Source organism: Chengkuizengella sp. SCS-71B, from assembly GCF_040100845.1.
Lineage (GTDB): Bacteria > Bacillota > Bacilli > Paenibacillales > KCTC-33759 > Chengkuizengella.
In genome coordinates, this window is sequence record NZ_JAZHSH010000001.1 from 3707304 (window position 1) to 3764974 (window position 57671).

At 35.0% G+C, this 57671-nt stretch carries 46 protein-coding genes (2 of these 46 cut by a window edge); 13 read left to right on the forward strand and 33 right to left on the reverse strand.

All coding sequences use genetic code 11. The features are described 5' to 3' along the window. From VQL36_RS18190 to VQL36_RS18215, 6 genes are all read right to left on the reverse strand, one after another. A protein-coding gene (locus tag VQL36_RS18190; RefSeq protein WP_349250661.1) for a suppressor of fused domain protein crosses the window boundary here: on the reverse strand, positions 1 to 326 show its start. The gene continues 823 nt to the left of window position 1, outside the view; 326 of the gene's 1149 nt are visible here — the first part of the coding sequence; the start codon lies at positions 324 to 326; its stop codon lies off the left edge, out of view. 7 nt (positions 327 to 333) lie between these two features. Then, positions 334 to 9846 (reverse strand): RHS repeat-associated core domain-containing protein, encoded by a 9513-nt coding sequence (locus VQL36_RS18195; protein WP_349250662.1) that lies wholly within the window; start codon positions 9844 to 9846, stop codon positions 334 to 336. 368 nt (positions 9847 to 10214) lie between these two features. Continuing rightward, on the reverse strand, positions 10215 to 11060 hold the full coding sequence (locus tag VQL36_RS18200; protein ID WP_349250663.1) for a hypothetical protein: 846 nt from the start codon (positions 11058 to 11060) through the stop codon (positions 10215 to 10217). 306 nt (positions 11061 to 11366) lie between these two features. Beyond that, on the reverse strand, positions 11367 to 12821 hold the full coding sequence (locus tag VQL36_RS18205; protein ID WP_349250664.1) for an aspartate aminotransferase family protein: 1455 nt from the start codon (positions 12819 to 12821) through the stop codon (positions 11367 to 11369). A 20-nt stretch (positions 12822 to 12841) separates the two neighbouring features. Then, entirely contained in the window at positions 12842 to 13216 is a 375-nt protein-coding gene (locus VQL36_RS18210) for a hypothetical protein (RefSeq protein WP_349250665.1), read from the reverse strand. A gap of 20 nt (positions 13217 to 13236) precedes the next feature. Continuing rightward, entirely contained in the window at positions 13237 to 13836 is a 600-nt protein-coding gene (locus VQL36_RS18215; RefSeq protein WP_349250666.1) for a TetR/AcrR family transcriptional regulator, read from the reverse strand. Between the two features lie 495 nt (positions 13837 to 14331). Here VQL36_RS18215 and VQL36_RS18220 point away from each other — a divergent pair, with 495 nt between their 5' ends. Genes VQL36_RS18220 through VQL36_RS18235 form a run of 4 tightly spaced genes read left to right on the forward strand, consistent with a single transcriptional unit; the run spans position 14332 to position 17803 of the window. Then, complete coding sequence (locus VQL36_RS18220; protein ID WP_349250667.1) at positions 14332 to 15858, forward strand: FGGY-family carbohydrate kinase; 1527 nt, start codon at positions 14332 to 14334, stop codon at positions 15856 to 15858. Between the two features lie 16 nt (positions 15859 to 15874). Continuing rightward, complete coding sequence (locus VQL36_RS18225; RefSeq protein ID WP_349250668.1) at positions 15875 to 16114, forward strand: hypothetical protein; 240 nt, start codon at positions 15875 to 15877, stop codon at positions 16112 to 16114. Between the two features lie 11 nt (positions 16115 to 16125). Then, on the forward strand, positions 16126 to 17121 hold the full coding sequence (locus VQL36_RS18230) for an MFS transporter (protein WP_349251213.1): 996 nt from the start codon (positions 16126 to 16128) through the stop codon (positions 17119 to 17121). 28 nt (positions 17122 to 17149) lie between these two features. Then, positions 17150 to 17803, forward strand: coding sequence for a class II aldolase/adducin family protein (locus VQL36_RS18235; protein WP_349250669.1), 654 nt, complete (start codon positions 17150 to 17152; stop codon positions 17801 to 17803). A 100-nt stretch (positions 17804 to 17903) separates the two neighbouring features. Here VQL36_RS18235 and VQL36_RS18240 read toward each other — a convergent pair whose 3' ends face one another. The 11 genes from VQL36_RS18240 to VQL36_RS18290 all read right to left on the reverse strand — a co-directional run bounded on the left by VQL36_RS18240 (position 17904) and on the right by VQL36_RS18290 (position 29846). Next, positions 17904 to 18206 (reverse strand): hypothetical protein, encoded by a 303-nt coding sequence (locus tag VQL36_RS18240; RefSeq protein ID WP_349251214.1) that lies wholly within the window; start codon positions 18204 to 18206, stop codon positions 17904 to 17906. A 37-nt stretch (positions 18207 to 18243) separates the two neighbouring features. Then, on the reverse strand, positions 18244 to 19080 hold the full coding sequence (locus tag VQL36_RS18245; protein ID WP_349250670.1) for an inositol monophosphatase family protein: 837 nt from the start codon (positions 19078 to 19080) through the stop codon (positions 18244 to 18246). Between the two features lie 136 nt (positions 19081 to 19216). Further along, on the reverse strand, positions 19217 to 20032 hold the full coding sequence (locus tag VQL36_RS18250) for a sulfite exporter TauE/SafE family protein (RefSeq protein WP_349250671.1): 816 nt from the start codon (positions 20030 to 20032) through the stop codon (positions 19217 to 19219). Between the two features lie 97 nt (positions 20033 to 20129). Further along, a complete protein-coding gene (locus VQL36_RS18255) occupies positions 20130 to 20486 on the reverse strand; it encodes a DUF350 domain-containing protein (RefSeq protein WP_413789581.1) in 357 nt (118 codons plus the stop codon). 139 nt (positions 20487 to 20625) lie between these two features. After that, the gene (locus VQL36_RS18260) at positions 20626 to 21300 is read right to left on the reverse strand and encodes a PspA/IM30 family protein (protein WP_349250673.1); all 675 of its coding nucleotides are present in this window, start codon (positions 21298 to 21300) and stop codon (positions 20626 to 20628) included. A gap of 106 nt (positions 21301 to 21406) precedes the next feature. Beyond that, positions 21407 to 22861, reverse strand: coding sequence for a flotillin family protein (locus VQL36_RS18265; protein ID WP_349250674.1), 1455 nt, complete (start codon positions 22859 to 22861; stop codon positions 21407 to 21409). A 44-nt stretch (positions 22862 to 22905) separates the two neighbouring features. Then, positions 22906 to 23433, reverse strand: a complete 528-nt coding sequence (locus tag VQL36_RS18270) for an NfeD family protein (protein ID WP_349250675.1) — start codon at positions 23431 to 23433, stop codon at positions 22906 to 22908. Between the two features lie 317 nt (positions 23434 to 23750). Continuing rightward, positions 23751 to 27032: a DEAD/DEAH box helicase gene (locus VQL36_RS18275; RefSeq protein ID WP_349250676.1), complete on the reverse strand. Its 3282-nt coding sequence runs from the start codon at positions 27030 to 27032 to the stop codon at positions 23751 to 23753. Positions 27033 to 27303: 271 nt separating this feature from the next. Continuing rightward, positions 27304 to 27621, reverse strand: a complete 318-nt coding sequence (locus VQL36_RS18280; RefSeq protein ID WP_349250677.1) for a hypothetical protein — start codon at positions 27619 to 27621, stop codon at positions 27304 to 27306. A gap of 20 nt (positions 27622 to 27641) precedes the next feature. Next, positions 27642 to 28799, reverse strand: a complete 1158-nt coding sequence (locus VQL36_RS18285; RefSeq protein WP_349250678.1) for a D-alanine--D-alanine ligase — start codon at positions 28797 to 28799, stop codon at positions 27642 to 27644. A gap of 48 nt (positions 28800 to 28847) precedes the next feature. Continuing rightward, positions 28848 to 29846 carry an amidase domain-containing protein gene (locus VQL36_RS18290; RefSeq protein WP_349250679.1) on the reverse strand — a complete coding sequence of 333 codons (999 nt, stop codon included), beginning with the start codon at positions 29844 to 29846 and terminating at the stop codon, positions 28848 to 28850. 205 nt (positions 29847 to 30051) lie between these two features. Between VQL36_RS18290 and acnA the strand changes: the two genes are divergently transcribed. Beyond that, positions 30052 to 32763, forward strand: coding sequence for an aconitate hydratase AcnA (gene acnA, locus VQL36_RS18295; RefSeq protein WP_349250680.1), 2712 nt, complete (start codon positions 30052 to 30054; stop codon positions 32761 to 32763). A gap of 118 nt (positions 32764 to 32881) precedes the next feature. On the opposite strand, the gene VQL36_RS18300 is transcribed toward acnA, so the two are convergent. From VQL36_RS18300 to VQL36_RS18310, 3 genes are all read right to left on the reverse strand, one after another. Further along, positions 32882 to 34174 (reverse strand): homocysteine synthase, encoded by a 1293-nt coding sequence (locus VQL36_RS18300; RefSeq protein WP_349250681.1) that lies wholly within the window; start codon positions 34172 to 34174, stop codon positions 32882 to 32884. A 355-nt stretch (positions 34175 to 34529) separates the two neighbouring features. Beyond that, positions 34530 to 35270: an IclR family transcriptional regulator gene (locus tag VQL36_RS18305; protein WP_349250682.1), complete on the reverse strand. Its 741-nt coding sequence runs from the start codon at positions 35268 to 35270 to the stop codon at positions 34530 to 34532. Positions 35271 to 35414: 144 nt separating this feature from the next. Next, entirely contained in the window at positions 35415 to 36815 is a 1401-nt protein-coding gene (locus tag VQL36_RS18310) for a LysM peptidoglycan-binding domain-containing protein (protein ID WP_349250683.1), read from the reverse strand. Positions 36816 to 37056: 241 nt separating this feature from the next. Between VQL36_RS18310 and VQL36_RS18315 the strand changes: the two genes are divergently transcribed. After that, positions 37057 to 38181, forward strand: a complete 1125-nt coding sequence (locus tag VQL36_RS18315; RefSeq protein WP_349250684.1) for a Fe-Mn family superoxide dismutase — start codon at positions 37057 to 37059, stop codon at positions 38179 to 38181. A 28-nt stretch (positions 38182 to 38209) separates the two neighbouring features. Here the strand turns inward: VQL36_RS18315 and VQL36_RS18320 are convergent, their stop codons facing one another. The 8 genes from VQL36_RS18320 to VQL36_RS18355 all read right to left on the reverse strand — a co-directional run bounded on the left by VQL36_RS18320 (position 38210) and on the right by VQL36_RS18355 (position 46087). Further along, positions 38210 to 40183 (reverse strand): translation factor GTPase family protein, encoded by a 1974-nt coding sequence (locus tag VQL36_RS18320; RefSeq protein ID WP_349250685.1) that lies wholly within the window; start codon positions 40181 to 40183, stop codon positions 38210 to 38212. Between the two features lie 163 nt (positions 40184 to 40346). Further along, entirely contained in the window at positions 40347 to 41834 is a 1488-nt protein-coding gene (locus tag VQL36_RS18325; protein ID WP_349250686.1) for an amidase, read from the reverse strand. Between the two features lie 62 nt (positions 41835 to 41896). After that, positions 41897 to 42748, reverse strand: a complete 852-nt coding sequence (locus VQL36_RS18330; protein WP_349250687.1) for an AraC family transcriptional regulator — start codon at positions 42746 to 42748, stop codon at positions 41897 to 41899. A gap of 337 nt (positions 42749 to 43085) precedes the next feature. Next, positions 43086 to 43679 (reverse strand): GTP cyclohydrolase I FolE, encoded by a 594-nt coding sequence (gene folE, locus VQL36_RS18335; protein WP_349250688.1) that lies wholly within the window; start codon positions 43677 to 43679, stop codon positions 43086 to 43088. 32 nt (positions 43680 to 43711) lie between these two features. Then, positions 43712 to 43921, reverse strand: a complete 210-nt coding sequence (locus VQL36_RS18340; protein ID WP_349251215.1) for a YneF family protein — start codon at positions 43919 to 43921, stop codon at positions 43712 to 43714. 89 nt (positions 43922 to 44010) lie between these two features. Then, positions 44011 to 45183, reverse strand: a complete 1173-nt coding sequence (gene queG / locus VQL36_RS18345) for a tRNA epoxyqueuosine(34) reductase QueG (RefSeq protein WP_349250689.1) — start codon at positions 45181 to 45183, stop codon at positions 44011 to 44013. Positions 45184 to 45189: 6 nt separating this feature from the next. After that, positions 45190 to 45633: a ribonuclease HI gene (gene rnhA / locus VQL36_RS18350; RefSeq protein WP_349250690.1), complete on the reverse strand. Its 444-nt coding sequence runs from the start codon at positions 45631 to 45633 to the stop codon at positions 45190 to 45192. 85 nt (positions 45634 to 45718) lie between these two features. After that, complete coding sequence (locus VQL36_RS18355) at positions 45719 to 46087, reverse strand: GNAT family N-acetyltransferase (RefSeq protein ID WP_349250691.1); 369 nt, start codon at positions 46085 to 46087, stop codon at positions 45719 to 45721. Positions 46088 to 46377: 290 nt separating this feature from the next. On the opposite strand from VQL36_RS18355, the gene VQL36_RS18360 reads away from it, so the two are divergent. From VQL36_RS18360 to VQL36_RS18370, 3 genes are all read left to right on the forward strand, one after another. Beyond that, positions 46378 to 46581, forward strand: coding sequence for a hypothetical protein (locus VQL36_RS18360; protein WP_349250692.1), 204 nt, complete (start codon positions 46378 to 46380; stop codon positions 46579 to 46581). Positions 46582 to 46719: 138 nt separating this feature from the next. Beyond that, on the forward strand, positions 46720 to 47331 hold the full coding sequence (locus tag VQL36_RS18365) for a superoxide dismutase (protein WP_349250693.1): 612 nt from the start codon (positions 46720 to 46722) through the stop codon (positions 47329 to 47331). A gap of 471 nt (positions 47332 to 47802) precedes the next feature. Continuing rightward, on the forward strand, positions 47803 to 48960 hold the full coding sequence (locus VQL36_RS18370) for an IS4 family transposase (RefSeq protein ID WP_349248656.1): 1158 nt from the start codon (positions 47803 to 47805) through the stop codon (positions 48958 to 48960). Positions 48961 to 49484: 524 nt separating this feature from the next. On the opposite strand, the gene VQL36_RS18375 is transcribed toward VQL36_RS18370, so the two are convergent. From VQL36_RS18375 to VQL36_RS18390, 4 genes are read right to left on the reverse strand one after another with little or no spacing between them, the layout of a single operon-like run. Further along, on the reverse strand, positions 49485 to 50417 hold the full coding sequence (locus tag VQL36_RS18375; RefSeq protein WP_349250694.1) for an ABC transporter ATP-binding protein: 933 nt from the start codon (positions 50415 to 50417) through the stop codon (positions 49485 to 49487). A 4-nt stretch (positions 50418 to 50421) separates the two neighbouring features. Further along, complete coding sequence (locus tag VQL36_RS18380; protein ID WP_349250695.1) at positions 50422 to 53316, reverse strand: ABC transporter permease; 2895 nt, start codon at positions 53314 to 53316, stop codon at positions 50422 to 50424. 12 nt (positions 53317 to 53328) lie between these two features. Beyond that, positions 53329 to 54585, reverse strand: coding sequence for an efflux RND transporter periplasmic adaptor subunit (locus VQL36_RS18385; protein ID WP_349250696.1), 1257 nt, complete (start codon positions 54583 to 54585; stop codon positions 53329 to 53331). After that, complete coding sequence (locus VQL36_RS18390) at positions 54554 to 55237, reverse strand: ABC transporter ATP-binding protein (RefSeq protein ID WP_349251216.1); 684 nt, start codon at positions 55235 to 55237, stop codon at positions 54554 to 54556. The genes VQL36_RS18385 and VQL36_RS18390 overlap by 32 nt, the downstream gene beginning before the upstream one ends. 466 nt (positions 55238 to 55703) lie before the next feature. Here VQL36_RS18390 and VQL36_RS18395 point away from each other — a divergent pair, with 466 nt between their 5' ends. The 4 genes from VQL36_RS18395 to VQL36_RS18410 are packed head-to-tail and all read left to right on the forward strand — an operon-like array spanning position 55704 to position 56725. After that, the gene (locus VQL36_RS18395) at positions 55704 to 55898 is read left to right on the forward strand and encodes a hypothetical protein (RefSeq protein WP_349250697.1); all 195 of its coding nucleotides are present in this window, start codon (positions 55704 to 55706) and stop codon (positions 55896 to 55898) included. A 33-nt stretch (positions 55899 to 55931) separates the two neighbouring features. Continuing rightward, complete coding sequence (locus VQL36_RS18400) at positions 55932 to 56129, forward strand: hypothetical protein (RefSeq protein WP_349250698.1); 198 nt, start codon at positions 55932 to 55934, stop codon at positions 56127 to 56129. A 34-nt stretch (positions 56130 to 56163) separates the two neighbouring features. Beyond that, on the forward strand, positions 56164 to 56340 hold the full coding sequence (locus tag VQL36_RS18405; RefSeq protein ID WP_349250699.1) for a hypothetical protein: 177 nt from the start codon (positions 56164 to 56166) through the stop codon (positions 56338 to 56340). Between the two features lie 58 nt (positions 56341 to 56398). After that, positions 56399 to 56725 (forward strand): hypothetical protein, encoded by a 327-nt coding sequence (locus VQL36_RS18410; RefSeq protein ID WP_349250700.1) that lies wholly within the window; start codon positions 56399 to 56401, stop codon positions 56723 to 56725. Positions 56726 to 57070: 345 nt separating this feature from the next. On the opposite strand, the gene mutY is transcribed toward VQL36_RS18410, so the two are convergent. Then, positions 57071 to 57671 carry the 3' portion of an A/G-specific adenine glycosylase gene (gene mutY / locus VQL36_RS18415; RefSeq protein ID WP_349250701.1) on the reverse strand. The gene runs 524 nt beyond the window's last position, so the window shows 601 of its 1125 coding nt (coding positions 525-1125); the start codon falls outside the window, past its right edge — the gene reads right to left on this strand; its stop codon occupies positions 57071 to 57073.

The window sequence follows — 57671 nt, forward strand, 5'->3', positions numbered from 1 at the left end:
AATGGATTTCTTTCTGGTTCGCCTACCTCCATCTCAGCTCCACAAGATAATAAATATCTTACTACATCAATATGTCCTGCAGAAGCAGCTTCGTTCAATGCTCCACCACCGTATACTCCACCTAGCATATTAATATTTAAACCCAGTTCTATAAGTTTCTTAACTATATCTAACTCCCCTCTAGAAGCTGCGACATGAAGCCACGTTCCAAAAGGGGTCATCATATTTAAAAGTTCAACGTTAGAGTCGATTAATTCAACAACTTTTTCAAGATTTCCTTTTTTTATAGCCGAACGAATTTCTTTTGCTATTTGATTGCTATCCATCTCTTAACTATCTCCTCCTTTTTGCAATATCACCAAGTTTATCAAGCATTTCCACCATATCATCTCTATCTCCACCAGCATCTCTTACTTTTTTAATATTATCAACAACATTCCTAAGTGCTTCAATTCCATGTTGACCTTTAACTCTATTTGGAGCCCAAACTAAGTTTTCAAGTCCTAAAATCGGGTCAATGTCATATTCTCTTAATATTTCTTGACCTACTTTCACTAGTTCTTTTTGAGATTTCCCATTTCCTTTCTTGAATACAATATGATGTGCATGGGGATCATACATATCATTCGGCGGATCTCCTATATTCTTCTTCAAATAAGCTCCGTAATCAATTTTATCTACACTTAAAGTAGATTTAACCGTATCCTTGCGTAATTGAATACCAATATTATCTCCTGACATAGGATAAGATAGACTAGGAGGATCATTATGTTTAACAACTTTAGAAAGATCATTAGTCTCATTCGTTGCCTTTCCGACTAACTTTCCTAATTTTAATACTTTACCTGCAGGAAAGAGACTTGCTCCTGCAACTACCTTGGCAGTGAAAGAAGCATCCGAATCCATTAAAGTTCTAGCATCATCCATTACAAGGAAATTAGCTGTAGCTACCCCGGCTGTTTTCGTAACATCCCAAGCTTTTCCCAAAAATCCAACATCATCACTCTCTCGACTTAAACCAAACGGATCAATATAGCTTATGGGATTCCCATTCACATAAGCATATTTATTCAAGGATAAGCTGCTGCTGATACTACCTTGAACGACATCCCGATTGATGAATCGTTTGATCTCTGGATTATAGTAGCGAGCTCGCATGTAATACAGATCGTTTTCGTCTGTCATCACACCATATCTTCCATTATACAAGAATGGATGGTTGGTTGTCCCCTCTGAATAGATGAGTTCACCGTAAGGTGAATAGGCATATTGATCTGTAATGATCCCTTCTATATTCGTTAAAGCAACGGTACTTCCTCTACGGTCATAATGATATACACTATAATTTCCATTAGCATCTTCTTGGGATACTACCCCTAATCCATATACATAATACGTTAATGGATTCCCCTCTTCGTCTACTTCCATTAACAATTGACTATAAACAGCATGAGGATTTACCACTTGATAGATGGTCTCATTTGTTGATGTATGGGTCATTGAAGTCCGGATATCTTCTGCATTATACGTATAGGTGAAATCTCCTGCACGGATCAAACGGTTTTGGGAGTCATATTCCATTTGCTGCATCGTACCTTGTAATGGGCCTTGAATCATATTGCCGTCTGCATCGTAGAGTACACTCTCGCCGTTATAGGTTTCTATTCGATTATCTGACGTATAGGTCATGTTGGTTTCTTCTGTAGATCCATCCGTACTTTCTTGAATCGTTTGGATGTTTCCACCGATGTCATACCCATATTGGTAGTTCACACTTGATGGGTGGAACGGATTTATGAAATTGTCCGCTTGGGTTAATCGGTTTAATTCATCATAAAGATAGTTTTTATCCCCTTCCGTCTTCACATTACTGGATGCATCATACGTAAAGGTTTCTTGATGAATGATGTCTCCATCTTTCGTTTCATCTATTAACTCAATGAGTTGCCCTGCTACATCATACGTTCTCGTTTCCTTTGAACCATCTGGACGAACGGTAGAAATGGGTCTGTTATTTTCATCATAAGTATAACTTGTCACTCTTCCTGCCCAGTCTGTCACACTTTTAAAATTCTGAGCTTCATCATACGTATAGATAACCGTTTTTCCATCCGGATAAATCAGTTGAGATAGATTCCCCACTTCATCATAGCGATATTCGATTCTATTTCCATTCTCATCGACATACGAGACAATACGATCGAGTGCATCATACGTTCTCGTGATGGTTTTGCCCTCTTGATCTGTCACTGTAAGCAGATTATGATTCTCATCATACGTTCGACTGACTTCGGATTCCGGTGTGTTCGTTTGGATTAAACGTTCGACTTCATCGTATGCATAAGTGATCACTTGTTCTCTGGCATTTTTCTTCTCGGTGACTAAATCACGGCCATCATATTGATACGAGATCCCCCCACCACTGTCGAATGTTTCTTTAATTAATCTACCTGCTTCATCATATTCAAAAGAAGTTTGCACACCATTGGCATCGGTGAATGCTAGTAACTGGCCTTTAGAATCAAAGGATTGCTGGCTTATACCACCCATAGCGTCTACCACTTGAGTCAGTTGATTCACCACATCATATTGATACGTTTGATTATTTCCTAACGGATCGGTCAGTGTGGTTAACCTTCCGTTTTTGCCATAGGCTTGTGTCGTTGTATTGCCTAGTGCATCGGTCATTTGAATCGGTTGATCACCATCGTTATATACAATCAAGGTGATCTGATTTTCTTTTGCATCCTTTTGAGAAATCAAGTTTCCGACGGCATCATATTGCGTTGTTAACGTATGACCTAAGGCATCGGTGATACCTGTCTGTCTTCCAATTTCATCATAAGTCGTTGTCGTTGTATTTCCTAAAGCATCCGTAACCTGCGTGAGTCGACCTTCCTTGTCATAAGCATACTGAGTCAACTGACCTAACGCATCCGCTTCTTGAATTAGGTCATTCATTTTATTGTACGTATTGGTCATGACATTTCCTAAAGCATCGGTTTTAGTGATCACATTATTGTTTAGATCATACGTAAACTGAGTCACTCCATGTAACGCATTCGTTTCACTTAACAGATTTCCTAATGCATCATAACTAAAGGTATTTGTATTTCCTTCTGGATCGGTCGTACTGATTAAACGATCCATGTTATCATACGTATTCGTTTCACTGTTTCCAACCTCATCGGTTGTTGAAACAAGACGATCTAACGCATCATAACTAAAGGCCACGGTATGACCGAGTGGATCAGTTGTACTTAGGATTCTCCCCTTGACATCGTAAGTGTTTTCTATGATATTTCCTTTCGCATCGGTTGTTTTAGTTAATTGATTCAAGTGATTAAACGAATACTGTGTAGTTTGATTTTCTGCATCGGTTTCAGATATCAAGTTACCATTTCCATCATACGTAAAACTCGTGACATATCCTAAGGCATCGGTTTTCGTTAATACATTCCCCATGCCATCATAGGTAAATAAAGTTTCCTTCCCTAACGCATCCACTTCTTTGGTGATGTTGCCTCTGGAGTCTACGGTAAATGTGCTTGTCCCTTCCAGTGCATCGGTGACTTGAATCAGTTGTCCGATCGCATTATGCGTCATGGAGGTGGTATTTCCATTTTTATCTGTTTTAGTGCTTAAATAGCCTAGTGTGTCATAAGTGAATGACTCACGGTTGCCTTCAGCATCTGTCTCACTGATCAACTGATCAATCGCATTGTATTCTTTGGTTGTGACATACCTCATTGGATCAGTGATTTGAATGACTCTGCCTTTGGCATCATACGTTTGAACTGTTTCATGACCAAGAGGATCGGTGATTTTTTGTAAACGATCTTCTGGATCGTATGCATATAGTATCGTATGTCCTAATCGATCTTCCACTGAAATGAGCTTTCCGTTTGCATTATACGTATAGGTTGTACTCTCTCCTAAAGCATTGGTTTCACTTAAGAGATTGCCTTGCATGTCATAGGTAAATTGAGTCGTGTTTCCTAACTGATCCGTTTGTTGAATAAGATGATCCAACGCATCGTATGCATAGGTGATGGCTTCCGTTTCTGAGAAACTTTCTTTGATTAATCTACCCACCTCATCATATTCGTACTTGACGATATTTCCGTTTGGATCTTGTTTCTCTTGCAACATGCCATTGATATTTGTAAATAAGGTCTCAGCACCATTAAAATCTACTTGACGTTGCACATAACCGAGTTCATCATACGTCAAGGACTGCTGAAATCCTTCTGGATTGGTCACTTGAATTAAACGATTGGACTCATCATAGGTAAATTCTGTTTTATGTCCAGTAACGTTCGTTCTCGTTAATAGATTGTTACGCTCATCATAAGTCATGATCGTTTTATTCTCAGCTGGATCGATGATTTCAATCGTGTTGCCCATCTCATCATATTTAAATTGCTTCGTTTGATTCAAGGCATCGGTTTCTTGAATCAAATTCCCTAGACCGTCATACGCCATGGTGGTGATGTGACCTAGTTCATCTTCGATTTTTACTAATCGATACTGATAATCATGAATGAGTTTCTTTGTTTGACCATCTCTTTTGGTTACGATCGTGGTTAAGTAACCCGGTTCAATCTCTTCGTCATATTGGAAAGTCGTAATGGCATTTCCTTCGACACCATCGTCTTGTGTAACGACACGACCGGACTCATCATACGTATTGACAAAGGTTTGTACGCCTTGTTCGGTTGAAGTTAGGACTCTTCCTAGTTCATCATACGTATACGTGATGACCTCATTTCTCGTATTTGTAATTTGGGTGAGATGGTTATTTTCATCATATTGAAAAAGCATCGTTCTTGCTAGATTATCTGTGACTTTGGTTAATCGATTGTCCGTATATTCAAATCCAAAATAGGTTCCCGTATCTTCTTCGATCACTTTGATCAATTGATTGGTACTGTCATCATATTGGAATGTAATGCTTTTTCCGTGTTTATTAATCTGTTCTACTAGTTTTCCAGCAGCATCAAATTGATAGATTCGTTGATCTTTTCTTTTTAACGTATAACTTCCATCTTCATGTTGAGTCAGTTGATCAAACTGCGTGGCTTTGTCATAGGAATCATACGTGCCGTCCTCATTTTTAATAAATCGATTCTTCTGGTGATTGGACCAGTGAATCATGACAGAATACTCTGATTCTTGTTCTAAATAGGCATCATAATTGTGACTCCAACCGACACCCACTGCTCCCTCATTTAATAGAAGTGAGTGATAGTCTAGTTTAAAGTTCAGCTTCTGCGGACCATGCAGTTGCAGCAAATTTTTGTTGATGACCATCGCTCCAGAAGAAGTATCTACTGGGTCTGCATGGTAAGATCTCATATCCGCGAAAGCATAATAATCGATTCTTTCAATTTGTTTTTTAGCCTCAGAACCCGAAATCGGGGTTGGATTGAGGGGGACAGGTAAATAAAAACCCAGTCCAGAGGGAATATAAGCTATCTTCCCATTCGTAATCCCCGAAACGTGAACGAGATCGAATCCTGGAGAATTCCCTGCCATATCAATGCCAACGACAGCCACTGCAACGACCGGTTGATCAAATCCGATATCAGCCAAGTCAAAGCTGGTCGTCGTCCCTCCACTCGCCATACCGAGAAATACAAACTCATTATCATAAGAGCTCACATAAATCTCAGCTTGATCACCAGCAGCTCCTTGTTCTGTGATAAAAATATCTGGAACACCCGGTTTATCTATAATTTCATAATCATATCCTATGGTTAAATAACTACTTGAAGGTAAAGCAACAAAACCTTCAGTATCCCCACCAAGAGCAACTGTCGGTGAAACATAAATATAATCTGTACTTGTAGTAGAATCACCAAAGTTTAAACCATAAAAATCTTCATACTCAAGATTTACCCCACTGTAGTATTGATTTAATAGTTTAGAGCCAAATGCTGCAGATAAAAGAGACCATGTTGAACCTTTCTCTCCTGTTACTTTGATATAATATACACCTGAATGAGGAGGAGTGAATTCAACGCTTGAGTCCGATGTATAAATGGATGTTGTTTCATTTTCAGGATAAATCGATACACTTTCCCCACCTACGTTTTGAAGTGAATACGTTTGACTTGAACCCAACTCTGTTTTATACCATGTATAACCTTGATTTGTAATCGTTCCTTCAAATTCATGATTCAAATTAGCTGTAAAAGCCGTTCCTCTTGTTGTACCTGGTTCAACAGGATTTAGACTCCAGCTGTTTCCACTTGACCCTTTAATGACTACGTAATACTCACCTGTAGTACTGGGAGTATAATCAAATGCCGTGTTACTAGAATCTGCTGATCTATAATCATATGTTGAACTACCTACTGGATAAAAATATAAATATCCTCCACCTTGTTTATGCCAGCTATACGTTTGATTGGCATCCAACTCTGTAATATACCTAGCATAACCAGAGTCCGTTATTGTTCCTTCAAAACTTCCACTTAAATCAATAGGAATCGCCGTTTTATATGTCATTCCTGCCTCAGCAGACTTCAGACTCCAACTCGCTCCACTGGAACCTTCAATTTTTAAATAATAAGTTCCTGTTGTACTTGGTGTAAAATCAAATGCCGTATTATTAGAATAAGGAGATCTATAATCATATGATGTACTACTTTCTGGATAAAAAGATAAATAGTTTCCACCCAGTTTATGCAAACTATACGTTTGATTCGTATCCAACTCTGTAACGTACCACGTATAACCTGCTCCTTTAATTGTCCCCTCTATACCTTCATTTATATCTAACGCAATAGCTGTTTCTTTTGTCATCCCTTGTTCTGCTGGATTTAAACTCCAAGTCCCTCCAACTGATCCAGTTATCTGTAAGTAATAAGTCCCTGTAGCACTTGGTGTAAAATCAAAACTTGGATTAGTCCTTGCTGATCTATACTCGTAAGATGTACTACCTTCTGGATAAAAATATAAGTAGTCTCCTCCTACCCTCTGTAAATGGTAGGTTTGATTTTCATCTAGTTCTGTAATATACCATGTTTGAGCTGCATCCGTAATTACTCCTTCAAAACCACGGTTTAAATCAACGAGAATGGCTAATTCTTTTGTCTTTCCCGCCTCAACAGCAGGATTTAGACTCCAGCTGTTTCCACTTGATCCTTTAATGACTATATAATACTCACCTGTGGTACTGGGAGTATAATCAAATGCCGTGTTACTAGAATCTGCTGATCTATAATCATATGTTGAGCTAACTGCTGGATAAAAATATAAATATCGTCCACCTTGTTTATGCAAACTATACGTTTGATTGGCATCCAGCTCTGTAATATATCTTGAATAACCTGTATCCGTTATTGTCCCTTCAAAACTTCCACTTAAATCAATAGGAATCGCCGTTTTATATGTCATTCCTGCCTCAGCAGGATTTAAACTCCAGCTGTTTCCACTTGACCCTTTAATGACTACGTAATACTCACCTGTAGTACTGGGAGTAAAATCAAATGCCGTGTTACTAGAATCTGCTGATCTATAATCATATGTTGAACTACCTACTGGATAAAAATATAAATATCCTCCACCTTGTTTATGCCAGCTATACGTTTGATTGGAATCCAGCTCTGTAATATACCTCGCATAACCAGAGTCCGTTATTGTTCCTTCAAAACTTCCACTTAAATCAATAGGAATCGCCGTTTTATATGTCATTCCTGCCTCAGCAGACTTCAGACTCCAACTCGCTCCACTGGAACCTTCAATTTTTAAATAATAAGTTCCTGTTGTACTTGGTGTAAAATCAAATGCCGTATTATTAGAATAAGGAGATCTATAATCATATGATGTACTACTTTCTGGATAAAAAGATAAATAGTTTCCACCCAGTTTATGCAAACTATACGACTGATTCGTATCCAACTCTGTAACATACCACGTATAACCTGCTCCTTTAATTGTCCCCTCTATACCTTCATTTATATCTAACGCAATAGCTGTTTCTTTTGTCATCCCTTGTTCTGCTGAATTTAAACTCCAAGTCCCTCCAACTGATCCAGTTATCTGTAAGTAATAAGTCCCTGTAGCACTTGGTGTAAAATCAAAACTTGGATTAGTCCTTGCTGATCTATACTCGTAAGATGTACTACCTTCTGGATAAAAATATAAGTAGTCTCCTCCTACCCTCTGTAAATGGTAGGTTTGATTTTCATCTAGTTCTGTAATATACCATGTTTGAGCTGCATCCGTAATTTCTCCTTCAAAACCACGGTTTAAATCAACGAGAATGGCTAATTCTTTTGTCTTTCCCGCCTCAACAGCAGGATTTAGACTCCAGCTGTTTCCACTTGATCCTTTAATGACTATATAATACTCACCTGTGGTACTGGGTGTAAAATCAAATGCCGTGTTACTAGAATCTGCTGATCTATAATCATATGTTGAACTGCCTGCTGGATAAAAATATAAATATCGTCCACCTTGTTTATGCAAACTATACGTTTGATTGGCATCCAGCTCTGTAATATATCTTGAATAACCTGTATCCGTTATTGTCCCTTCAAAACCACCACTTAAATCAATAGGAATTGCCGTTTTATATGTCATTCCTGCCTCAGCAGGATTTAAACTCCAGCTCTTTCCACTTGACCCTTTAATGACTACGTAATACTCACCTGTGGTACTGGGAGTAAAATCAAATGCCGTGTTACTAGAATCTGCTGATCTATAATCATATGTTGAACTACCTACTGGATAAAAATATAAATATCCTCCACCTTGTTTATGCCAGCTATACGTTTGATTGGAATCCAGCTCTGTAATATACCTCGCATAACCAGAGTCCGTTATTGTTCCTTCAAAACTTCCACTTAAATCAATAGGAATCGCCGTTTTATATGTCATTCCTGCCTCAGCAGACTTCAGACTCCAACTCGCTCCACTGGATCCTTCAATTTTCAAATAATAAGTTCCTGTTGTACTTGGTGTAAAATCAAATGCCGTATTATTAGAATAAGGAGATCTATAATCATATGATGTACTACTTTCTGGATAAAAAGATAAATAGTTTCCACCCAATTTATGCCAACTATACGTTTGATTGGCATCCAGCTCGGTTATATACCATGTTTTTTTAGCGTTTGTTACTTTCCCCTCAAAACCATTACTTAAATCAATGGGAATTACTGTTTTTCGGGTCATTCCTGCCTCAGCGGGGTTCAGACTCCAATTCTCTCTACCACTTATTCCTTCAATTTTTAAATAATAAGTCCCTGTTGAACTTGGTGTATAATCAAATGCCATATCTTTTGAATATGCCGTTCTATAATCATACGTTGTATTACCTTCTGAATAGAAGTATAGGTAATATCCACCTACTTTATGCCAACTATAAGTTTGATTTGCATCCAATTCTGTAACATACCAAGTATAACCAGACTCTGTTATCGTTCCATCAAAACCTTCATTTAAATTTATAGGAATCGCCTTTTCTCTACTCAAACCATCTGGTACTTCTTCAATCACAGGTTCCTCTTGGAGCAGTTCTTCAGTTACTGGTGTCTCTTCAATGTCAGATTCTTCAGTTGCTGTTGCATCTTCAGCCACAGCGGGCTCTTCTCCAGTCACTGGCACATCTTCTATGACTGGTGATTCTTTCGGTACTTCTTCACCTACTGGTATCTCTTCAGTAACTGCTTCTTCAACTTGTGCTTCTTCGATCACTGGAGTTTCCTCAGTAACTTGTGGCACTTCACTTTTAAGTGGTAAAAAATCCTCACCAGCATAAGTTGGAAAGATCGAGCTGCTTAAAAAAATGAAAATAAAAATGATACGTAAACTGTTGTTAAAAATCCTTTTCACCTAATACTCCCCTTTTCTTCCATTAAATTGTAGTGTATTTTGGGATGTCAAAAATCCTCGACCTACAAAACTTGCCGAGGGTTTTGACTTTTTTCCTATACTTAAAATACTATTGGAATATAGTGGGGAAGTCTAGAAGTCATTTAGTACTATTTGTAAGCTGAAAATGGGACTTTCCTTAGACCATTGGACTCATATAAAATACAAATAATAGTATGTATATGTAAAATTTTAAAAGATATTGATTTATTTGATATAGCTTCATTATTACTTAATATGATAATGACAAGTTATTTTATAAGAAAAAAAGAACATTCATCTCTGCAAAAAACGAATGTCCTTTTCTGTATCATTTTATCAAATTTTTTCTAAGCTGTTGCTTTCTGGCGTCTAAAACTTTTTTCAGCTTTACCTGTGTGCAGTTGCCACATATGCCAGAATAAATATGGAACCATTAAGGCGAAATTAATGATACCCCACATTTTTAATACTTCTGCATTTTGCCAAGAAGAAGTATCCATGACTTGCGGGAATATATCAAAACTGGCTCTTAACAATAAATGTGCAGCTAGTGTATACACTCGAGCTATAATATACAGTTCTGGACGTTTCTTTAAGATCGGATAAATTTCTGCTGCAAGCAAAATACATAAAGAAGCACCAAAGTATATCGGGCTTTCAGCATAAACAAAACAAGCATTCCATGTTGTATACAGGAAGTTCCAGGGTGCTGTCGTATAAGCAACTAGATCACCATATGATTTGGAAGCAGCTATTTTTTTATTTGTGATTTCCCAAAACTTTGGAGCGAAAGGAATCGTTACACAAAGCAAGAAACCCGTAAGGGCGTTGTAATAGTTGCCCATGGTTGCATCTTTAATTGTTGCTTCTAAAATATTCAAAAATAAAATAGCATAGAAAAACCAAAGAAACTCTTTATGTTTCAAAACGTTCCAAACTTTCCCCTGCCTATCTTCATAGACAGCAATGCGGGAGAAACAAACGATAATGGTTGGTAAAATAACACTTAAAATCTTTACCCATCTGAACCAACCCTCAACACCACCCATCATCCAAAGGGGAAAAGTCAATAAAGATGCTGTCCAAAAATAAGCTGAAAATTTATAATACTTTCTAAAAAATGCAATGATAAATAATAAAATAATGAAATAGACAGGCATGGAAATGATATGAGGCCAGATATCGATATTCATAATAGCTCATCTCCTAGTGATTTTAGTATATAAATTAAACATAATGAATGTACTATATGTTTTTATTATATAAACAGTAGGTTCAATGAGCTGTGATATTATTCACATAGTAAATATCAACAATTTACGATTTAGTGAAATATGAGTAAAATAAATGACCCCGGCAATAAAAACCGAAGTCATTTATCCAAAAATATTTTGCGTACAGACGCCCACCTCTATAGGTGGGATCTTCAAATCATGTGGAGTAGGGTCTCCATCTGATTTCTCGATGTTTAAGCAAAGCTTAAACGAGTTCACTCACTGTTATACTCCTTCTATATTTTGAAAAACACGATCAAAGCGCTCTAATGCATCATCGATCACATCATCCGTATCTGCCAAACTAGTATATAATCTGCTTCCTGCCAATGTAATGATTCCCTCGGCTAAATAAGCAGCACCCATTTCCTCCATCATATGTTTGCGTTTTTTTATCTCTCCTAAAGCACTGATGATATTAATACCTAGTTTCACAAACATCGCTGCAGCCGTTTCAAGATGACAAATCGATCCCTGATTATAAGCTACGAAAGGTAAGTTATATCTATCTATGATTTCATTTAGCCCTTCTGTTAAACGATCCCCCGCTCTGCCTGCTACTTCACAAGCGTTTGTTTTTTCAATCTCTTTAATTGTATAGTATCCTGCAAGTGCACTTAAAGGATTTGCAGCTAATGTCCCTCCTACATACGCTCTTTTTTTGCCGCTTTCAAGACCTGCTGCTAAACGAGACATCAAATCTTTTCTTCCTCCAATTCCTCCTGCTGAAGGATACCCACCTGCAATGACTTTGCCAAAAATCGTTAAATCCGGTTTCACATCAAAATATCCTTGTGCTCCACCTAAACCCATTCTAAATCCAGTAACAACTTCATCAAAAATAAGTAAAGTATCAAATTCGTCACACAATTTACGAACTTGCTGATTATATTCCTTATTTACTGGTCTAGTTCCACTCTCAGGACCAACAGGTTCTACAATGACACAAGCAGTACCACCTCTAAGCTTGTTCAACTTTAACTGCCTTCTTAAAGCGGATAAATCATTTGGTTTTACTTCTTGTGTGTGTCGTGTGCTCGTTCTTGGAATACCATGTGCTTCAAACCTACGAGTTCCCGGTATCTTCAAACCATATACTACCTGATCACTCCACCCGTGATAAGCCCCACCGATCTTGATTACTTTCTTTTTACCAGTGACTAATCTTGAAATACGAATGGCAGCCATCACAGATTCCGTTCCACTACCTAACATACGATACATCTCTATTGATGGCATATGGTGATTGATTAATTTGGCTAACTTATATTCATACTCATGAAACAAACCTGTTACAGGTCCGCAATCATTAATTAACTCTATTACTTTCTCTCTCACTGGTTTATAATTATTTCCTAAAATAATAGGTCCGCCTGATTGAAGAAAATCAATGTATTGATTGCCATCAATATCCCACAGGTAAGCTCCTTCTGCTTTATTAATAACGATAGGAAATGGATAGTTAAAAGCTAAATTATGCTGTACACCACCAGGAATAAAGTTTTTAGCTTCTGTAACCATCTCTTTTGATTTCACACACTTTGTGTCAAAATAATCCATCACCTTCTCCATTGCTTCTCTTTTAACTGGTCTTGTAGGCTGTTTCATCAGGTGATCTAGTCCAGCATATATTTTTTCAGTATTATGCCAGCTTGAGATTGCATATCCTTTTTTCTCCATTAAAAACACACCTCATTCAATCAATTTATTTTATATACTTTAATTCCATGAAAAACCAACTGTAAACTTCTTTCTAATTCAGCTACTGAACCCCTACTGCCCTCTTGCTCTAACCATTTAAACAAAACACCATAATAACTGCCCATCAGTAAAGTTACGATATCAGTATAGGAGTTATCTTCCGAAATTTCTTTTTGCTCTTGACCTTTCTGTACTAAATCCTCTTCTGTAACCATCTCTTTTGATTTCACACACTTTGTGTCAAAATAATCCATCACCTTCTCCATTGCTTCTCTTTTAACTGGTCTTGTAGGCTGTTTCATCAGGTGATCTAGTCCAGCATATATTTTTTCAGTATTATGCCAGCTTGAGATTGCATATCCTTTTTTCTCCATTAAAAACACACCTCATTCAATCAATTTATTTTATATACTTTAATTCCATGAAAAACCAACTGTAAACTTCTTTCTAATTCAGCTACTGAACCCCTACTGCCCTCTTGCTCTAACCATTTAAACAAAACACCATAATAACTGCCCATCAGTAAAGTTACGATATCAGTATAGGAGTTATCTTCCGAAATTTCTTTTTGCTCTTGACCTTTCTGTACTAAATCCTCTAATGACTTTCTTATTTTTGAAAATGGAGATTCTACCGTTCCTTCGTTAATCATCGCCGTAAAAAGAACTCGCCCAGTAAGCTCTAAATATGGAATGGAATCTTCTAAAAGCCGAATCATTATTTGACTTATTTTTTCAAATATATTGGAGGTTTGAAACTCTTCATCCTGCAATAACTCTAGTACATCCGCTACTTCTTCCTCAGCAATACCAATTAACAAACTTTCTTTATTTGGAAAATGTTTAAAAAATGTACTCTTAGCAATATCCGTCATTTCAGTGATTTCTTCAATCGATGTGTGCTCATAACCTTGATCACGAAATAAATGTCGTGCTGATTTAAGAATGTTTGCTGTAGTTTCCATCTTTTTACGTTCTCTGCGTGATAGTTCCATATTTCCTCCTCTTTTCCCAATACTTATAAAATTAATTTAAAGGGCTTCTAATATCCCTTCATAATGAAATTGAATTAATTTCATTTTGTGAACAAACTGTGAAAAAATTATGTTAAGATGACCATTTTCCTCTATACAATGAATAGATCGTGTATTATACTGTAAGATATAACCATTATACACCAGTATTTTTTTATAATCCATCATTATTTTATATCTAAATATATAAATATACTTAAGTACACTTTTAGTATTATAACTATTGAATATACAGATAAATATCACAATATACTTTTCATCGTGACACCTAAAAATCCACAACACATTTATCATTGCAACCTACTTCATATCTTGGTTTAACGACATCATCTCATCAAAAATTAGAAAACAAACTCAATCATTAAGTCCATTAGTAAACTAAGTTCCACATGACATAAGAAAACTACAATTATGTGCAAATACAAAAAGTAAAGGCAATTTATATGGAGGTTAAATATGGGAGAATATATCATTTCTCATGATGTAGGTACAAGTTCTAACAAAACCGTTTTAGTAGATACGAAGGGAAACATAGTAGCTACAGCTTCAGTTCCCTATCCTTTACTCACCCCTCATCCAAACTGGGTTGAGCAGAATCCCGAAGATTATTGGCATGCAATTACTAAAACTACAAAAGAGGTTTTAGAAATATCACAAATCTCACCTAAAGATATCCTAGGAATCATTTATACTACTCAAGCGATGGGAATCATCCCCATTGATCATCAAGGGCATGTATTACGATCCAATATTTCGTGGGTAGACGGCCGAGCTGAAAAACAAGCTCAAAAGATAATGAATAAATTTTGGGGAGAACGCTTGTTTAAAGGCATCGTTGGTACTACGCTCATGGGAAAAGATGTTATACCTAAGCTTCTTTGGATAAAGGAGATGGAGCCTGAAATTTATAACAAAACAAAATTTTTCTTAGATGTAAACGGTTACTTAAAATTTAAATCCACAGGAATTCCGATTATGGAATGGTCTGGAGCTTCCTCCTATGGTTTTAATTTAAAGAAAAAAGATTGGTTAAAAACATTCTTTCAAATTTGTGGTATAGACACTAAAAAATTGGCTCCACTTGTACGTTCAATTGATCAAGTAGGTGGATTAACCAAAGAAACAGCACAAGAAATGAATTTACTTGAAGGCACTCCTGTTTTTGGTGGATGTGATGATGTTCAGAGTGCTGCAGTAGGTGCTGATGCAATTGGTGAAGGAGAGGCTCATATTTATTTAGGAACTTCAGCTTGGGTATGTGTATCGACAGAAAAAAATTTAAAATTCAAAAATGGTGCAGCTGTGATTCAAAGTGCTGATCCAAACATGAATCAAGTTGTAGGAATTACAGAAGCAGCAGGGTCTTGCATTCAATGGATCGCAGATCAGTTTTATAAACATGAAAAAGCAGATGAAACCATCGATAATGTGTATGCATTGATGGATGCACAAGTTAAGGATATTCCTCCAGGATCTGACTACCTTATTTGTACTCCTTGGATGTTAGGGGAACGATGTCCTGTAAGCACCACCACTACAAGAGCTACGTTATTTAATATCAGTCTTGAACATACGAGGGAGCATATGATGCGTGCAGTTTATGAAGGTGTTTCCTATAATATCAGTTGGATTTTGGAAAATTTTAAAAAAGACTATGGCTTTGAAGTTTCTACTCTTAAATTAATTGGTGGTGGATCTTTGGATCATCAATGGATGCAAATTTTAGCAGATGTCACACAAAAACCAGTGAATACTGTTGCAAACCCACAAATGGCAGGAGCCATAGGTGGAGCGATCTGTGCAGCAATTGGCTTGGGGATTTATAAAGATTTTAGCTGTACAAAAGATTTAATTCAAATCGATAAACATTATGAACCAAATTTAAAAAATGCAAAGATTTATAACGAATTGCTCTCATCTTATAAATCAATCTATTACTCATTAAATAAATCCTACGCCCAAATCAATGCATCCCGTTTTTAAAAATAGGAGGTATTATATGAAAAAATCAAATGTTTCTAAATATCGGTGGATCGTGCTTCTCTCAATATTACCTATTCTCGCTACAACAAATTTATTTTGGCTAACATTTGCACCTATCACTGGTATAGCAGAAAAGTTCTATGATGTTTCAAGCCTTAGTATCGCTTTTCTTTCTATGAGTTTTATGTTGGTATACATTTTGATGGTATTGCCCGCATCTTGGTTGATTGATACGTATGGATTAAAGTTGCCGTAGGTTTTGGCGCAATCATTACTGCTGGATTTGGCTTAATGAGAGGAATTTGGGGGGATCATTTTACAATTGTAGTTATTGCCCAAATGGGTGTGGCCGTCGGTCAACCTTTTTTAATGAATTCTATAACGAAAGTTGCAGCTAGATGGTTTCCAATAGATGAAAGAGCAACAGCTTCTGGTATTGCCATGATGGCAGGATCTGTAGGCATGATATTGGCACTAGTTTTAACACCTATTTTCGTAGAACAATATGGATTTACACAAATGTTAAATATTTATGGAATGATAGCCCTTATATCTGCTGTTCTATTTCTTATCCTTGCAAAGGAACGACCGAAAAATCAATTAGTAGAAGCTGAAAGTGCTGAGCAATCCTTCTCTTTTAAAGGGTTGAAACAAATGATATCTAAAAGGAATTTCATTTACCTTATGGCTAGCATATTTATCGTGTTAGGTATTTTTAATGCGTTAATGACTTGGATTGAAAGCATTTTAAGTCCTAGAGGAATTACGGCTTCAGAAGCAGGTTTAGTCGGAGGACTGCTCGTTATCTTTGGTTTATTTGGCTCTGTCATTTTACCGTATATTTCTGATCGTACTCACAAAAGACGACTATTAATCATTATTCCATTAGCCGCTTCGGTTCCTGGCTTTATTGGCATCACTTTTCTATCTCAATACAGTTTAATTTTAATTTCGGCTGCTTTCATAGGTTTTTTCGTTATGGGGGCAGGACCCATCGCTTTTCAATATGGAGCAGAAATTGCTTCTCCAGTACCCGAAGGTACGTCATTTGGGATTCTCATGTTAATGGGTCAAATTTCTGGTGTCATATTCACTTATGCAATGGACTTTTTCAAAATGAAGACAACAGGTTCCTTTACTCCTTCATTAATTTTACTCATTATACTCATGTTCATTGCGATATGGTTAGCAACAAAATTAAAAGAATCATCAATGATTCAAAACAGTTCAAATCCAGTTGCTAATCATTCTCTAAATGTGTAAAAAAACTAAGATAAAGGGGAATACAAAAATGGATATTCAAGAAGCAAAAAGTGCCGTTTGTGATGCAGGTAAAAAATTGCTAGCAATTGGCTTAGTTGAAGGCACTTGGGGGAATATTAGTATTAAAGTAGATGACAATACGATGGTGATCACACCGAGTGGCAAAAAATATGAAAACCAAACACCTGATGATATGGTAGTGGTCAATATTCATGATTTAAGTTACGAAGGTCCCCTTAAGCCTTCGTCAGAACGTGGATTACATGCAGAAATTTATAAACAAAGGAAAAATATCAATGCAGTCGTTCATAACCATTCCACACATGCATGTACTGTAGCTGCTGCTCGCAAGGATATACCTCCCATCATGGATGACATGGTCCAAATAGTGGGTCCTAGTATTCGAGTTGCAGACTATGCCATCTCTGGTACGAAAAAGTTAACTAAAAACGTAATAAAAGCTTTAAAAGGAAGAAATGGAGCTTTGCTTGCTAATCATGGAGCTGTCTGTATTGGGAGAGATTTGGATGAGGCCTTTGTCACATGTCAAGTATTAGAGAAAGCGTGTAAAATTTTTATAGATGTACAGAGTATTGGTGGAGGAGTTTCTATCAATAAAGTTGAAGCATTAGCTATGCATCAATACTATTTGAAAAAGTATTCTAAACAAGCGATGAGTTAATATATGAAATAAATCTATGTTTAATTAGAAAGAGTACAATTTTGTGGATTCAAATTGTACTCTTTTATTATATCCAAAATTATACTCTCATTATTTCCAATCAAATCAATTTAAAGCGTTTAAGATGGTGCTGTAAACCCTCTTGCTGTAGGATCTCTTTTTGTTTAGACCCAATCAGATCAAAATGAGCAAATTCAGATCGATGATGAATATATTTAGGATTCAGCCCGTACTGCTCGCACCAATTTGATAAGCGTTCCAAGTCATCACACCCTACTTTTGTAACCGTTTTTATATTAGGAAACCTTGGATCAAACCAATAGTGCGTCAAAAATGCAATTTCACCTTTAGAAACCTTGCTCTTCCATTCCTTAAGTTCTTTTTTCGTAATTCCAAACGCCACTGTCATTCATCATCCTATCTATAAAAATAATTCATCATTAAAAACCAGTTGCTTCTGCATTAGCAAGTTCTTTTTGTAATGAATGATGAATAAGTCCATTGGTAGCCAATACATTCCTTACACACAATTGGTATGGTTCACCTTTAGTATCCGTTACATTTCCACCTGATTCTTTAATCAATAAAGCACCTGCTGCGATATCCCATGCGTTTAACTCTAATTCCCAAAAGCCACTCATCCTGCCTGCTGCTACGTATGCTAAATGAAGTGCAGCAGAACCCGTTGTTCTGATGTTTCTTACTTTATTTGATAAAGTTTGTATCCCCTTTAAATTTGTAGCTAATGCGTTCTCTTGAACTGGAAACCCCGTACCTAATAAGCTGCTAGATAACTCATTTTCTTTAGAGACCTCCATTTTCTGTCCTCTAAGATAAGCACCTTTGCCTTTTTCAGCAACAAACATTTCATCATGGACAGGGTCATATACTACACCAAGTATGACTTCTCCTTTATGAGCCAATGCAATAGAAACAGAATAAAAAGGAAAACCGTGTACAAAGTTTGTAGTACCATCAATGGGATCTACAATCCATACATATTCTGCTTCCTGAATTGAATCAACGGCTTTTACTGAAGCTTCTGGACCGACCTCTACTCCCTCCTCACCTAAAAAAGAATGATCAGGAAAATAGGTTTGAAGAAGATTCCGTATCATCGTTTCGCAACCTCTATCCACTTCAGTAACCAGATCATGAGAGGATAGTTTAGTTTTTATATTTGAGTGCTTACCGCACCTGCTTTTAATCCATTCACCTGCTTTGGAAGCCGTATTTATAGCAACGACTGTATAATTTTTTCGGCCAACTGTATACATTAAACACCACTCTTTTCTTGTATTAAAAAAATAATCAATAGGTTAAATGTTATTCCATTCCTTACTTCATTTATATATTACTTGACACAACTTAAATATTACTGAATTTTTTGTAAATATTCTATAAGGAATATGCCTAAATCATACCTTCAATAATTAAACGCAAAGAGATTAGTAACAAAATAACCATTAAAATATTCAATAATAATTTACTGCTCATTCGTCCTGCAATCCAAGCACCTAACCAACCACCAAACAGTGCTCCAGGAGCCAGTGCCATCACACTAAACCAATCAATTTCTCCTAAATAAATATGTGTCGCACTGCCTAAAATAGAGGCAAATAAAATAACAAACATAGATGTAGCTGTGGCTACGTGTGGAGGGAAAGAAAACAATAAAACCATCGCTGGAACAAATAAGGAACCCCCGCCAATTCCAAATAAACCAGATACTAAACCAACAGCAAACCCTACCAATAAAGCTGGCAATATATTATAACCATATGTAAACCTTTTTCCATCAGGATCTATATACGACCTCTGAATTTTCCAGCGAAAAGAGAGCGGTTTTAAATATTTTTTTAGTATCAATAAAATAGCCATAAAAAAGATAAAGATTCCAAATGCGAGTTTAAATGAATCACCTTGAAATGCACTCGTTAATGAGGCACCTAACATAGCAGCTGGACCACTCGTTGTAAAAAATAAAATCCCGCTCTTATAATCTACTCTGCCTTGTTTTAAAAAGGTAAATGTGGAAGAGGCAGCTGTAAAAATCAACACCGTCAAGGAGGTCCCTACGGCTACAGAAGTAGACATTTCTTGATCTAATAGTAAAGGAGATAAATAGATCAGCGCCGGGACGATAATCACACCTCCACCTAAACCAACCAAACTTCCAAAAACAGCAGAGATAATTCCGATACACAGGATAACCAAATAACTGATCAAAAAGCTCACTACCTTTTTTTGCATTCATTATATCGTATATGATGTAAGTATTCAGAAATTATTCATTTTCAAGCGCTTTCATAATTTGGTCAATTCATTATGTAATACTAGCTCCTATTACAAATGATGTTCCTACTGATATTAATAATGAAAGTAAGCCAACTGCTCGATTATCCTTTTCAATTTCTTTATCTACGTTAAACTTAGGTGTCATAAATTCAAAAACAAAATAGGCAATTAATAATAAGAAGAATCCAAAAGCCCCCCATTGAATGGCTTCCCATAAGGAATCATTATGTTCAATCGAAAACCGAAAAATATTGGCTATACCAAATATTTTACCCCCAGTTGCCAGAGCAACGGATAAATTCCCTTTTTGTATTTGTTCCCAGTTTTTGTACCTTGTTACTAATTCAAAAATAAACAAACTAATTAAAATAGAGATAATGACCACTACATAAAATAAAACCGTAGATAAATATTGATGCTCTAAAATAAAATCAAACAAACATACTCACTTCCTGTCTTATGAATAAATAGATCAACCACCGTTATCATCTATTACAAATAACGGTGGCTATATATGAACTATATTAAGCTTTGTCTTTATTAGCTAATTGTGCTTTTAATGCAGCTAATTCATCATCTACATCACTACTATCTAATGCATCAAGCTCATTATCTAATGAACGTGAAGAGTTTTTAAGATCTTCACTTGCCTCTGCCTCTGCTTCCATCTGTAGAACTTTTTCATTCATACGATCAAAACCTTTTGCGCCTGTATCTTTACCAAATCCAGACATCGTCTGATTAATTTTCTTTTGTGCTTTTGCTGATTCTGCACGGGCTACTAACGTATCCTTACGATTTTTCATTTTATTAAATTCTTCTTTCATTTCCTCAAGTTGCTTACGTAAGGAGTCAGCATTAGATTTTGCATTATCGTATTGAGTTTTAAAGTCATCTAATTTTTCTTGGTGTTCTTTTTTATCCTGTAAGGCACGGCGAGCTAAATCTTCATTACCACTTTCCAAAGCTTTAACTGCTTGTTGACCTCGTTTGTCTACCATTTCTTGTGCTTCTTCATACTTATGTTTCAATTTCTTCTCAATCGCAATTTGTTTAGCAACTGCAATTTCAGCTTCCGCGATATCATCTTCCATATCTCTTAAATACTGATTTAACATTTTAACCGGGTCTTCAGCTTTATCAATTAAGTCATTAATTGCTGCAGCAGAAATGTCTCTAATTCTTTTAAAAATACTCATTTTATAAAAATCCTCCCTTATTTATCTGTATTACCTTTTTTATTTGATAATATCCTATTATACAATACCTACTTTATATTACGGTTGTATTAAATGTTGGTTTCAATTATTTTTTGCTAGTTAAATTTTTCATCATTTGTTGAACATCAAGGCCAGAGACATCTTTAAGCATTTCAGGTGCTGTTGCCATTAATGAAGTGACATAGTTGCTAACTCTAGCAGCTCCTTCTCCATTCCCTGTATCAACAACTGTTAATTTATCAATGCCTTTTAGTGGCTCAGCTACCTTACCTGCTAATTCTGGAAGCATCTTCACAATAATATCTAGTACCGCTGCTTCACCGAACTTTTCAAATGCTTCTGCTAATTTCTCTTTAGCTTCTGCTTCTGCAAGACCTTGCAAACGAATAACCTCTGCTGTTGCTGTACCTTTCGCTTTCTCTGCTTCCGCAATGGCCATACCGTCTAAACGTTTATTTTCCGCGTTTGCTTTTGCTTCTGCTTCGATTCGATATTGTAACGCATCCGCTTCTCTTAATCGTTTAGCTTTGTCAGCTTCTGCAGCCTGCTCTACTGCATATCTATCCGCATCCGCTTTCTTCTTCACTTCTGCATCATACTGCTTCTCTCTTCTTAAAATCTCCTTTTCTTCGATATCAATGGCTCTCTCTTTTTTTACAATCTCAACTTGCATTTGTTCTTCAACAACTTGTTGTCTGGAACGTGCTTCTTGAATATTGTAGGACTGATCTGCTTCTGCTTTTGCCATATCCTGATCCTTTTTAAATGAAGCAACTTTCAACTCTTTTTCTTTCGTAGCTTCTGCAACATTCGTATCTCTAAGCAGTTCCGCTTTTTGCCCTTCTTCATCCGCTTGTGCTTTTTGAATTCTGGAATCACGAATAGCGTCCGCTTCTGCGATTTCTGCATCTCTTTTTACCGCAGCGATTCTTGGTTTACCTAAGGCATCCAGGTATCCGTGTTGATCTCTTAAATCTTTAATCGTAAAGGAAACAATCGCTAATCCCATCTTTTTCAAATCACGTGCTGCAACACCTTGAACTTCTTGTGCAAAACGATCACGGTTTTTATATACTTCTTCTACTGTCATCGTTCCTAAAATGGCACGCAAATGTCCTTCTAATACTTCCTGTGCTTCTGATTGTAAATCCTCTTTAGATTTACCCATAAATTGTTCGGCAGCCGTTGCAATATCTTCTACTGAACTTCCAATCTTAATAATAGCTACTCCATCCGCCATAACTGGAACCCCTTGTTCAGTGTACACTTCAGGAGTTGAAACATCTAGTTTATGAGACATCAAGGAAAGAAAATCTGATTTTTGAAAAATAGGGAGTATAAATGCACCTCCACCACGAACAATTTTAATTTTTCGACCGGACTCATCTGTAATCGTATTTCCGCTTCCTAACATTGAACCTGTGACAACCATCGCTTCGTCCGAGCTGACTGTTTTATACCTCGCCCAAAAAGCTAATCCTAATAATATAATAACACCGATAACAGCAACTGGAATAACTAAGTATTCTGGTATTTGCATAGTAAAATCCTCCCATAAGTAAAGTAAATTGATTATTTGTGTTTTTATGAATCAAAATTTGAGACATAAAGGGTGCTGTCCTTCACTTCAACAACAACGACCTTCGTACCTTCATTAATGACCTCACCATCATAACTTGCAGCAATCTCATTAATTTGACTTGCCCCGATCTTAATTAAAACCTCTCCATATCCATTTTTCGGAATGGTTATTGTTGCTTCTCCTATTTTCCCAACATAGTCTTGTATAGAATGGGAAATGGAGTTCTCTGTATTTTTCATAGGTTTAACGTAAATAAAGTAGACCAAAATTGACATCAGTATAGCAGCACATATAGATAATATAATAATGGCTGTCATATGTAGGGACGTATATTTTGTAAGTAAAATTCCCGATCCTCCAAATATCGTTAGGCCTCCAACTAGTGTAACTGGCTCAAGAAAGTCTAAACCATCCACAGATAAAAAATCAAACACACCATCCATGAAACTACCAATGATATCTCCAAAAACAACTGTGACCAAAGTAAATAAAACTCCGAATATGAAACAGCCCCAGAATATCTCAATCATTTCAATTCACCCCTTTCTAGATTAACAATATGTTGTATAAATCAACTACTAGTAATACGTCATCATTGTCACAAAAGTTTCAATAATTTTCATACTTCTCCATTTTTCTCTGTCAAGCTCCTAAAATCTCTCTTTTCATTATACACTGGTTTGTAAAAAGATAAGTTTAAATACGTTACAAATTTCTTAAAAGTTTCGAACATGTTATTATTACAAAAATCCCCATTCATTGGCAAGGTAAAAAACAGAAAACCTATTAGTAGGTCATCTGTTTAGTTAAATTAAACTTATTTTTTATTGATTTGAATGTTTTTAGTTTACAAATTCAAAATCTCTTTAATTTCATCTTCTGATAGTCCAGAAAGCATCGTTTCACCAGGTTGAATGACCTTCTCGATCAGTTCCTTTTTCTTTTGTTGGAGTTCAACTATCTTCTCTTCAATCGTCCCTTGAGTGATCAAACGATTCACTTGAACAACATTTTTCTGACCAATTCTATAAGCACGATCAACAGCTTGTTCATCTACAGCAGGATTCCACCATAAATCATATAAAATCACAGTGTCAGCACCCGTAAGATTCAACCCTGTTCCCCCTGCTTTTAATGACACAAGAAAAATTTCTTTTTCTCCTTTGTTGAATTTTTCTGTCATATTAAGTCTTTCCAGCTTATCTGTTTTACCGTCTAAATAAAAATAGTCAATTTGTTGTTGATCTAATTCCTCACGAATGATTTTTAACATACCTGTAAATTGTGAGAAGATTAGAATCCGATGTCCTCCATCCATTGCTTCATTCACAATTTCTAATAACTGTTCTAACTTCCCAGATGAACCCTCGTAATTATCTATAAACAAACTAGGATGACAACAGAGTTGTCTAAGTCTAGTAATACCTGCTAATATCTTCATTCTGTTCTGTTGCAATTCACCTTTAAGTAGAGCTTCTCTCGTTTCATGTTGTATTTTATCTAAATATCCAAGATATAACTTTTTCTGTTCTGTAGTTAACTCGGATACTTGAAGCGTTTCGATTTTATCAGGTAATTCCTTTAATACGTCCTTTTTCATGCGTCTTAAAATAAATGGCTTTACGATTCTAGAAATTTTCTCATGTGACATTTGTGTAAATGCTTGTTTCCCATGAAATAGACCAGGCAAAACCACTTGAAAGATAGACCACAATTCATCCAAAGAATTTTCAATTGGGGTTCCACTGAGAGCAAATCTTCTCGCAGCTCTTAACTTCCTCACGGCTTGGGAGGTTTGTGTTTGAATATTTTTAATATTTTGCGCTTCATCTAAGATCAGAATTCTAAAATTTTGCGCTTGATACATCTCAATATCTCTTCTAATCAATGGATAGGAGGTAATAAGTACATCTACGTTTGATAAATCCTCCATGATGTCCGATCGAGTCTGTTTGTCTCCAGCAACCACCACCACATTTATAGTAGGGGCGAATTTTTGAAATTCATTTTTCCAGTTATATATTAAAGAAGCAGGTGAAACAATTAGGGTCGGTTCTGTAGTCGCTTCGATGTTCTCCTTATCAGATAAAATATAAGAGATGCTTTGAATCGTTTTTCCTAACCCCATATCATCAGCCAATATTCCACCAAAGTGATAATGTTCTAACATTTTCAGCCATTCAAAACCAAATACTTGATAGTCTCGCAATGTACTTTTTAAGCTTTCTGGTGGTTCAAACTCTAAGTTGTCAGGGTGTTTAATATGGTCTAGTAGTTGACGGAAATTTCTCCCGATTTTCACTGTGGATTTGTTTTGATTGACAATTTCTTCTACTTGTAATCCGCGCATTGTATTTGTTTGAATGGTTAAACCGTCAATATCAGATTGTTGTATCTCTAGTTCATCAAAGAGTTGTCTTATTCCTTTAAAATCTTCATGTTGTAAAGAAACAAAACTACCATCCGTCAAACGAACATATTTTTTCTTCTCAATTACAGATTGTAAAATTTGATAAACTTCTTCACTATCAATTCCGTCCATTTCAAATTTGACTTCAAATAAATTTGTGGAAGGATTTATATCCATATTTGTCTTCGGCACAAAGTTTTCATCAGGTAACATTTCTTTTGCAGATGAGGAAATGTAGATGTCAGCCATTTTTTCTAGTTTAGGTAAATCTTCATATAAAAACTGGAACATGTCGTATTCATCATCAATATACAATCTTTCACCATTCCATTTAAATGGTGTACTTTCAATGAGTGACATTACTTCATTTTCTTTTTCAACATTTCTCATTAAAATAAGATCCTGTTCTTTATTGGAAATGACCCTTTGCAAAGGGTCAATCACAATATCTCCATAATGATATTCTAAAGAAGAAGATAACGAATCACCTTCTTTATCCACCTTCAACTTCACTTGTAAAGGTGGGTTAATTAGTTGATCTGAAATATGATCTGCAATTTCTACCTTTCCAATTTTATTTAAGTTAGGTACCACATTAGAAATCACACCTTCAATTTGTTCTCTATTAATTAATAATTGGGATTGTGAACGGAATTCTTTTTTCAAATCTAATAACATTTGAAATTGAGTTTCATACACCCGATAAAAAGTTCCCTCCTGAAAAATATATCCATAGGATTCAAGAAAAACCACAGAGTCAAATCCTTTTAATTTCAATAAAAAATCAGAGGGATTAAATTTATCGAGTTGAAAATAAAATGGAGGCACTTCATCAACAATTTGAATGTGAACATATTTATCCCATCCACTTTCGACATTTGTGTTCCTATTTATTAGTTTATTTAATAATTCATCTGATCGATGAGGAGGAATTCTAAGAAATCGATCACGATTGGATGCATTAATCACATAAGAGTAGGCAGAAGATGTATCACTGTAAAATGCTTCATTGTCTATGACTTCTTCAAGTAATTTGAAAATTTCTAAATCCTCTTGCTCTACTTGAAACTCACTTGGATCATAAGTAAATTTTTTAGTAAAAATATAAGGTTTATCATTAAATAAAGCAGTGAGAAACTCTCTCATATTACGCACAATATACGTGTGGTTGATTCCAACTTTTAATTCCAAGGTCAATAATGATCCAGAATCTATGGAATCCATGATGTTACAAGTGTATTCCACCCTCATGATCTCTCTTCTATCCTTGTATTCTTGTTTATTATTGATATGATATTTTTCAAATAATTGAATCATTCGATCCGTTGCAACCTGATCTCTTTTTGGAATAGCAGGGGGGTATTTGTTCTGATTTTCATTTTGTTTTTGCTCATAATATTTTAATAACTGTCCGCTGGTTTCCAGTTCATTTATTTTTAATAAGGTAGCAATGATATGTTTACAATAATTATAATACCCATTATGTGCAGGGCAATCGCACTGAACATGTAAATCTTTAGAATGATCATCCATTTGAATACGTACATTATATTTTCGATTTCCTTCTACAAGAGCTTCACATAAAGTTTCTCTACTTATAAAATTCAATCTCGTCACATAACCATTTTTCCAGTAGGAATAACCGCGATTATATACGGTCATATCATCAGCAAGATTCTGAATTTCTTCAACTGTTAAACCAAATAAAATCCCATTCATTTAAATATCATCCTATTAAATTAATTTTTAGTCATGTAATATATGTTTCGTTCTTTTTACTCATTCTCCTATTCTTTCCATTCTAAAGGTACAAAAACCTTCATGCAAGAAAATTTATAAATACTCAGAAACAATATCTTCATTACTTTGTGAGGGCTTTTTTCCAAAAATGAGATAAAAAGTTATTCTTTTCTTTCAGATTTAAAAAGGCTCCTTAAAACTGGAACCTTTTCATTCTTTGATATATTTAGTTTACTTGGATGCTTAAACATTAAGTATTGTCTTTGAAAAACATTTCATAAGCTAAATCGGTTTGAACTTTTGCCTCATGCTCTGTTAACTTACGTACTAAATCCATTTCCACTTTAGTTAATTCTTCACCTTGGAAGGTAATTTCTGCGATAGAAGCAGTAATTTTCACAATAGCTACAGCTTCGTTATTCGGTGTATAAGCTATTGCTTTTTGACCCGTCGGATATACTCGAAAACCTTTTTTAACCATTGCAGTTTTCCCATATTCTAATAAATCATGCAGCTCTTGTTCAGATTTAAATTTACACACTGAATTAAATTCTGATTGAAACCCCATATATCCTCACCCCTCGAAGATTATTCTGCATCAAATCCATATTGTAGGTTCTGCTTTTCATTATATCTAAGAATAGCCAAATCAATCAAACGATCCAGTAACTCTTTATATGGAAGTCCTGTATGTTTCCATAATAACGGGAACATGCTAAATGGTGTAAATCCTGGCATCGTATTAATTTCATTAATGAATACTTTGTTATCCGTTTTATCTATAAAAAAATCTACACGAGACAAACCTGTACCTTCAATAGATTGAAAAGCTTTAATCGCTAATTTTTGTATATACTCCGCAGTATCTGAATCCACTTCTGCAGGTATAGTCATGACAGATTCTCCATCTACATACTTGGCTTTATAGTCATAAAAGTCATTTGAAGACATAATTTCACCTAATACAGAAACCTCAGGTTCTTCATTGCCGATCACACCCACTTCAATTTCACGTGCTTCAATGAATTCTTCAATAATGACCTTATGGTCGTATTTAAAGGCCTCTTGAATTGCTTCAATTAATTGTTCCCGGTCATTTGCTTTGGAAATACCTACACTAGAACCTAAGTTAGCTGGTTTTACAAAACAAGGATACCCTATCGCAACCTCTAAATCCATTAAGTAATAGGACTGATCCTTTTTCCATTGATGTTTCGTAAAATAACGATAAATACATTGTGGCAATCCTTCATGAGCAAAAATCTTTTTCATCACTGTTTTATCCATCCCCATTGCGGAGGATAAAACTCCAGCACCTACATATGGTGTATTTGCCATTTCAAACAACCCTTGAATCGTACCATCTTCTCCGTTAGTACCGTGCAATAATGGAAAAATAACATCCACTGCATTTGTACTTTTTGAATTTTCATCAGAATGGAATTCAAATATACCATTCAGTTGCTGTGGAGTTAAAAGTGAAGGCATTGATGACACCACTGCTTTATCAGATGATGATTTTGCATCCTTTTCATCAGTTTCTAATAATAATTGCTTTTTACTATCAACTGGAGCATTTAAATAGGGACCCTTCCTCCAACTTCCCTTTTCTGTGATATATATAGGTAAAACATCATATTTTGAAAAGTCAAATGACTGAAGTACTGCAAACGCCGTTTCTAAGGAAACTGCATGTTCACCAGACTTCCCGCCATATATTAAACCAACTCTAATTTTCTCCCCCATTTAGTCGTCCTCCAAGTAAATAATATTTTCGTTATCATTTTCAAAAGTTTATAATGAATTGTGAATATGGCAAAAGCTATATTTAGTTTTTTCAGACCAGGCGTATGAATCTTTATAGTCCCAATATCTGTGTTTGCTATTTACTGTTCTTGCATTTACGAGTGGCATCCCATTCTCATCTTTATCTGTCACAATAGCACTATGTTGAAATTTTGAATCTCCATCCCAATCATAAAATATAACGTCGCCAATTTGTAATTGTTTTGGATTTTCCACTGTTTCAGCCCGGAGTCCATTTAGATTAGTTAATAGATAATTTTTCAAGCATTGAGATACAGTCCAGCTAAAACTCCAACCATCTTGACCAGAATTATACCACCATCCTAGTGCTCTATTCCTAGTATAATTCATTGAAGCACCACCTGCATAGATACATTGTGAAACAAAATTAGTACAATCATCATTAAAAGAGCGAAAATCAGGATTCGGATTTTCCCACCATACATCAGCATATTCTTTCACTTTTGATCGTTCGTAACGAAAACTTTTCTTTGAAGATCTATTAAATATTTGTTCATTAAAAAATGGCAAAGCGTTATTTTGATATTGAAATGAGCTGATTTGACTTTTTATTTCAGGATTAGTTGAAGTTACCGGTGGATTTTTACAATACTTGCGTTCAGGAATTGGAATATCAATTTGCTCTATCAACCACTTTCCTTTCTGTTTCCTTAAGATAATGTGTTGTTGTTCTATCCTTTCCTCTAGAATTTTTTTGTAGTAACCATCATATAAAAAAAATCTTTTAAGTAGAATGTCCACTTCTGTACGATCATATCTACTTTGTAATTTGACTATTTTCATTCTTGTTTCATTTTTTTTTAAGTTTAACTTTCTATCCTGAATCCTGTATAATCTTTTCTGTTGCATATCCTTGTATTGTTCGTCCAATAATAGAGGAAGTAACGGATCAATAGAACAATGACTTTCAAATTGGTTAACCATTCTTACATACTCATTTAATGTTGCCCGCCAATGTGAGCTCATAAGTGTCCCTCCATCACATTGTTTTTTTTGAACTGTTGATCATAATAACTTCGACATCCAGCGCTGTATATACTATATGTTTTTATAGCTTATCACATGAAAAAAATCTTTACGTCTTGCTATTAAAACGATATACTTAAGTTAAAGATTTTTTTGAAATTAGGTTTCATTAGATGAAACAATGAACATTAAAGGAGGAAATTTGATGACTAACAAAGATCAATTTAACGTTCGCACACAGCTAACGGTAGGAGATAAGTCATATACTTATTATTCTTTACCTGAGTTAGATAAAGCGAACGGAGGAAATATTTCAAAGCTTCCATTTTCCATTAAAGTATTATTAGAAGCAGCGGTCCGTAAATTTGACGGTCGTGCGATCACAGAAGGACATGTAAACCAAATTGCTAGCTGGGCTGAAAATAAAGGACAAAACAAACAGGAAATTCCATTTGTACCTGCAAGAATCGTTCTGCAAGACTTCACAGGTGTACCTGTAGTTGTTGATTTAGCAGCGATGCGTGATACAGTTGCCAAAGCAGGCGGAGACCCGGATAAAATCAACCCACTTGCTCCAGTAGATTTAGTTATCGACCATTCTGTAATGATCGATGCTTTTGGTTCTGAGAATGCATTAGAATACAATATGAATGTAGAATTTGAACGTAACGAAGAAAGATACCGTTTCTTGCGTTGGGCACAAACTGCATTTGATAATTTCCGTGCTGTACCTCCTGCTACTGGGATTGTACATCAAGTTAACCTTGAGTACTTAGCATCCGTTGCAGCTACAAAAGAAGTAGACGGGGTAACAGAAGTATTCCCTGACTCCCTAGTAGGTACAGATTCACATACTACAATGATCAACGGTTTAGGTGTTGTTGGTTACGGTGTAGGTGGAATCGAAGCTGAAGCAGGAATGCTTGGTCAGCCATTATATTCAGTTACTCCTGATGTAATCGGATTCAAGTTAACTGGAAGTTTAGCTGAAGGCGCTACGGCAACTGACCTCGCACTAACCATTACAGAAACACTTCGTAAAAAAGGTGTTGTTGGTAAATTCGTTGAGTTCTATGGTTCTGGATTAAGCAACATTAGCTTAGCTGATCGTGCTACAGTAGCAAACATGGCTCCAGAATATGGTGCAACAGTTGGTTTCTTCCCAGTAGATAATGAAACATTGAACTACTTAAGAGGAACTGGACGTAGTGAGGAACAGATTGCCCTTGTTGAACAGTATTATAAAACTCAAGGATTATTCCGTATGGATGATACTCCAGATCCAGTATTTACAGATACAATTGAATTAGATATATCTACTGTAGTTCCAAGTCTTTCTGGACCTAAACGTCCACAGGATCGTGTAGAACTAACAGAAATGAAACAAAAGTTTAACGAAGTTGTTCGTAAGCCAGTTGATCAAGGCGGTTTAGGGATTTCTGAAGACAAAATCAAAGAATCTGTAGAAGTAAAACATCCAAATGGAGAAACTACTACTTTAACTACTGGTTCTGTTGTGATTGCTGCGATTACAAGCTGTACAAATACTTCAAATCCAAGTGTTATGCTTGGTGCTGGTTTATTAGCTAAAAAAGCAGTTGAAAAAGGTTTAAAAGTACCTGCATATGTAAAAACAAGTTTAGCTCCTGGGTCTCTAGTTGTTACTGAGTATCTTAAAAAAGCAAACTTACTTGACTCCTTAGAGAATCTTGGATTCTACGTAGCAGGATACGGTTGTACTACTTGTATCGGAAACAGTGGTCCACTTCCTGATGAAGTTTCAAAAGCAATCGCTGACAATGACTTAACGGTATGTTCTGTATTAAGTGGTAACCGTAACTTTGAAGGGCGTGTTCATGCTCAAGTTAAAGCAAACTATCTTGCATCACCTCCATTGGTTGTTGCGTATGCCCTAGCAGGTACAACTGATATTGACTTAACTACAGAACCAATCGGACATGATGAAAATAATAATGCAGTATACCTAAAAGATATTTGGCCTTCTAATCAAGAAGTAATGGATACTGTTAATCAGGCGATGAGCCCTGAATTATTCCGTGATAAATATCAGGATGTATTCCGCGCCAACGAACGTTGGAATGATATTCCTGTTCCAGAAGGTAAATTATATGAGTGGGATGAAAAATCTACTTACATTCAAAATCCACCATTCTTTGAAGGTTTAACTCCTGAGGTTGGTGATATTACAGATATTAACGATGCAAAAACATTAGCACTTATGGGTGATTCAGTGACAACAGACCATATCTCCCCTGCTGGAAATATCGCTGTAGGCAGCCCAGCTGAAAAATATTTAACAGATAATGGTGTTGAACGTAAAGATTTCAATTCTTATGGTTCTAGACGTGGAAATCATGAAGTTATGATGCGTGGTACATTTGCAAACATTCGTATCCGTAACCAACTTGCGCCTGGTACAGAGGGTGGAGTAACGACTTACTTGCCAACGAATGAAGTGATGCCAATTTATGACGCAGCAATGAAATATAAAGACGCAGGCACTCCACTTGTTGTATATGCAGGTAAAGAATATGGAACTGGAAGTTCTCGTGACTGGGCAGCAAAAGGTAGCAATTTGTTAGGGGTTCATGCAGTTGTTGCTGAAAGCTTTGAAAGAATCCATCGCAGCAACCTAGTTGGTATGGGTGTTTTACCACTACAATTTGAAGCAGGTCAAAGCTGGAAGTCTCTTGGAATTACTGGAAAAGAAACATTTAACTTTGTCGGTCTAAACAATGATGTTAAACCTGGTCAAATCATTAAGGTTGAAGCGACTCGTGAAGATGGTACAAAGTTTGAATTCAATACGATTAGTCGTTTAGACAGTATGGTGGATGTAGATTATTACCGTAACGGTGGAATCTTGCAAACTGTGCTTCGCCAATTAATGAATTAAAATATAATATCAAGTGACTAGTGACTTAACAAAAAAGTTCAATTAGTTTTAAAAAACGCCCTAGAAGATAAGTTCATCATCTAGGGCGTTCGTTTATATAAATATAAAGATCTACTATTTATTTTTGAGTTTTAATTAAAGCCTGATCTAAATCATCGATTAAATCATCAATAAACTCTGTACCTATGGACAAACGAATCATTCCAGATGTTACTCCTGCAGCCAATAAATCATCACCTTTTAGCTGAGCATGTGTCGTGCTTGCTGGGTGGATGATTAATGATTTACTATCTCCTATATTGGCTAGATGTGAGAATATCTCAACAGAATTAATTAGTTTTTTTCCTGCTTCAAGTCCGCCTTTCACTTCAAAATTCATCACAGCTCCCTGTCCGTCAGGCAAATACTTCTTAACTAGATGATTTGAAGGATGGCTTTCCAAGCCTACATAACTAACGTTTTCAACAAATTCGTGATTCTCTAAAAATTCAGCAATCTTCATCGCGTTTTCACTATGTCTTTCCATACGTAAGTGCAAAGTTTCTAGTCCTTGCATTAGTAAAAAGGAATTGAAAGGTGAAATTGATGCTCCCATATCTCTCATTAATTGAGCACGTGCTTTAACGATATACGCAATAGAACCTACAGCTTCTGTATATCTAACCCCATTGTAACTTGGATCTGGTTCAGTTAATCCAGGGAATTTTCCACTAGCTTCCCAATCAAAGGTACCTCCATCAACAATGATCCCCCCCATTGAAGTACCATGTCCACCAATAAATTTAGTAGCTGAATGTACAACGATATCTGCACCGTGTTCAATTGGACGTAATAAATAAGGGCTAGGAATCGTATTATCAACTATAAATGGAAGGTTATGTTCATGAGCAATTTTTGCAACTGCTTCTATGTCTAATAAATCACCTCTAGGATTTCCTAAAGCTTCTGCATATAAAGCTTTTGTTTTATCCGTAATTGCTCTACGGAAGTTTTCTGGATCATTTGGATCAACTAACTTAACGTCAATACCGAGCCTAGGTAAAGCTGTTGAAAACAAATTATAAGTGCCACCATACAAACTTGAACCAGATACGATTTCATCCCCTGCACCTGCAATGTTAAAAATTGAATAAGTGACTGCAGATAAACCAGAAGAAGTTGCTAAAGCTGCTTGACCGCCTTCTAATGCAGCTACTCTTTTCTCAAAAGCATCTGAGGTTGGGTTTGTTAATCGGGTATAAATATTCCCGGATTCCTCTAATGAAAAAAGTTTTGCAGCATGTTCTGTGTCTCTAAACCCATATGCAGCTGTTTGATAAATTGGAAGTGCGGATGACATCGTTGTTGGATCAATCTCTTGACCTGCATGTACTGATAACGTTTCTAAACCTAACTTTCGTTTTTCTGACATAAATTGTCCCTCCATGATTTCCAAAAATATGTACTAATTAAACACAATAAATACATTTATATCCAATATATATAAAATAATTTATCAAAATATATATTAAACTATATTTTACATATATTCAATAGGAAGGAGTAACTAAAAAATAAAAAATGTAAGCGTTTTTTTATTTTCATAGATTTAGGAAATAACTGACTAATCCGTGGAGTGAAAGTGTATTTGTTAAAGCTGGGGCAATTGCTGAAGAACCTCCATTAATAATTCTAGAAGGTTATTTTGACAAGAGTATTGATAAATGTAACCAATTAGAGCAACCTTAACTTTAAAGATGTATTATTACAATAATAGTTGAAAATATTTATCGAATCATTTTCCCCATCCGTTTTGCTGTTTCGATCATGATTCCAGCATGTTCTTTCATGTTTTCTAATGTTAAACGATTTACTGGACCTGAAACGGATAATGCAGCCACCAATTGATGGGAACGATTAAAGATTGGTGCAGAAACAGCCGCAACACCAGGTTCCCTTTCTTCAATACTTGTGGCATATCCAACCTTTTGAATGTCCGCTATCTGATCCTTATAAGCAGAAATGTCTATTAGTTCTCTCCATTCTTGGATCATGTTTTCTTGAGTGTCTATGTCAGCAAATGCAATTAAAATTTTACTAGATGCACCAACATACAATGGTAATCTAGCACCGATTGGAGCAACTCTTCTAATAGAATGTTTACTTTGCACTGCTTGTATACGAATTCTTTCGTTACCATCACGAATATATAAACTAATGGTCTCGCCTAAAATATCTCTTAGGCGCTCCATCTCAGGTAAAAGAAGCGTCCCTGGATCATCAGATTGTGATAAGTTTGCAGATAACTCCCATATTCGAAAACCTAACCTATACTTCTCTGTGACAGAATCACGAATTACAAACCCTTTTCCTTCTAAGGATGCTAATAAACGAAAGACCGTGCTTTTATGTAATCCTGTTTTTTCTGCTATTTCCGTCAAACCCAAATCTATTTCATCTGTAAAACATAACAAAATATCTAATGCTCGATCAACTGCACGAACTGTTCCACTTTTTGATTGTTCCACAATCTACACCACCCTTGATGTTTCACATGATGAAACTCTGTTACAATAATTATACCTTATTTAGTACAAAAATAAAACTTATTATGGAAAATTTCAGACAATTAATTCCTAATATAACTGGGTGGTGGGATTATGAATTTGTTTTTACGATGATTTTTTAATCGTAAAATTGTCTTCAAGCAGTACCCAATTTTGTGGGAATGGATAACCTAATACCCAGTAACTAATTCCTTTTAAATTATAATCCTTTACGGTATCGAATTTTGCTTGAGCACTACGGGCATCTTCAAACCATACCTCGTGCATTCTACCTTGTTCATCTGTGTAACGATAATATGGCGACTGAGTTACAGCATCATATTTAATATCTGTTCCATACTTTACAGCTCTTAATATAGCTTCCTGGCTACTAAATGTTTCTGCCACTTGACCTTGTACATGAGGAAGCAACCAATCTCTTGCATAGATTTGAAACCCAAAGAATATTTTTTCTCTAGGTATAACTGTGACTGCGTAATCGAGAACACGTTTAATTTGATTTATTGGTGAGATAGCTTGTGGCGGTCCAAGTCTGTAACCCCATTCATATGTCATTAATATGACATAGTCTGCAATTCTACCATGTGCTTCATAATCATAGGCATCATTTCTAGAACTTACTTTTGGGATTAAAGCACTTGTAACAAAATAACCTTCTGGATGTAAGCGATCTACAACAAGTTGAAGAAATTGATTATAAGGCTCGCGGTCCTCTGGGAGGACATTTTCTAAATTTACATTTAAACCTTGATACCCTTTCTCTTTCATAATCGTTAAAATGTTAGATATCAATTCCTCTTGAATTTCTTGATTATTTAAAACAACATGTGCAAGATCTGAACCTGGATCTGTTGCAGTAAAATTAATAATCGACATCACCGGTACAACATTTTCTTCAATACTCGTATTTATGGCTTGAGTATCATCAATCGACTGAATGCTTCCATCTTCTTTCATCGCGTAGGCAGAAGGAGTTAAAGAAGTTAAATATTTACCAACTTCTTTTACAATTGGGATTGCCTCATCCCCTAGTTTATAAATATATGCATTCACATCAATAACAGGTTTTTCTTTTCGGGGGATGATTAACATCATACCTGGATAGATAACATATGGAGGTTTAATATCATTTACTCTTATCAATGTTTGTAAAGAAACCCCATAATTCTGTGCAATTTTGTACAATGTATCGCCTGCAATAACGTAATGTCTTGGTGCTGGAATATATAACCTCCCCCCAGGAAAAATGTTTGCAGGATCAGTGATTTGATTTGCCTGAACTATCGCTTGAACCGATGTCCCATATTGATAAGCAATTTTCCATAATGTTTCCCCGGGCTTAACGATGTGAACAAAATCTTCTGTTGGAATCACTATGGATTGACCTACTACTAATTTATTTGGATCTGGTAATTTATTTATTTCTACTATTTTCCCCATCGGAACTCGATAAGTTTGTGCAATTTGCCAAAGTGTATCGCCTGGGTTTATCGTATGAATTAACATAAAATACCCTCCTTTTTTTATATAAGTATTCAAATAAAAATTAAGAAATGACGCTATTATCTACATTCAATCGCCAATTTTGCGGATCATATTAAAATATTCAATTTGATGGAAGTGTTAAAGACATAGTTTCCTATTGTTAAGCATATGATTTCACATACAACCTTTTCATTAAAGAAGTTGTTCATTATGATTTATCAGTATTGAACAAGCTCTTTTCTATTTTATAGGGGGAAAATTTATGCTTAAAGTGTATGGAAGCTTAATGCCTCTTCGAATCTTAGAGGAAATTCGTTTTTGGAAAATGCAAGAAAAAGAACATACCGTTGTTATACGTGAACTTGCTCCTGATTTAGAGGAACAGTATGTCAAATTACTTCAGGAATGGGAAATCCTTTTTGCTAAGATGGAAAATACAGCGCAGCAGTGGATTGAATCCATTATTCGATCTCAAAATCAAAACCATGAAGTAGAGCAAATGCAGCAATTTATAGATAGCAGCATTACACAATCACAGCAATTCATTAAGCAGTTATATCAAATGATGGAACAAAGTGAAGTGATTAAAAACAATCAAACACTCAATACGGTCATGTTACACATTATTCGCGAATCTGACTATTTCTTAGGAGTACTTAATGGTTATTTACTAACTCCAAATGCCCCTCAAGGAAATAACATAAATGAATCACGAATCTCAACTAACTCTTTAGAAGAAGAAGGTGTGATGGAAGAACAACCAGTTCCTATTGGAAAACATACCGTTCCTCCTCTACCTTATTCTTATGATGCATTAGAACCCTATATAGATGAAGAAACAATGAAAATCCATCATGATAAACATCATTTAGCTTATGTAAATGGATTAAACAATGCTGAAATTCAATTAGAAAAAGCTAGAAAATCAGATGATTTCTCTTTAATTAAACATTGGGAAAGAGAATTAGCTTTTAACGGGGCAGGTCATTATTTGCATACTATTTTTTGGAATATCATGTCCCCTGATGGTGGTGGTGATGCTACCGGGGCTATTAGTGGACAAATCATGAAAGATTTTGGCAGCTTTGATGAATTCAAAAAACAATTTACTGCAGCAGCTAATAATGTAGAAGGTGGTGGGTGGGCCATTTTAGTTTGGAGCCCAAGAAGCCATCGATTAGAAATTTTACAAGCGGAAAAACACCAAAATCTATCACAATGGGATGTTATCCCATTGCTTGTATTAGATGTTTGGGAACATGCTTATTACCTAAAATACATGAACAATCGTCCTGATTATGTTGAGGCATGGTGGAATGTCGTGAATTGGGAACATGTGAATGAACGATTTTCTCATGCTAGAAGATTAAAATGGATGACATACTAAAAATTTATCCAAAAATATTTTGCTACTACTATGACAAAGCCTTACGAACACTTAATATATATTTGGACTGATCCAAGGGGTTAATCCCTCTTCTCTCTCTAGTAGCCAAAACCCCTTCTGGACATTCCTCATAACCTTGAAAATAGGTTGTGATCGTTCCTTTTCCTTTTGTTAATGAAGCTAGTTCAATGGAATACTCCATCGAAGTAGACAGAGGTATAATCCCTTCAACAACCATTCGATCTTCTTGCTGATTCGGTGAATCAAATGTTGCTCTCATTTGAGACAGATCATGAAGAATCTTTCCAGCAAATTGTTCAGGTACAGATATTCTAAAGTTCAACATTGGTTCCAACAGCTTTGTTCCCGTTTGATCCAATCCATTCATAATTCCCATTGGTGTAGCCACAGCAAAGTCCAAAGGATGTGTATGAACCACATGATGCTCTCCTTCTATTAATGTTATTTTTAAATCCACTACATTCCATCCGTATAACCCTTGTTCCAATGCTTCTGGAATCCTCCGAGACACCTCATTCTGATACCGTTCTAACAAATCTTCTTTACGTACAATAGAATGATAAGTCACCCCACTTCCTCTCTCACCTGGTTCAATTTTAAATCGTAATACTGCCCAGCAAGGTTTTGGCATCGTATAACGAATAAGCCCTTCCCCTATTTGTTTTGGGGTCTCCTTGTAAATTACAGACGGCTGTCCAAATTCCACATTTAACTGAAACCGGCTTTTTATGATACTTGCTAGAATTTCAAGTTGAATTTTCCCCATCACTTTAATATGAAGTTCTCTATCCTCTTGATGCCACTGCAAATCTAATAGTGGATCCTCATCAGACAATTCTTGCAATGCTTTAACAACTGCAGGATATTCTTCTTCTTGTTCCCACTCTACCTTCACTGTCAAAAGAGGCACTGCCATGTGAGGGTGAACAGGAACACCTTCATCACTGCCTAATATATCTCCAACTTTCACATGACTCAAACCGCTAAGTGCAGCAATATCTCCGGCATGGAGTTCTCCCAAATCTTCACTTTTATGACCTTGAATTTTTCGAATCTGACTCACTTTTTCTTCAACGCCTTGTGTCACATTATAAATAGAATCTCTATTTTGAATACGACCATGATACAACCTAACATAAGCTAGTCTTCCTAACTTATTATCTCTATCGATTTTAAATACAACCCCAGATAAAGGAGCATCCTGTGATCCTTCAGGATGTGGAAGGTAATCAATCATGGCATCCATAAGTTCCTGGATTCCTATTCCTTTATTTGATGCACCAAATAATATAGGAAAGACCTCAGCGCCCTTTGATAATAAAGATAATTTCTCCTTAAGCTGTTCTGAGATAAGTTGACCTTCTAAATATTGATTTAAAATAAAGTCATCGTGTTCTGAAACGACTTCTATAATTTGATCAATTAAAGGTTGTTCAAGCACTTGTTCTTGTCCATCCCAAAAAGAAACACCTTCAAAAGAATCTTCTATACCTTGAATGTTTTGTATCGGTATAGCTGATTTCGAAAGTTCAGCATGAATATTCTCAATCACACGATAAGGATCAGCCCCTATCCGGTCTAGTTTATTTATATAAATCAAAGTTGGGATGCTAAGCTTACGAAGAGCATGCCAAATCACCTCAGTTTGAGGCTGAACACCTTCAACTGCCGATATGATAAGTATAGCTCCATCCATAACTCGTAAGCTTCTTTCCACCTCTGACAGAAAATCAACATGACCTGGGGTATCCACAATATTAATAAAAGTATCTCTCCATATTAACTCTGTAGTTGCTGCAAGCACCGAGATACCACATTCTTTTTCAACTTCTAACCAATCCGTTTGTGCCGTCCCTGTATCTACACTCCCAAGGGAGCGAATTTGCCCCCCCTTAAATAACATCTGTTCTGTTGTAGTTGTTTTTCCAGCATCTATATGTGCAAAAATTCCTATATTCCTTCTATTGAGTGAATTTAACAAATCTATATCACCTATTTCATGGGTCTTTTTTCATTTTATTTTATAATCTAACTAGTATTGTATCAATACATATGAATTGTTTACAACAGAACTAAACTTCAGTATAAAAATACAAGCAACTTTCTACATCACTTTTAATGAGTATAGATAGCAAAGTTATGTTCTAGAACGACACTTTTGGAACCTCCATATCCAATTCACTTACTAGCTGATTCACTAAGTGTAATAACCTGAAATCATCCCATCTCTTCCCTACACATTGCACTCCTATAGGCATATTATCATTATTTAATCCAACAGGCATGGTGACAACTGGATTAGCTAATACATTAAATAAATTAGTATATGCTCCAGTAGCTTTCCAATAGTTCATGAGTTTATCATCAACATGAACTGGTTTTTTATAAATAGGCTGATATCCAATTAGTTTATCTTTTTTAATATGTGGAAAAGCTGCAGTAACACTGACTGGCAAAATAAACATTTCATATGAATCCATAAACATATCAAATGATGAAATAAGCTCTTCCCTCTGTGTTAAAGTTTTCATATAATTTTTAAAGGTTAAAGGTGTTAATTTACTAGAGGTTGGATATTTCTTTTGAAGTTTTTTTGTAAAAATGTGTTCAATTCCTCTTATAATAGATGGTTTGCCTGAATTCAACTCAGCATCAATTATTTTTCCCCATGTTTCCCAAACTTTGTTTGTGCTCACTGGAAACTGATCTACTTTTACAGTTTGAATACCGAGCGATTTTAGTTTTTCTACATAAAGATAAATATGCTCTCTAACCTCCTTGGCAACCGGAACGTCTGTAAGCTGATCCATCCATGCGATTTTTATATTATTTAAATTCAACCTTTTTAGCCTATTGTTATTTAGAGGAGGTACTTTCATATCGTTTGGATCTGAACCCGTTATTATGGAAAAAGCTAAAATTAAATCATCTATAGACCTTGCCAATGGACCATAACAAGCAAGATGCCTTGACGAGCGATATTTCGGAGGCTTTGAGTTACTAGGCATCGGAAAATGTCCAAATGCTGAAACTGCGTGCTCTGTTGGCTTCAAACTATACACACCACAATAATGAGCAGGTATTCTTAATGAGCCACCAATATCGCTTCCTATATCTAAGTAACTAAAACAAGCCGAAACTGCTGCCCCTCCGCCACCGCTACTCCCTCCTGGTGTACGATTCAGATTCCAAGGGTTATTTGTTCTTCCATAAATTTCATTATCCGTTTGTAAGTCCATCAACAGTGGGGGTACATTTGTTTTACCTACAATAATCGCCCCAGCTTCCTTTAAACGACTTACAACCGTAGCATCAAAATCAGTAATATATTCTTTAAGTGGAGTAAACCCATGTGTTGTTTTCATCCCTCTGATTGCAAATGATTCTTTAATTGTAATGGGAACACCGTGAAGTGGTCCTCGAACTAATCCCTTTTTAAGTTCCTCATCCGCTCTCTTGGCATCTCTTAAAACCTGATCTAAATTCTTATTCACAACTGCATTTACTTTTGAATCATGTGTATGAATCCTTTGGATTATTGCGCTTGTTACCTGTTCTGAAGTCAAATCTCCCTCGCGAATTAATTTAGCAATTTTTGTAGCTGAATAAAACAAAAAATCATCTTGTTTCATGTTCTTCTCTCCCTTCATCATTAAGATACAGGGAAAAAGATATAAAAACTTGATGATTTGTGCTAAATTTTTTGAACAGGTATGCAAATTTGAATCTCTGGATTTGTAGGATCTTCGGTTGCGCGATACCTCTCAAAGTCATAGGAACTACTTACAACATACTTTGATTTAGGTAACCATACCCCATAAATGTATTCATAAGATAACGGCAAATCCTTAGTTGATCCTTTATGTGAAAAAAGGATGTACTTACTTTTAGGCAAACTGACATCCTTTAAGTCGGGATCATTATTGTTATTTATATGGATGGATTCTACAGCTGCAAGATAGGTAAAATCAATCTCTAAACCGAATGAATCCGGATATTGTATGAATCCAAAAGCAGTAAAATTATTGTCATCCATTGTACATATGTTCCCTCGTAGTTTTGACCAGCTTGACAAGATGGCTTCTCTTGAACCATTTGAGGCCTGATAACCTGTAAGTAATATATTTTGTAACGATATTTCCTCGATATCATCTGATAAATTAAAATTTTTATTTGTTAGGTATTGAATATCAATTGGTTTTTTATAGAGAAATTCAGTTGTCATTGCACTTTGTCTAAATTGGTATGGACTCATATTAAATCTTCTTTTAAAAGCTCTTGTAAAAACTTCATGAGAGTCATATCCAAATTCAAAAGCAACATTTATTATACTTTTATCATCACTTATTAATTTTTTTGCTGCTTCCGTTAATCGTCTATTCATAATATATTGAGTTACAGTCTCACCAACCACTTGATGAAATAGTCTTTGAAAATGAAACTTAGAATAACCACTCTGCCTACTAATTTGTTCAATTGTAATTTTATTTCTTAAGTTATTTTCTATGAAATTAATTGTTTTTGAGAGGTTATCAATATAGTCCACCATTTTACCTCTTTCTCTTCAAATAATAGATCATAAATTCAGTACTAATAAATGATACCAAAAACAAAAACCAAGAACCTAATATAAGTAATTCTAACAATATCCGTTTTGGATAAAACCCATTATAAAAATAGTTACCAATTTTATCAATTGGAAAGTAAAATATAAATAAATTACCCAATAAAATAATTAAATAAATGAATTTATCTAACAAATATTTAAAAATATAAATCAAGCCCTTCAATTTATAAAGTACTGTGTTTAGATTCTGTTAATATCCTAACAAAAAAACACCAGTTCATGAACTGATGTTTTAAAAAATCGTTTATCCCATTTATTAATCTTTTAAGAGAGAGAGACACTCCGCTCTTGATGCTGGATCATTTAAAAATGCACCACGCATAGCTGAAGTGATCGTGTTACTACCGTACTTTTTCACTCCTCTAGAACACATACACAAATGTTCTCCTTCAACAATGACCATAACAGCTAGAGGATCTAAAACCTCAACCATAATATCAGCAATCTCAGATGTTATACGTTCTTGTACTTGCAACTTACGTGTCACAGCATCCACTAATCTTGCAAATTTACTAAGGCCAGCAATTTTCCCTTTTGGAATATAACCGATATGGATTTTTCCGAAAAACGGTGCCATGTGGTGCTCACACTGACTATAGTATACAATATCTTTTACGATGACTAACTCCTCATGATCTTCATCAAAAGTAACATCTAAGATTTTTCGTGGATCAACATTATAACCTGAGAAAATTTCTTCATACATACGTGTTACGCGAGCAGGAGTATCTAACAGTCCTTCTCGTTCAACGTCTTCCCCTATAAGGTTTAAGATTTCTCTTATATGATTCTCTATTGCTTCTCTATTATCACTTACTAGGTCATTTTTGTATTCTTTAAAACCTGCCATGATAAACTCCTCTTTTCTTCACTCAATACAATTTATCTAAACTTATTATTTTTCATCATTTTTTTCATTTGATTCATTTGTTGATTATTTACATTATAGCCCATTTTCTTTGCCATTTCCTTTAGCATCTCTGGATTATTTTGCATGTTCTCTAGTTGCTTACGTAAATAAAATACGCCAACAAAAAATCCTATAATAAGACCTACAATAAGGGTCACAATTGGAATAATCACATCTGCCATACAATATTCACCTCTGTTAAAATTTGTCCATTCAAACTCCAATTAACCATAATCCACTTTACTTGATTCATATGATTTCGTCAAATTGTTTATAAATTCGAATTCGAAATACGTTGTTCTGCTTTCGACAGCGAATCTAATACAACTTCGTTCTTTTCTTGAGCTATTCCTTGTTTAATAACTTCAAGTGCATCGTCGGTATTGATTTTACCCAATGACCATGCCGATGCTTCTCTTATTTCTGGTCTCTGATCATTTAAAAGAAGGTCTTTTAATATAGGAATTGCACTCTCATCTTTAAAAACACCTAATGCAGTAATTGCATTTCTTTGAATGGGTTTTTTCCCTCTCCAAGCTGAAGCACTGAATCCATACTTTTCTTTAAACTCACGATTGCTTAATGATAGTAGCGGTTTAAGCAATGGTTTCACAATCTCTGGATCTGGTTGAAGCTCTGGTTGATGAGTAAAATGTTTACCTTTATTTTTAGGACAAACGATTTGACATGTATCACAGCCATACAAACGATTCCCTATCTTTTCCTTTAATTCGTCATCTACAAACCCTTTCGTTTGAGTTACAAATGATATACAGCGATTAGAATTTAATTGGCCTGGACCTACAAGAGCATCTGTAGGACACGCATCAATACATATCGTACAATCTCCACACTCATCTGTTACTTCTTGATCAGGAGTAAATGGAATGTTCGTAATCATTTCCCCAAGATATACCCAAGAACCAAACTCAGGTGTAATAACAGCGCAGTTTTTTCCTACCCAACCTATACCTGCACGTTCTGCCACAGCTCTATCAACTAAAACCCCTGTATCCACCATGCTTTCAAGCTTAACATCAGACACTCTTTCTTTAATAAAGGTCTCCAAATTCAATAATCTTTTTTTTAGAACATGATGGTAATCTTCACCCCATGCTGATCTGGAAATCACACCTCTGTAGGCACCTTTCTCAGATTTAGGTGGATCTTTCAACTTTGAAGGATATGCAATAGCTATGGATAAAATAGACTGAGGTTGTTCAAATGTAAGCTTTGGATCAACTCTTTTATCTAGATCAGGCTCTTCAAAACCAGACTCATATCCTTTTTTACGGTGGTTTAATAAAATTTGCTTTAATTCCAAAAAAGGGTCTGCCGAAGCAAACCCAATTTTATCTATCCCAAGTGTGGATGCTGCTTGTTTAATCTCATCCTTTAAACATTCCCAACCGTTCCTTGATGTTCTTGCAACTGAGTAATTCAAAATTTGTCACCTCAAAGCTTGCTCTTTTGCAGCTTGTACAGCTAAAAAATCACAACGGTTATTCAACTCGTTATCACTATGACCTTTAACTTTAATATACTCTACATCATGAATTTTCATCAAATCATCTAGCGTTTTCCATAAATCTTGATTTTCAACCGGTTGTTTCTTACTGTTTTTCCAACCATTTCGTTTCCAATTATGAATCCAACCCTGCTTAAAGCAATTCACAATATAAGCGGAATCACTATGAACTTTGACTTTACAAGGAGATTTTAATTTTTTTAAAGACTCAATAACTGCAATCATTTCCATACGATTATTGGTTGTATTTGGTTCTCCACCTGATATTTCTTTGCGGTGTTCTCCATATAATAAAATAGCACCCCAACCGCCAGGGCCAGGATTGCCAGAACATGCTCCATCTGTATATATTATAACTTCTTTCATGTTATAACCCTCCATCTCTTATTGGGTTATCATATAACTAAATCGACCATATCATAAATCACCAAAAAAATAAAGAATTCTTATTTTATGAACAAATAGAATTCATTTGATGAGATTCCTGTATTTGTATATCATGCATAGTGATATTCATTTCTTTCACTTCTCTTTGTAAAAAACGTTCCTTTAATTCATTTACCATTTTCTTTCCAACCTCATTGTCCGTACAGCTAGGATTTTCCGTTAAAATATACTGGCCTCGTTTATTCTTTATCGATCCTATAATAACTCCAACAACCTCACTATCATCTAATGCAACAAGAACTAGTTCACTATCATAAGACAGTTGTTTAGAAAAAACCTTAATTGTTTTTTTGTAACATGTATCAGACAATACTTCCTTTAATAAGTTTGTAACCTTTTCACAATCAGATAGTTGAAAAGAACGTAAATTCATATGAAATAACTCCCCTTCATTTTTCATTGATTACATAAAGAATATCATTTATTAAAGTGAATCTTATTAACAGTGGTTTCATGAATGTTATTAGGAATTGAACAATCTCTCGCTCTCGCGTATATATTTTATAATAAAATTCGACAAAAATCGTTAAATTCCTGCAAAAATATTAATAATTTTTAAATTACCTCTTGTTTTCTCTTGAAAACGCTTAATTTTAAGCGTTTTCATTTATTGTGCAGAATAATCTAATTTTTAGATGTAAATATTAATGGGGAGGTGATTAAATGTACTTTAATGAAAGAAATTTACAGCATCTACAAGACGTTCAGCTAAAAGATTGGAAAATAGAAGAGTTAGAGTTGCATCATCAAACAATGAGTGACTTATCCCCCTGGTTAAATGCTGAAGGTGTTTCATATCATCATAAAATAATAGATGAAATTAAAAAAAGAGGAGGAGATTCAGGGAATACTAATTTTACTGATTAAAAAAGCTTGCATTTTATATAAATAGATTGAAATACTTATAACGTGAGATAGACATACTTTTTAAACATAAATGTTGATTTATTATCAAAAATAAGTGATAATATTGTATGAATACTTATAAAGGGAGGTTTTTTTTACATGGCACATCAATTACCTGAATTACCATATGCAAATAATGCACTTGAACCACACATCGACGAGCAAACGATGATGATCCATCATGATCGCCATCATGCTACTTATGTAACAAAACTAAACGATGCAATTGCTGGAAATGCTGAACTAGAAGGTAAAAGCATTGAAGAACTTATTGCTAACTTAGATAGTGTTCCTGAAAACATCCGTGGAGCTGTTCGCAATAATGGAGGCGGACATGCAAACCATTCATTGTTCTGGGAAGTCATTGCACCAAATGCTGGGGGAACACCTACTGGCGCTTTAGCTGATGCAATTGAAAGCGATCTTGGTGGATTGGATAAATTTAAAGAAGCTTTTACAAATGCTGCTTTAACTCGTTTTGGCAGTGGCTGGGCATGGTTAAGTGTTGATCAAAATGGAAAGCTTGAAGTAAGCAGCACACCTAATCAAGACAACCCGATTATGGAAGGTAAAACTCCAATTTTAGGATTGGACGTTTGGGAGCATGCATATTACTTAAAATATCAAAACAAACGCCCTGATTACATCGGTGCATTCTGGAATGTAGTCAATTGGGATGAAGTAGCTAAACGTTACGAAGCTGCTAAGTAAAATTTACTTAAATGAAATATGGAATCATTGATAATTATGAAAATCCACAGAGCAGAATTTGCCTTTGTGGTTTTTTTTGCTTGTATTGTTCTAATCGATGACTAAAGTCTAAATCCATTCAGGTTGCCAAAAAATAAAGGGAATGAACGGTCTTATTCCGTATTTTTTAAAGATTTTCAAAGAATAGCGGGAAATACTGGTCTTATATTGCTGCTTTTAGATCAAATTTTGTAATTTGATATGAATATGGACAAAATAAGACCATAAAATTCACTAGCGTTGCATCAAAGATAACATAGAAAATAAAATGAGTATAATTTACTAAAAATGGAATTTATGATGTGATTTTCATGGAATTATCATAAAAAAACTCCTATTGTAAAGATAAGGACGCGTTACCCATAATCTAAACAAAAGGAGCCAACCATGGGTAACATACACAATTTCCATACCATTTGTCAATGTTTTTCTTTGATTTCGAAGGAAAATTTCCTTTTTCCTATTGCAGACTATCGTACGCATAAGTTAACTACGATAAAAAGTATCAAGTTATTTCTAGCCTCTCAAATTGCGAATTGGGAAAATTATAAACAAATTTCAAGAGAATTACGTACCAGTGAAGCTCTTCAGCAAAGTCTAGATCTACCAAGTATTAGTCCGTCTCAACTCTCACGTCGAATAAGAGAACTACCTACAGAAATGTTAGAAGCGTTATTCTTTGAAATGATCGGTAAAGTAAAGTCTAAAACTTCTATCGCTTGTAGCAGAGTCGGCCCACTTCGGATTCTTGATTCTACTAGCTTGAAGCTTCCTGCTACTTTAGCTAATTGGGCGAAGATTAATCATAAATCGACCCAAGTCAAGATTCATATGCGTGTGCTTTCTCTTCCAAATGGAAGAGTCATTCCAGAAAAAGCGATCCCTTCAACAGGAAATGTGAATGATTGTGAAACCATGGATATCCTAGTGGAAGATCACGACACCATATACGTTATGGATCGTGGTTATGTAAAATACGCACAGTTCGATCAGTGGATCGAAGACAATGTTCGCTTCGTGATGCGTATTAATGAAAAGCATGGGGTTTTAAGGGTTGAGGAAGAACTGCCTGTTCCACCGGACACCCACATTATTCGGGACGCGATCATCCAATTAGGAAGTGCGTATACACAAACGGAAAAAAGCATAAGACTTGTAGAGTTTATGGATGAAAAAGAACGTAAATATAGAATAGCTACCTCTTGTTTTGACTTAAGTGCAACAGAGATTGCAGATATTTATCGTCAACGATGGCTTATTGAATTATTCTTTAAATGGTTGAAGCAACACCTACGTCTTGTAAAACTATACAGCTATGAACCTCAAGGAATTTGGAATCAAATTTTTATTGTACTCATCGCCTATGCAATTGCCATGTATATTGAGCTAGGAAGCAGAACTAAACTAAGTACCTGGGATGTACTACAATGTCTACGAACTTGTTGGGATAAAAAGTGGTCCGTTATGTTGAGTGAACTTCATCTGAAACCTACTCGAAACTCAAAGGGGAGACAGAAAGTGCCTCGATCGGTGAAACCACCTCCGAGATTAAATACATCGGTAGGTATCATCAAGCCAAAGAAAAGATAAATTAGGGAAAGAAATAACATCCAAAAAATGGATTAACGCGTCATTTTCTGACCTCTTCACTTTTTTCCTAATTTCTCAAAAAGAAAATTGTAAAATTTTTCTAAATTACTTATTTTACAAACTATGTTGCTTTTTTTGCAACGCTAATGCACTAATTCCCGCTATTTCATAGCAAATAGCACTTCGGACTGAAAGTAACACACCCTGATAAATTACTTTATGAGACTTTCTGAGATGTCGTCAAATCCTTCTTTTAATTCTGGGTTTCCCGAAAAGTACTAGGTATTAGCTCCTTGGCGTACTCTTCACTTTTGACTTTTGACTTTTCACTTTTGGTGTTGATTAAAAAAGCTTCTCTCACCATCCGAAGAGAAGCCTTCAATAAAAGAAAGGAATGTTTATGACAGTAATCAAAGTACCCTTTGTGCAATTTTTTCTAATTGCTTAATTTATATTATGTAATACTTTAGTTTAATGTTCTAGGCTCTTGCGGATTATTAAGAATCCATTCCACAGGATAACCATCAAGCCATATTCACTTCTTTATCCTGATTCATAGTTTTTCCTTCTTTCCCTTTCTCGCTATCATTTGGGGAGGTAAGAATAATTTTCCCATCCTCAAGTTGTAATTGAACTTTATTACTATCTTCTAATCCTATGGACTTTAAATAAGTATCAGGAATTTGCAATCTGCCAGCCTTATCTAAAATTGCAAATTCTTCATGAGTCTCATCTTCTTTTTCAAAGCCAAGTCCTAATTGCTCAAGCTCTTCAACTGATCTTTTTCTTATCATTTCTGAGGAGGTTTTTCCATCCCGAATAGCGACAACACGATTCACCTTTTTAGCTAATAATGGATCATGTGTTACGATCACAATCGTCAATCCATACTCTTCATTTAATTTTTGGAACAAATCTAGGATTTGATCAGACATTTTAGTATCTAAAGATCCTGTCGGCTCATCAGCTAACAATAATTTAGGACGATTTGCTAAAGCGATAGCGATGGCTACACGCTGCTGCTCACCACCTGAAAGCTGATTTAAAGTGTTATTCATTCGATGTCCTAATCCAACTGCATCGAGCAGCTCCTTTGCTCGTTCTTTTTTACGACGTCCCTTTAAAAGAATGGGCAGCTCTACATTTTCTAAAGCCGTTAAATATGGAATTAAATTCCTCGCATTATTCTGCCATACAAATCCTACCGTCTCTCGTTTATATTTAACATAATCTTTCTCTTTAAACTTTAATAAATCCAACCCATTGACAGATACAGTTCCTGCTGATGGACGATCTAAACCACCTAACATATTTAATAGTGTAGATTTACCACTACCGCTATTTCCGATGATAGCCATTAATTCTCCATCCTTCACTTCAAGATCTAAGCCCTGTAAGGCTACAACCTCAAGATCAGCAATTTTATAAATCTTCACTAGATTTTCACACAGAATCATATCCTCAATCCTCCCCTAATTTTAAGGCCTGGTGAATTTTGATACGTGATAACATATATCCTAAAATCATAATACCGATCAAAATAATTATACTAACGATCATATAAATCTGCCTTTGATCTGAAGGATCGATAACAACTTGGAAAGGTGGAACCTGCTCAAGTGGATTAAAAGTAATTTGAAATAAGGTTACAAACAATTTGCTCGTCACAACACCTGTTATTATTCCCATCAGCATCGCAGCACCCGTTGTCAGTGTTTGCTCTAATATGAGCATTTTCACCAACTCGGAAAATCTAAGCCCCATCGCACGCAGCATTCCTAATTGAAGCGTTCTACCCTTTAGTGTTAAAATCCAGTACAATAAAAACCCACATAAGCTGATTAAGATAGAAATAATAAAACCTAAAGTCATAACACCGTTAATCGCTAACTGGAATGGATCATTTTTAACCTTAATGATTTGAGCCTTTGAATTTGTTAAATTATTTAACCAAATACGGTTTTCTTGTATGGCATCATACAACTGAGCTGTATTAGAAAAGTCAGGCTTTAGTTTGGCCCAAAATTCATAGGGCCTAAGTGCCAAGCGAGATTGTATGAAATCTAAATGACCTACAACCAATTGAGGTTTTTCTGAAACGGTTATATCAGGATTTGATACAAAATTCGGATTCCAACTTGGCCAATAATCAACAATGCCATATACAATAAACTCAACATTATTCGTACCAATCCATCCCATGTTCACAATATCACCAACTTTAATATCATGAGTATCTGCTATAGATTTTGAAATTAATATAGCCTGAGGATTGGTTGCGATTAAATTTAAATAATCATAAAAATGATGATCCATTAAACCTTTTTTAAACCATGCTACACGTCCAAAATCTGCTGTATCAATTCCCATTAATTGTACTTTTGTATTCACTTTATTATTGGTGAAATTCACGTTATCTTCTTTAAATACTCTTGTGATATGTTCAATTCCGGGTAAGTTTCTAAAAACCTCTATAGAAGGTTCAATATAATTTGTATGTGTATTATCCAATGCTTCTCCTGAAGCTCCAGGTAGATATTGATCAGGATTGTCGTTTCCAAACTCTACTTCCATCACGATATCTGCTCCGTTTGTATAAGAAATTTTATCAATCATATTACTATTTATTGTTCTTGCTGCACTAGCACTAAACATCCCAGTTGAAAGTGTCAATATAATAAATACCATCAATAGTTGATATTGTGTAGCAGAACGACCAACCTGTAATAAGGTAGAGTAAGAGACCGGACTCCATCTTTTTTTACCTAACCAATATATTAGTTGAATCATCCATGGATAAATACGAAGAAGAAATAATCCCATTCCGATTATGAATAAGTTAGGAACGATAAATAAAAGAGGATCAATTGAAAATTCATTCGTAAACACACCTGAGTTAACAAAGTCTTTCATTTGATTTTTAAAGGTATACAACCCGTACAATCCAATACATATAAACACAATATCAAAATAAAATTTATGTAAAAATGAAGTTTTTTTACTTCTAGACATACTTCTTTTTAAGCTCACAATATTTTGACGAGTATGGATAAAAGCAGGCACTAACATCATAATAATGGTTCCTACAACGGCAAAAGCTGCATAAACATAAGCTTCCCCAGTAATTTCCACCGATAATGATGTACGCTGTACAAACTGTAAAAAACCATTAGAAGAACCTAATATCATCGTAAAAAATTTTGCCATATATAATCCGGAAAAATAAGCGATGCTTCCTAAAATTAAACCCTCAATTAAATAACCACCTAAAATTTGTAGACGATTCGCACCACGACTCCTCAAAACAGAAATTTCTGTTTTCTGTCTTTCAATGATTAAGTTAGAAACTAAAAAGATGTAAAAAGCAATCATAATTAATACAGGAATGTATAGAAACGAAACCATCGTTTTTAATTTCTGTTGTTTCTTATCATAGTTTTCTAGAATGCTTATTATTGGTAAGTCAACTTCATTACCTTTAATATTTTTATCATTATTTGTATAAGGGGTTAAGTATCCTTTAAGTCCTGTATAGGCATCAACTAATTGATCAACCGATGATAAGCGTATACTTTGATAATCAAAAGATACGTTCCAATAACTATTCCTTACAGGTAATACATTCTGGGAAGTAAATTTCTGTTCGAACAAGTTAAAATCCAAATAAAATGTTGTATTAGATAAACTTTTATTAAAATACACATCACTATAATCCTTAGGTTCAAAAATACCAACAGGATTCACAGTGATTAGTTTATTACTACCATCTAAAATAACAAGTTCTTTATTTAATGTAATATTTAATGCAGAAAGAGACCCTTCCGTTATCAATACTTCATAAACATCATCTTCTACTTGATTTGATGGAAGTCGACCATCTATAAGCTGGATATGATCATTGAATTCAGATGAACCCAATATATTGATTTTTCTACTTCGCAATGAACTTGTTTTCTCTTCATCATCCGCTAATTCACTTAAAAAATTAAATTCCTCAAGTGGAATAAAGGAGTAATTTAACGTTTCTCTTTGTTTGACATTACTTAATATTGGTAAAGATATTTGCTCTGTAATTACTTCCTCCATATATTTATCTACACTTGAAAGATATTTTTCTCGATCTTCTGGTGGCATTGAACTTCTTATAGAAGATGAAACATCAAATCGACCTGGAAATACGTTTTGTTGCAACTGTAAATTCTCAAGTTCCTTTACTAACATTCGATGCAAAATAGCATTTGTATAAATAGGAATACTGCTAGTGAGGGCAACGGAAAGCATTAAACCGAGCAGTAAACTGATTTCGAGCCACTTGTTTTTGATCATTTTTCGAATGATCATTGTAAAAATAGCCACCATTTACCCCCCTTAGTTAAGTATCAATTGTTGACCTTCTTCTAAACCACTAATGATTTCAACCTCTGTTTTTGTTTCTACACCAATTTCTACATCAACCTCAACTCTACTTTCACCATCCAACACTTTTACAAAGTTACGAGCCAAATAGGTATGTAAACTAGCAGAAGGAATTACAATCGTATCTTCCTTTTCAACCAACGTAATTGTTACATCAACACGATCACCAATGTCAATCCCTTCAGGAAGCTTCTCATCTGGTTTCACAAATATCGATGTCTTGTTCCTTTCTGTTACTTCTCTATCTGCAGATTCTGGTGCAGTTTCAGGTGTTTGTACTACTATTCCTGTATAGATTTCACCATCGTATGTTATTTCAACAGGTTGATTAATTTCCGCATCTTTTGCTTCTAAAATTTCTTCTGCATTTTTCAATGTTGCTAGAATGAATAAATTTTCAGAATTAGAAATGTCAACGATAGGGTCATAAGCAATGACTTCTTCCCCTCTTTTTAAAGTATTAATATAAGTAACGACACCATCAATATTCGCGGTCAGTTTCGTATTGCTCAATTGCGCCTGCAGATAGTTATATTCAATCTGGGCTGTTTCTACGTTGATCTCTAATAATCTAATGTATTGTTCATCAACTGGGTAAACCTTACTACCTTCAGTACTAATCAGAAGTTTTTCATAAGAAAGCTCCAATTGCTCTACTTGTTGTTGTACAACTTCTAACTTTTGCAGGGAAACAGCTCCTTCTTCATATAAACGTGTTGTTCTTTCTAGGTTTATTTTCGCATCTTCGACAGATGCTTCTATACTTTTTAAATCTAGATCGATTTGCGTGTCCGGCAAATCCAACTCAACTTCTTGCTGTGCTCTTTGTAATTCAATTTTTGCTCTCTCCAGTGCAAGCCTTTGTTGTTGAACTCTTTTTGCTAATTCTTCATTTTCTAACTGAGCGACCACATCGCCTTTGGACACTGAATCTCCTAATTTCACATCAATGGACACAATCCTTCCACCATGTTGTTTAAAATATAAAGATTCTGAAATGGAGAATCTGAAATTCCCTTGTAAATGAAGGTTTTTTACGATGGAGCCTTTTTCAACAGTTAATAGTTTCACTTCTTCTTTTTTAGGTTCTATTAAAGGGGGAGCTAAATCATCTTCTTCTACAGGAATCAATGAACATCCAGCTAGGGCGAAAATTACAATAGGCATGAAAATAAATTTAATCGATTTCATTTTGGTTTGATTGAACAATTTCCCCATCCTCCAATTCATACAGATAATCTACCAATTCCATAACATCCGGGTCATGTGTAGTTAATACAATCGTCATACCTGTATCTTGAATGCATTTCTTAAACAATTGAATAATTTGAAAACCCATTTTACTGTCTAATTCAGCTGTTGACTCATCCGCTAAGATTAATGCAGGCTGCTGAGCAATACATCTGGCAATGGCTACTCTTTGTTGTTCCCCTCCAGATAACTCATAAGGTCTATGTTTCATTCTTTTTTTCAAACCTACCAAACTTAAAGCTTCCTCAGCTAGTTTCAAATGCTCTTTACTTGGAATACCAGCAATTCTTAATGCAAATTCAACATTTTCTAGTGCAGTCATATATGGAGTTAAAGCAAACGATTGAAAGATGAGTCCAATCTCTTTCCTTCGAAGATTCGTCCGTTCTTTATCTGATAAATTCGATATATTATTGTTATGAAAAAAAACATTCCCTTCCGTAGGTTGATCCAACGTTCCCAGTACATTTAATAGCGTTGTTTTACCAGAACCAGATCTGCCTTTTAGTGCTACTAAACAACCTCTAGGTATGTTTAAATTCACATTTTTTAAAGCGTGAACAGCATTGTGCCCTTTGCCAAATGTTCTCTTTACCCCTTGAGCTACCATGATTGAATCTTGTTTAGGATCTATTGTACTTTGTTGTTTAGAAAACACTGAGTCCCCCCCCAATCTTTAAAAGGTTATAAATAACTATTTATAACTCCTAATTACCTTCAACTTCATTTCTGAGGGCATTTTAACCCAATTATACTAGGAATAAAGATGAACACAATGAATTTGGATCATTATCTAATGAAATAACAAATTATCTTAAAATAACACATGGAAAAATGCTTGAGTTTTTTAATATTTCATCTAAATTTAATGAAATCGAATTCAATCTAGTTGGTACTCCATTGGATAAATGTAGAGAAAGGTCTCTATGAAGATTATTTTGCCATCCTCAAATTGAAGTTGGACTTTATTCTATCTTCTAATCCTATGGGAGCTTGAGCAAGGACTTGGCTTTGAAAAAGCCCGTAACAATAATGGTATTGAATACATAAAATAAAAATTAGAGAGGAGGGATAAAATGGAAATTATTGTTTATGAAAAAATAACTAGGCTACTTTCACAGATCAAATCTCAATTACAAAAAATTATTCAAGTTCAGAAACAATTACAAAAACAATTAGAAGATTACCTACAACTAGTTCAATTACAAGCTCAAAAACAAGTTAATATAAATAAAATTGAAATTAGGAATGGATCTTGTGGGATGTTTTAAGAAGTTCTGATTATTTTGAAAGGAGGACATAGAATGGAAGAAACTAATAATATCCTGAGTCAATTAAGTGAGATAGTAAGGCAAATGGATGAACTTACTAAATTACAGGTAAATCTTCAGCAACAATTACAAGCTCAATCACAAACAGATAAATTTGAGTTTTCTGTTAAAAACGGAAATGCTTCTAACGATTTAAACGCTAACGATATTAATAGTAACCAGTCTGATTAATCTGTAACTGACATCTTAAAAAGGAGGACAGAACATGCAAGAAACTGAAAAAATCCTTAATCAAATAAATGAATTAGAAGAGAAAATGAATAAATTTGCTAAAATGCAGGAACATTTACAAAGACAATTGCAATTAGAGATTCAGACACAAACTGATAAGACTGATATTATTATTAGAAACGGAAGTGCTACGGTGTTTGGTGGTACTTAATGGTATTTTTCGCTTGGGATTCCCCAAAGAAATAAATTAGTGAGAGGGAATAATAACAATGATGGATGAAAAAAAAATAGAAGAACTAATAGATAAGTCTATTACCAAGTATATCAGTGAATTTTCAAAACAAATTGATAGTCTGTTAACAATCGATCTTAGAAATGAAAATGGTAACTCTAAAATCAATAAAAGTGGAAATTCATTTGTTTATGTTGATAATTCAGCTATAGCTTATGCTATTGTTCTACTATTACAACAAAGTTTAATTAATAAAACAGAAAAAGATAACAATATAGAGACAATGATAGGGTATTTTGATAAAATAACTGACTATAATCGAGAAACACTTGAACATTTTATACATTCTTTTGAAGAAAGATAATTTTAAAAAGCTTGAGGTGATTTATTTATGTTAAATTTCACTGAACATTCTAATATATTAAATTCTATTAAATTGCATCTTAGCAAAATAGAAAAGGAATTTGAATATTTAGGAAAAAATAAAAAAGAATCAGATAGAGTGTTTCGAAGTATCAAGATAAAGAGCGAAAATGGAAATTCAATCATCAATTATCGGTGAAAGGTACTTTATTAATAGTGTAAAAAATTTTGTGTATCTAGAAATGAAAAAGGAATCAAATCCTTCTCAGTAGAAGATTAAATATTAAGAACTGAGGAGGATTTTTTTAATGGGTATCCTATCAAAAGAACAAATTAGAAGTTTAAGCTAAACCTGTTTAAAAATTCTCAAAAACACATTTGGAAACACATATTGATCTACTTCATCTAGTGAAATCCAAGCATAACGATATTCATTTTTCTGTTGGATTAAATCTTTCTCTATTAAACTATGATCTTCCTTAAATCGAAAAACCTTCATATCCCAATAAATATGACTAAATACGTGATTGATATTAAACAAATACTGTCCCTTTCCAAGCTCTGTTCCTGTTTCTAAAGCATATTGATCGATCACATAATCCTCATTCAATTCATCAGAACCCATCCAATTTGAAGTTTGATTATTCTCTGTTATGTAATGAGGTAATTCCCACATCCCAGCTAATAAACCTTTGTCAGATCTTTGACGAATCAAAATCTTACCTTCATTAACACCTGTTCCTTCAATAAGAGCAACTAATCTTTGTTCTACTTTTGGAGGTTTTGCTTTTTTCTTGATCGGCAAAGAATCCACTATTCCATTTAAACGCGCTTCACAATGTTCCATCACTGGACAAGTTTGACACTTTGGTGATTTTGGAGAACAAATTAATGCCCCTAACTCCATAAGCCCTTGATTAAAATCACTTGCAGCATCATGAGGGATG

Bases quoted from the DNA above. Each gene is read 5' to 3' on its own strand.
- VQL36_RS18205 (WP_349250664.1), bottom strand. From the start codon at position 12,821: ATGGAGAAAAAAGGATATGCAATCTCAAGCTGGCATAATACTGAAAAA.
- VQL36_RS18260 (WP_349250673.1), bottom strand. From the start codon at position 21,300: ATGAGTATTTTTAAAAGAATTAGAGACATTTCTGCTGCAGCAATTAAT.
- VQL36_RS18365 (WP_349250693.1), top strand. From the start codon at position 46,720: ATGGCACATCAATTACCTGAATTACCATATGCAAATAATGCACTTGAA.
- VQL36_RS18325 (WP_349250686.1), bottom strand. From the start codon at position 41,834: ATGAAACAAGATGATTTTTTGTTTTATTCAGCTACAAAAATTGCTAAA.
- VQL36_RS18220 (WP_349250667.1), top strand. From the start codon at position 14,332: ATGGGAGAATATATCATTTCTCATGATGTAGGTACAAGTTCTAACAAA.
- folE (WP_349250688.1), bottom strand. From the start codon at position 43,679: ATGGCAGGTTTTAAAGAATACAAAAATGACCTAGTAAGTGATAATAGA.
- VQL36_RS18215 (WP_349250666.1), bottom strand. From the start codon at position 13,836: ATGGAACTATCACGCAGAGAACGTAAAAAGATGGAAACTACAGCAAAC.
- VQL36_RS18400 (WP_349250698.1), top strand. From the start codon at position 55,932: ATGGAAGAAACTAATAATATCCTGAGTCAATTAAGTGAGATAGTAAGG.
- VQL36_RS18290 (WP_349250679.1), bottom strand. From the start codon at position 29,846: ATGAGCTCACATTGGCGGGCAACATTAAATGAGTATGTAAGAATGGTT.
- VQL36_RS18405 (WP_349250699.1), top strand. From the start codon at position 56,164: ATGCAAGAAACTGAAAAAATCCTTAATCAAATAAATGAATTAGAAGAG.
- VQL36_RS18310 (WP_349250683.1), bottom strand. From the start codon at position 36,815: ATGTTAATTCATACGATAAACCCAGGCGATACACTTTGGCAAATTGCA.
- VQL36_RS18200 (WP_349250663.1), bottom strand. From the start codon at position 11,060: ATGAATATCGATATCTGGCCTCATATCATTTCCATGCCTGTCTATTTC.
- acnA (WP_349250680.1), top strand. From the start codon at position 30,052: ATGACTAACAAAGATCAATTTAACGTTCGCACACAGCTAACGGTAGGA.
- VQL36_RS18280 (WP_349250677.1), bottom strand. From the start codon at position 27,621: ATGGGGTTTCAATCAGAATTTAATTCAGTGTGTAAATTTAAATCTGAA.
- VQL36_RS18270 (WP_349250675.1), bottom strand. From the start codon at position 23,433: ATGATTGAGATATTCTGGGGCTGTTTCATATTCGGAGTTTTATTTACT.
- VQL36_RS18390 (WP_349251216.1), bottom strand. From the start codon at position 55,237: ATGGTAGCTCAAGGGGTAAAGAGAACATTTGGCAAAGGGCACAATGCT.
- VQL36_RS18235 (WP_349250669.1), top strand. From the start codon at position 17,150: ATGGATATTCAAGAAGCAAAAAGTGCCGTTTGTGATGCAGGTAAAAAA.
- VQL36_RS18275 (WP_349250676.1), bottom strand. From the start codon at position 27,032: ATGAATGGGATTTTATTTGGTTTAACAGTTGAAGAAATTCAGAATCTT.
- VQL36_RS18315 (WP_349250684.1), top strand. From the start codon at position 37,057: ATGCTTAAAGTGTATGGAAGCTTAATGCCTCTTCGAATCTTAGAGGAA.
- VQL36_RS18245 (WP_349250670.1), bottom strand. From the start codon at position 19,080: ATGTATACAGTTGGCCGAAAAAATTATACAGTCGTTGCTATAAATACG.
- VQL36_RS18360 (WP_349250692.1), top strand. From the start codon at position 46,378: ATGTACTTTAATGAAAGAAATTTACAGCATCTACAAGACGTTCAGCTA.
- VQL36_RS18285 (WP_349250678.1), bottom strand. From the start codon at position 28,799: ATGGGGGAGAAAATTAGAGTTGGTTTAATATATGGCGGGAAGTCTGGT.
- VQL36_RS18210 (WP_349250665.1), bottom strand. From the start codon at position 13,216: ATGGAGAAAAAAGGATATGCAATCTCAAGCTGGCATAATACTGAAAAA.
- VQL36_RS18340 (WP_349251215.1), bottom strand. From the start codon at position 43,921: ATGGCAGATGTGATTATTCCAATTGTGACCCTTATTGTAGGTCTTATT.
- VQL36_RS18355 (WP_349250691.1), bottom strand. From the start codon at position 46,087: ATGAATTTACGTTCTTTTCAACTATCTGATTGTGAAAAGGTTACAAAC.
- VQL36_RS18300 (WP_349250681.1), bottom strand. From the start codon at position 34,174: ATGTCAGAAAAACGAAAGTTAGGTTTAGAAACGTTATCAGTACATGCA.
- VQL36_RS18225 (WP_349250668.1), top strand. From the start codon at position 15,875: ATGAAAAAATCAAATGTTTCTAAATATCGGTGGATCGTGCTTCTCTCA.
- VQL36_RS18395 (WP_349250697.1), top strand. From the start codon at position 55,704: ATGGAAATTATTGTTTATGAAAAAATAACTAGGCTACTTTCACAGATC.
- VQL36_RS18375 (WP_349250694.1), bottom strand. From the start codon at position 50,417: ATGATTCTGTGTGAAAATCTAGTGAAGATTTATAAAATTGCTGATCTT.
- VQL36_RS18265 (WP_349250674.1), bottom strand. From the start codon at position 22,861: ATGCAAATACCAGAATACTTAGTTATTCCAGTTGCTGTTATCGGTGTT.
- VQL36_RS18410 (WP_349250700.1), top strand. From the start codon at position 56,399: ATGATGGATGAAAAAAAAATAGAAGAACTAATAGATAAGTCTATTACC.
- rnhA (WP_349250690.1), bottom strand. From the start codon at position 45,633: ATGAAAGAAGTTATAATATATACAGATGGAGCATGTTCTGGCAATCCT.